Source organism: Brevundimonas sp. UBA7506 (assembly GCF_002479495.1).
GTDB lineage: Bacteria > Pseudomonadota > Alphaproteobacteria > Caulobacterales > Caulobacteraceae > Brevundimonas.
Genome location: NZ_DLNQ01000010.1, coordinates 205,458 through 261,304, shown reverse-complemented (window position 1 = coordinate 261,304; position 55,847 = coordinate 205,458). Strand labels below are relative to the sequence as shown.

At 68.2% G+C, this 55,847-nt stretch carries 54 protein-coding genes and 1 other RNA gene (1 of these 55 only partly in view); 19 read left to right on the top strand and 36 right to left on the bottom strand.

All coding sequences use genetic code 11. The features are described 5' to 3' along the window. The 5 genes from B3K53_RS10195 to B3K53_RS10175 all read left to right on the top strand — a co-directional run. Nucleotides 1-2,292: the 3' portion of a baseplate multidomain protein megatron gene (locus B3K53_RS10195; RefSeq protein ID WP_292084133.1), read on the top strand. Its footprint begins 1,434 nt before the window's first position; the window shows 2,292 of its 3,726 coding nt (coding positions 1,435-3,726); its start codon lies off the left edge, out of view; its stop codon occupies nt 2,290-2,292. Between the two features lie 79 nt (nt 2,293-2,371). Continuing rightward, the gene (locus B3K53_RS10190; protein ID WP_292084132.1) at nt 2,372-3,292 is read left to right on the top strand and encodes a DnaJ C-terminal domain-containing protein; all 921 of its coding nucleotides are present in this window, start codon (nt 2,372-2,374) and stop codon (nt 3,290-3,292) included. A 37-nt stretch (nt 3,293-3,329) separates the two neighbouring features. After that, nucleotides 3,330-4,490 (top strand): phosphoserine transaminase, encoded by a 1,161-nt coding sequence (locus B3K53_RS10185; RefSeq protein WP_292084131.1) that lies wholly within the window; start codon nt 3,330-3,332, stop codon nt 4,488-4,490. A gap of 77 nt (nt 4,491-4,567) precedes the next feature. Beyond that, nucleotides 4,568-5,863 (top strand): adenylosuccinate synthase, encoded by a 1,296-nt coding sequence (locus B3K53_RS10180; protein WP_292084129.1) that lies wholly within the window; start codon nt 4,568-4,570, stop codon nt 5,861-5,863. A gap of 88 nt (nt 5,864-5,951) precedes the next feature. After that, nucleotides 5,952-6,758 carry a response regulator gene (locus B3K53_RS10175; RefSeq protein ID WP_292084128.1) on the top strand — a complete coding sequence of 269 codons (807 nt, stop codon included), beginning with the start codon at nt 5,952-5,954 and terminating at the stop codon, nt 6,756-6,758. A gap of 147 nt (nt 6,759-6,905) precedes the next feature. Here B3K53_RS10175 and rpoH read toward each other — a convergent pair whose 3' ends face one another. Further along, nucleotides 6,906-7,790: an RNA polymerase sigma factor RpoH gene (gene rpoH / locus B3K53_RS10170; RefSeq protein WP_292084127.1), complete on the bottom strand. Its 885-nt coding sequence runs from the start codon at nt 7,788-7,790 to the stop codon at nt 6,906-6,908. A gap of 294 nt (nt 7,791-8,084) precedes the next feature. Between rpoH and B3K53_RS10165 the strand changes: the two genes are divergently transcribed. Continuing rightward, nucleotides 8,085-9,665 (top strand): DUF5605 domain-containing protein, encoded by a 1,581-nt coding sequence (locus B3K53_RS10165; protein ID WP_292084126.1) that lies wholly within the window; start codon nt 8,085-8,087, stop codon nt 9,663-9,665. Here B3K53_RS10165 and B3K53_RS10160 read toward each other — a convergent pair. Further along, complete coding sequence (locus B3K53_RS10160) at nt 9,662-10,663, bottom strand: RluA family pseudouridine synthase (RefSeq protein WP_292084125.1); 1,002 nt, start codon at nt 10,661-10,663, stop codon at nt 9,662-9,664. The genes B3K53_RS10165 and B3K53_RS10160 overlap by 4 nt on opposite strands. Before the next feature lie 75 nt (nt 10,664-10,738). Between B3K53_RS10160 and B3K53_RS10155 the strand changes: the two genes are divergently transcribed. Beyond that, the gene (locus B3K53_RS10155) at nt 10,739-11,377 is read left to right on the top strand and encodes a DUF2799 domain-containing protein (RefSeq protein WP_292084123.1); all 639 of its coding nucleotides are present in this window, start codon (nt 10,739-10,741) and stop codon (nt 11,375-11,377) included. A gap of 201 nt (nt 11,378-11,578) precedes the next feature. On the opposite strand, the gene fba is transcribed toward B3K53_RS10155, so the two are convergent. Together fba and B3K53_RS10145 are read right to left on the bottom strand one after the other, a co-directional pair. Further along, nucleotides 11,579-12,643, bottom strand: coding sequence for a class II fructose-bisphosphate aldolase (gene fba / locus B3K53_RS10150; protein ID WP_292084122.1), 1,065 nt, complete (start codon nt 12,641-12,643; stop codon nt 11,579-11,581). 253 nt (nt 12,644-12,896) lie between these two features. Next, a complete protein-coding gene (locus B3K53_RS10145; RefSeq protein ID WP_292084121.1) occupies nt 12,897-14,090 on the bottom strand; it encodes a phosphoglycerate kinase in 1,194 nt (397 codons plus the stop codon). 29 nt (nt 14,091-14,119) lie between these two features. On the opposite strand from B3K53_RS10145, the gene B3K53_RS10140 reads away from it, so the two are divergent. Then, nucleotides 14,120-14,512 (top strand): endonuclease domain-containing protein, encoded by a 393-nt coding sequence (locus tag B3K53_RS10140; protein ID WP_313412948.1) that lies wholly within the window; start codon nt 14,120-14,122, stop codon nt 14,510-14,512. A 46-nt stretch (nt 14,513-14,558) separates the two neighbouring features. Here B3K53_RS10140 and gap read toward each other — a convergent pair whose 3' ends face one another. The 8 genes from gap to tkt form a co-directional block, all read right to left on the bottom strand. Continuing rightward, the gene (gene gap / locus B3K53_RS10135) at nt 14,559-15,566 is read right to left on the bottom strand and encodes a type I glyceraldehyde-3-phosphate dehydrogenase (RefSeq protein WP_207822693.1); all 1,008 of its coding nucleotides are present in this window, start codon (nt 15,564-15,566) and stop codon (nt 14,559-14,561) included. 115 nt (nt 15,567-15,681) lie between these two features. After that, nucleotides 15,682-16,971 (bottom strand): S41 family peptidase, encoded by a 1,290-nt coding sequence (locus tag B3K53_RS10130; protein WP_292084118.1) that lies wholly within the window; start codon nt 16,969-16,971, stop codon nt 15,682-15,684. Nucleotides 16,972-17,028: 57 nt separating this feature from the next. Continuing rightward, complete coding sequence (locus tag B3K53_RS10125) at nt 17,029-17,274, bottom strand: YbdD/YjiX family protein (RefSeq protein ID WP_313412947.1); 246 nt, start codon at nt 17,272-17,274, stop codon at nt 17,029-17,031. Next, nucleotides 17,267-19,354: a carbon starvation CstA family protein gene (locus tag B3K53_RS10120; protein ID WP_292084117.1), complete on the bottom strand. Its 2,088-nt coding sequence runs from the start codon at nt 19,352-19,354 to the stop codon at nt 17,267-17,269. The genes B3K53_RS10125 and B3K53_RS10120 overlap by 8 nt, the downstream gene beginning before the upstream one ends. Before the next feature lie 134 nt (nt 19,355-19,488). Then, nucleotides 19,489-20,682 (bottom strand): formate-dependent phosphoribosylglycinamide formyltransferase, encoded by a 1,194-nt coding sequence (purT, locus tag B3K53_RS10115; RefSeq protein WP_292084116.1) that lies wholly within the window; start codon nt 20,680-20,682, stop codon nt 19,489-19,491. A gap of 4 nt (nt 20,683-20,686) precedes the next feature. Further along, a complete protein-coding gene (locus tag B3K53_RS10110; protein WP_292084115.1) occupies nt 20,687-21,079 on the bottom strand; it encodes a VOC family protein in 393 nt (130 codons plus the stop codon). Beyond that, entirely contained in the window at nt 21,076-21,933 is an 858-nt protein-coding gene (locus tag B3K53_RS10105) for an alpha/beta hydrolase (RefSeq protein ID WP_292084114.1), read from the bottom strand. Before B3K53_RS10105 ends, B3K53_RS10110 begins: the two co-directional genes overlap by 4 nt. Nucleotides 21,934-21,938: 5 nt before the next feature. Continuing rightward, entirely contained in the window at nt 21,939-23,888 is a 1,950-nt protein-coding gene (gene tkt, locus B3K53_RS10100) for a transketolase (protein WP_292084268.1), read from the bottom strand. A 144-nt stretch (nt 23,889-24,032) separates the two neighbouring features. Between tkt and B3K53_RS10095 the strand changes: the two genes are divergently transcribed. The 5 genes from B3K53_RS10095 (at nt 24,033) to B3K53_RS10075 (ending at nt 26,432) form a co-directional block, all read left to right on the top strand. Further along, complete coding sequence (locus tag B3K53_RS10095; protein ID WP_292084113.1) at nt 24,033-24,290, top strand: hypothetical protein; 258 nt, start codon at nt 24,033-24,035, stop codon at nt 24,288-24,290. Next, entirely contained in the window at nt 24,290-24,628 is a 339-nt protein-coding gene (locus tag B3K53_RS10090) for a cell division protein ZapA (protein ID WP_292084112.1), read from the top strand. The genes B3K53_RS10095 and B3K53_RS10090 overlap by 1 nt, the downstream gene beginning before the upstream one ends. 197 nt (nt 24,629-24,825) lie before the next feature. Then, a non-coding RNA gene (ssrS, locus tag B3K53_RS10085) (6S RNA) lies at nt 24,826-24,986 on the top strand. A gap of 79 nt (nt 24,987-25,065) precedes the next feature. Then, nucleotides 25,066-25,611, top strand: a complete 546-nt coding sequence (locus B3K53_RS10080) for a 5-formyltetrahydrofolate cyclo-ligase (RefSeq protein ID WP_292084111.1) — start codon at nt 25,066-25,068, stop codon at nt 25,609-25,611. Then, nucleotides 25,608-26,432, top strand: coding sequence for a TIGR00282 family metallophosphoesterase (locus tag B3K53_RS10075; protein ID WP_292084109.1), 825 nt, complete (start codon nt 25,608-25,610; stop codon nt 26,430-26,432). Before B3K53_RS10080 ends, B3K53_RS10075 begins: the two co-directional genes overlap by 4 nt. A 72-nt stretch (nt 26,433-26,504) precedes the next feature. On the opposite strand, the gene B3K53_RS10070 is transcribed toward B3K53_RS10075, so the two are convergent. The 3 genes from B3K53_RS10070 to B3K53_RS10060 are packed head-to-tail and all read right to left on the bottom strand — an operon-like array spanning nt 26,505 to nt 29,918. After that, on the bottom strand, nt 26,505-26,864 hold the full coding sequence (locus tag B3K53_RS10070) for an indole-3-glycerol-phosphate synthase (protein ID WP_292084105.1): 360 nt from the start codon (nt 26,862-26,864) through the stop codon (nt 26,505-26,507). After that, nucleotides 26,864-29,074, bottom strand: coding sequence for a phosphoribosylformylglycinamidine synthase subunit PurL (gene purL, locus B3K53_RS10065; protein ID WP_292084104.1), 2,211 nt, complete (start codon nt 29,072-29,074; stop codon nt 26,864-26,866). The genes B3K53_RS10070 and purL overlap by 1 nt, the downstream gene beginning before the upstream one ends. A 46-nt stretch (nt 29,075-29,120) precedes the next feature. Further along, nucleotides 29,121-29,918 carry a hypothetical protein gene (locus tag B3K53_RS10060; RefSeq protein ID WP_292084103.1) on the bottom strand — a complete coding sequence of 266 codons (798 nt, stop codon included), beginning with the start codon at nt 29,916-29,918 and terminating at the stop codon, nt 29,121-29,123. Nucleotides 29,919-30,034: 116 nt separating this feature from the next. On the opposite strand from B3K53_RS10060, the gene B3K53_RS10055 reads away from it, so the two are divergent. After that, nucleotides 30,035-30,319: a hypothetical protein gene (locus B3K53_RS10055; protein WP_292084102.1), complete on the top strand. Its 285-nt coding sequence runs from the start codon at nt 30,035-30,037 to the stop codon at nt 30,317-30,319. 5 nt (nt 30,320-30,324) lie between these two features. Here the strand turns inward: B3K53_RS10055 and purQ are convergent, their stop codons facing one another. The 4 genes from purQ to B3K53_RS10035 form a co-directional block, all read right to left on the bottom strand. Continuing rightward, nucleotides 30,325-30,987, bottom strand: a complete 663-nt coding sequence (gene purQ, locus B3K53_RS10050; protein ID WP_292084100.1) for a phosphoribosylformylglycinamidine synthase subunit PurQ — start codon at nt 30,985-30,987, stop codon at nt 30,325-30,327. A gap of 46 nt (nt 30,988-31,033) precedes the next feature. Continuing rightward, nucleotides 31,034-32,266: an MFS transporter gene (locus tag B3K53_RS10045; RefSeq protein ID WP_292084096.1), complete on the bottom strand. Its 1,233-nt coding sequence runs from the start codon at nt 32,264-32,266 to the stop codon at nt 31,034-31,036. A 110-nt stretch (nt 32,267-32,376) separates the two neighbouring features. Beyond that, nucleotides 32,377-32,802, bottom strand: a complete 426-nt coding sequence (locus B3K53_RS10040) for a hypothetical protein (protein WP_292084095.1) — start codon at nt 32,800-32,802, stop codon at nt 32,377-32,379. Then, complete coding sequence (locus B3K53_RS10035) at nt 32,799-33,284, bottom strand: YbhB/YbcL family Raf kinase inhibitor-like protein (protein ID WP_292084094.1); 486 nt, start codon at nt 33,282-33,284, stop codon at nt 32,799-32,801. Before B3K53_RS10035 ends, B3K53_RS10040 begins: the two co-directional genes overlap by 4 nt. A 116-nt stretch (nt 33,285-33,400) precedes the next feature. Between B3K53_RS10035 and B3K53_RS10030 the strand changes: the two genes are divergently transcribed. After that, the gene (locus B3K53_RS10030) at nt 33,401-34,570 is read left to right on the top strand and encodes an SAM-dependent methyltransferase (RefSeq protein WP_292084092.1); all 1,170 of its coding nucleotides are present in this window, start codon (nt 33,401-33,403) and stop codon (nt 34,568-34,570) included. Between the two features lie 53 nt (nt 34,571-34,623). Here B3K53_RS10030 and purS read toward each other — a convergent pair whose 3' ends face one another. Together purS and purC are read right to left on the bottom strand one after the other, a co-directional pair. Then, nucleotides 34,624-34,863 carry a phosphoribosylformylglycinamidine synthase subunit PurS gene (gene purS / locus B3K53_RS10025; protein WP_105563084.1) on the bottom strand — a complete coding sequence of 80 codons (240 nt, stop codon included), beginning with the start codon at nt 34,861-34,863 and terminating at the stop codon, nt 34,624-34,626. Then, complete coding sequence (gene purC, locus B3K53_RS10020; protein ID WP_138140995.1) at nt 34,863-35,621, bottom strand: phosphoribosylaminoimidazolesuccinocarboxamide synthase; 759 nt, start codon at nt 35,619-35,621, stop codon at nt 34,863-34,865. Before purC ends, purS begins: the two co-directional genes overlap by 1 nt. A 262-nt stretch (nt 35,622-35,883) precedes the next feature. On the opposite strand from purC, the gene B3K53_RS10015 reads away from it, so the two are divergent. Next, nucleotides 35,884-36,207 (top strand): DUF1476 domain-containing protein, encoded by a 324-nt coding sequence (locus tag B3K53_RS10015; RefSeq protein WP_292084091.1) that lies wholly within the window; start codon nt 35,884-35,886, stop codon nt 36,205-36,207. Between the two features lie 73 nt (nt 36,208-36,280). Here B3K53_RS10015 and B3K53_RS10010 read toward each other — a convergent pair whose 3' ends face one another. The 10 genes from B3K53_RS10010 to B3K53_RS09965 all read right to left on the bottom strand — a co-directional run bounded on the left by B3K53_RS10010 (nt 36,281) and on the right by B3K53_RS09965 (nt 48,227). Further along, nucleotides 36,281-36,913, bottom strand: a complete 633-nt coding sequence (locus B3K53_RS10010) for a fasciclin domain-containing protein (protein WP_292084090.1) — start codon at nt 36,911-36,913, stop codon at nt 36,281-36,283. 124 nt (nt 36,914-37,037) lie between these two features. Then, entirely contained in the window at nt 37,038-37,877 is an 840-nt protein-coding gene (purU, locus tag B3K53_RS10005) for a formyltetrahydrofolate deformylase (protein WP_292084089.1), read from the bottom strand. 12 nt (nt 37,878-37,889) lie between these two features. Further along, nucleotides 37,890-38,405: a DNA-deoxyinosine glycosylase gene (locus B3K53_RS10000; protein ID WP_292084088.1), complete on the bottom strand. Its 516-nt coding sequence runs from the start codon at nt 38,403-38,405 to the stop codon at nt 37,890-37,892. Further along, nucleotides 38,392-39,126: a 2OG-Fe(II) oxygenase family protein gene (locus B3K53_RS09995; RefSeq protein ID WP_292084087.1), complete on the bottom strand. Its 735-nt coding sequence runs from the start codon at nt 39,124-39,126 to the stop codon at nt 38,392-38,394. Before B3K53_RS09995 ends, B3K53_RS10000 begins: the two co-directional genes overlap by 14 nt. Further along, the gene (gene purB / locus B3K53_RS09990) at nt 39,126-40,427 is read right to left on the bottom strand and encodes an adenylosuccinate lyase (protein WP_292084086.1); all 1,302 of its coding nucleotides are present in this window, start codon (nt 40,425-40,427) and stop codon (nt 39,126-39,128) included. The genes B3K53_RS09995 and purB overlap by 1 nt, the downstream gene beginning before the upstream one ends. 183 nt (nt 40,428-40,610) lie before the next feature. Next, complete coding sequence (gene glyS, locus B3K53_RS09985; protein WP_292084084.1) at nt 40,611-42,680, bottom strand: glycine--tRNA ligase subunit beta; 2,070 nt, start codon at nt 42,678-42,680, stop codon at nt 40,611-40,613. A 153-nt stretch (nt 42,681-42,833) separates the two neighbouring features. Further along, complete coding sequence (locus tag B3K53_RS09980; protein ID WP_404619234.1) at nt 42,834-43,721, bottom strand: glycine--tRNA ligase subunit alpha; 888 nt, start codon at nt 43,719-43,721, stop codon at nt 42,834-42,836. Between the two features lie 61 nt (nt 43,722-43,782). Further along, nucleotides 43,783-44,655: a 4-(cytidine 5'-diphospho)-2-C-methyl-D-erythritol kinase gene (locus B3K53_RS09975; RefSeq protein WP_292084083.1), complete on the bottom strand. Its 873-nt coding sequence runs from the start codon at nt 44,653-44,655 to the stop codon at nt 43,783-43,785. A 4-nt stretch (nt 44,656-44,659) separates the two neighbouring features. Beyond that, entirely contained in the window at nt 44,660-46,522 is a 1,863-nt protein-coding gene (locus tag B3K53_RS09970; RefSeq protein ID WP_292084082.1) for a tetratricopeptide repeat protein, read from the bottom strand. A 55-nt stretch (nt 46,523-46,577) separates the two neighbouring features. Continuing rightward, nucleotides 46,578-48,227, bottom strand: coding sequence for an electron transfer flavoprotein-ubiquinone oxidoreductase (locus B3K53_RS09965; protein ID WP_292084266.1), 1,650 nt, complete (start codon nt 48,225-48,227; stop codon nt 46,578-46,580). A gap of 191 nt (nt 48,228-48,418) precedes the next feature. On the opposite strand from B3K53_RS09965, the gene B3K53_RS09960 reads away from it, so the two are divergent. Both B3K53_RS09960 and B3K53_RS09955 read left to right on the top strand, forming a co-directional pair. Then, nucleotides 48,419-49,231, top strand: coding sequence for a uracil-DNA glycosylase (locus tag B3K53_RS09960; protein WP_292084081.1), 813 nt, complete (start codon nt 48,419-48,421; stop codon nt 49,229-49,231). Between the two features lie 94 nt (nt 49,232-49,325). Then, nucleotides 49,326-51,032, top strand: a complete 1,707-nt coding sequence (locus tag B3K53_RS09955) for a lytic transglycosylase domain-containing protein (protein ID WP_292084080.1) — start codon at nt 49,326-49,328, stop codon at nt 51,030-51,032. A gap of 255 nt (nt 51,033-51,287) precedes the next feature. Here B3K53_RS09955 and B3K53_RS09950 read toward each other — a convergent pair whose 3' ends face one another. The 5 genes from B3K53_RS09950 to B3K53_RS09930 form a co-directional block, all read right to left on the bottom strand. Beyond that, a complete protein-coding gene (locus B3K53_RS09950) occupies nt 51,288-51,944 on the bottom strand; it encodes a glutathione S-transferase family protein (protein WP_292084079.1) in 657 nt (218 codons plus the stop codon). A gap of 43 nt (nt 51,945-51,987) precedes the next feature. Next, nucleotides 51,988-52,308, bottom strand: a complete 321-nt coding sequence (locus tag B3K53_RS09945) for a DMT family transporter (RefSeq protein WP_292084078.1) — start codon at nt 52,306-52,308, stop codon at nt 51,988-51,990. 147 nt (nt 52,309-52,455) lie between these two features. Then, nucleotides 52,456-53,373, bottom strand: coding sequence for an alpha/beta hydrolase (locus tag B3K53_RS09940; protein ID WP_292084077.1), 918 nt, complete (start codon nt 53,371-53,373; stop codon nt 52,456-52,458). A 28-nt stretch (nt 53,374-53,401) separates the two neighbouring features. Continuing rightward, the gene (locus B3K53_RS09935) at nt 53,402-54,076 is read right to left on the bottom strand and encodes an SdpI family protein (protein WP_292084076.1); all 675 of its coding nucleotides are present in this window, start codon (nt 54,074-54,076) and stop codon (nt 53,402-53,404) included. Then, nucleotides 54,076-54,363 (bottom strand): metalloregulator ArsR/SmtB family transcription factor, encoded by a 288-nt coding sequence (locus B3K53_RS09930; protein ID WP_292084075.1) that lies wholly within the window; start codon nt 54,361-54,363, stop codon nt 54,076-54,078. The genes B3K53_RS09935 and B3K53_RS09930 overlap by 1 nt, the downstream gene beginning before the upstream one ends. A gap of 119 nt (nt 54,364-54,482) precedes the next feature. Here B3K53_RS09930 and B3K53_RS09925 point away from each other — a divergent pair, with 119 nt between their 5' ends. After that, nucleotides 54,483-55,241 carry a 3-oxoacyl-ACP reductase gene (locus B3K53_RS09925; RefSeq protein WP_292084074.1) on the top strand — a complete coding sequence of 253 codons (759 nt, stop codon included), beginning with the start codon at nt 54,483-54,485 and terminating at the stop codon, nt 55,239-55,241. The last annotated feature ends 606 nt before the right edge of the window (nt 55,242-55,847 follow it).

Genomic DNA, 55,847 nt, shown 5'->3' with positions numbered 1-55,847 from the left:
GATTACGTCGGGATCGACTGGTATCCGCCGCTGGGCGACTGGCGGGCGGGCGACTGGCGCGACGGGGGCGGCGGTCTGGACGCCGAGGCCGGGTTCCGGGGACCGTCCTCGGCCGCCTATCTGGCCGAGCAGGTGGCGGGCGGCGAGGGCTACGACTGGTATTACGCCTCGGACGCCGACCGGGCTGCGCAGGCGCGGACGCCCATCCTTGATACGGCCCACGGCGAGGACTGGGTGTTCCGGCCCAAGGACCTGAAGGGGTGGTGGTCGAACCTGCACCATGAGCGCGTGGACGGGGTTCGCAGCGCGACGCCGACGGAATGGATTCCGAAGATGAAGCCGATCCGGCTGACGGAGTTCGGCTGTGCGGCGGTGGACCGGGGCGGCAATGCGCCCAACCTGTTCCAGGACCCCAAGAGCACGGAGAACGCCCTGCCGCCGTTTTCGACGGGGGCGCGGGACGACCGGATGCAGCGACGCGCGCTGGAGGCGGTGCTGAAGCACTATGCCGACCCGCAGAACAATCCGGTCTCGTCGGTCTATGGCGGGGCGATGCTGGACGGGGCCGACGCCTGGTGCTGGGACGCGCGGCCCTATCCTGCATTTCCGGCGCTGAAGGAGGTCTGGGCAGACGCCGGGGCCTGGCGCGCCGGACACTGGCTGAACGGGCGGATGAGCGGCGAGGCGGTCGATCTGATCGCGGCGGTGCTGCGGCGCGGGGGGCTGGAGGAGGATGAGTTCGCCGTCGGGACCCTGGAAGGCGAGGCGGCGGGCTATGTGATCGACCGGCCGATGCGGACGCGCGATGCGCTGGAGCCGTTGCTGGCCGCCTTCGGCGCGACGGCGGCGGAGCGCGACGGGCGGGTGGCGGTGTCGGGGGATGAGGCGGCGGTGCTGACCCTGACGCCGACGACTCTGGCCCTGCCGGAAGAGAGTGGAGGCCTGGCGGCGGAGCGGTCGCTGGAGCCGAGGCCGAGCGCGGCGCGAGTGCGCTTCATCGACGAGACAGCGGATTATCAGACCGGATCGGTCACGGCGCGGGCCGAACAGAGCGGCGACGGCGGCGGGGTGGACGCCGACCTGCCGGTGGTGTACGACGCCGCACTGGCGACGAGCGCGGCGCGGCGGGCCTTGGCGACGGGGGAGGGCGAGCGGTTGACCGTGCGTCTTGGGCCGTTGCAGGCGCTGAAGCTCGAGCCGGGCGACGTCGTCGAGGTTGAAGGCCGAGCGGGCGAATGGCGCGCTGCACGGCTGGACTGGGACGAACAGCCGACGGCGACGCTGGAGCCGGTCGTGCGAATCGCGTCCGCCGAGGCCACGCCCGACTGGCGGCCGGGCGAGCCGCCGATCGTGGTCGGGGCGCCCTTCCTGCGGCTGCTGGACCTGCCGCCCATTCCGGGGTTTGGGCCGGGCGCGGAGGACGACGGCCGGCCTGTGGCCGTGATCGCCGCCGAGCCGTGGCGGCCGATGACGCTGCACGGCGGGCAGGACGCCGCGACGCTGACGCCGCGCGCGAGCGTGACGCAGCCGGCGACGGTCGGGATGTTGATGACGCCGCTGACGCGGGGCGTGCTCGGGCGTTGGGACGAGACCCATGCGATCACGGTGCGGATCGAGGGGACGGCGCCGCAGAGCCTGCCTGCCGCAGCCGTGCTGGGGGGAAGCAACGCCGTGGCGGTCGAGACGGCGGCGGGCTGGGAGGTGGTGCAGTATCGGCGCGCGGATCTGGTCGGCGGAGAGATCTGGCGGCTCAGCGGTCTGCTGCGCGGGCAGCAGGGGAGCGAAGCGGCGACGGCGGCCGGGGCGTCAGTCGGCGCTTTGATGGTGATACTGGATCGGAACCTGCCGCGCGTGGACATGAGCGCCGACGAACGTGGTCTGCCGCGTCTGTGGCGTGCGGGGCCGACGGGGGCGCCGCCGGGCGGGGCGGGGTTCGCCGAGGCCGCCTTCACATGGGAGGCGCGGTCGGCGCGGCCCTGGCGGCCGGCGCATCTGCGCGCGACGGTCGAGGGCGGCGGGCGACGGCTGTCGTGGACGCCGCGCGTGCGGATCGGGGGCGATCGCTGGGACCTGGAGCCCCTTGAGGTCGATCCACGTCGATTCCGGGTGCGGGTGCTGGACGACGGCGTGGAGAAGCGCGTCTGGGAGGTCGAGGGACTGGAGACGGTCTATGCGGCGGGGGCGATGGCGGCGGACTTCCCCGGCGGGCCGGGCGCGGGCGCGCGGATCGCCGTGGCCCAGTGGGGCGAGGGCTATGGCTGGGGCAGCGAAGCGGTCGTGAGGCTGCTCTAAACCATATCTGCCCCTTCCAGCGGGGGTGCGCATGGCTTAACTGACGCTCTGGCTTTTCTGATCTCGGAGCAAACTCGACGTGGCTGGCGATCCCTACAAGGAACTGGGCGTTTCCAAGGGCGCGAGCGCGGACGAGATCAAGAAGGCGTTCCGCAAGCTGGCCAAGGAACTGCACCCGGACAAGAATCCGGGCGACAAGGTCGCCGAGGAGCGGTTCAAGCGCATCACCGCCGCCTTCGACCTGCTGGGCGACGCCGAGAAGCGGGCCAAGTATGATCGCGGCGAGATCGACGCGGACGGACGCGAGCAGTTTCGCGGCTTTGGCGGCGGCCATCCGGGCGGCGGGGGCCGTCAGGGCGGGTTTGGCGGCTTTGGCGGTTCGGGCGGACGCGGCGGGTTCGAGGATATCGACCTGGAGGAGCTGTTCGGCGCCTTCGGCGGGGGCGGACGGGCCAAGAGCGGCTTCGGTGGCGGGTTCGGCGGCAAGGGCCAGGACGTGCGCGCGACGCTGGAGGTCAGTCTGGAGGACGCCATCGCCGGAACGACGCGCCGCATCCAGTTCTCGGACGGGCGGATGCTGGACGTGGCCATTCCCAAGGGGGCGTCCGAGGGCCAGGTGATCCGGCTGAAGGGGCAGGGCGCGCCGGGACGCGGCGGTCAGGCGGGCGACGCCCTGATCGAGCTGAAGATCGCGCCGCATCCGGTGTTCAAGCGCGACGGGGCGGACCTGACCATGGACCTGCCGGTGTCGGTTCCCGACGCGGTGCTGGGCGGCAAGATTCAGGTGCCGACGCCCGAGGGCGCAGTGATGATGACCATTCCCAAGGGCTCGAACAGCGGCAAGGTGCTGCGGCTGAAGGGGCGGGGCGCCTATGCCGGCGGCAAGCGCGGCGACCTGCTGGCCAAGCTGGCGGTGACCCTGCCGGAGACACCCGATGACGAGCTGATCCGGTTCGCGACCGAATGGCGCGACAAGCGCCCCTACAAGCCCGGACGCTGAGCCGACCTACTATCCTTCTCCCCGAGGAACGACGCCTATGACTGCCAAGCCTGACGCCAAGCCGGCTCGCCCGTGGTTTTCCGCCGGTCCGACGGCCAAGCGTCCGGGGTGGTCGCTGGCGGGGCTGCCGACCAACCTGCTGGGGCGCGGCATTCGCGCGCCGGAGGTGGTGGAGCGGTTCGCCTATGGCTTGCGGCTGACGCGCGAGGTGCTGGCGCCGCCCGAGGACTATGTGCTGCTCTACACGCCGGGGTCGGACACGGGCGCGGTCGAGGCGGCGCTGTGGGGGATGCTGGGCGAGCGGCCGGTGCAGGTCGTGGCCTATGAGAACTTCGGCCAGGTCTGGGCGACCGACGTGCGCGACCACCTGAAGCTGGAGCCCGAGGTGCTGACGGCGCCCTGGGGCGAACTGCCGGACCTGACGCAGGTCGATCCGAACAAGGACGTGGTGTTTCCGTGGAACGGCACGACCTCGGGCGTGCGGGTCGATAACGCCGACTGGATTTCCGACGACCGCGAGGGGCTGACCATCTGCGACGCGACCTCGGCGGCCTTTGCGATGGACCTGCCGTGGGACAAGCTGGACGTGACCACCTTCAGCTTCCAGAAGGCGCTGGGCGGCGAGGCGGGCATCGGCGTCATGGTGGTGTCGCCGCGCGCCGTGGCGCGGCTGGACAGCTACCGGCCCGCGCGGTCGATCCCGAAGGTGCTGCGCCTGACCGACAAGAAGGGTTTCGACCGGACGCTGGCCGAGGGGGTGGTGATCAACACCTTCTCGATCCTGACCATCGAGGACTGGATCGACGCCCTGGAGTGGGCCAAGGGCGCGGGCGGCTTGCCGGAGTTGATCCGGCGCACGGACCGGAACTATGCGGCGCTGGCCGAATGGGTGGAGCGGACCGATTGGATCGCCTTCCTGCCCGACCGGCCGGAAATCCGCTCGACCACCTCGGTCTGCCTGAAGTTCACCGACCCGCGCATCGCGGCGATGGACGAGGCGGGTCAGAAGGCGTTCGTCAAACGGTTCAAGGCTCTGCTGGAGACCGAAGGCGCGGTCTATGACATGGAGCCGCATCGCTATGCGCCGCCGGGCCTGCGTCTGTGGTGCGGATGCACGGTCGAGACGGCGGACGTGGTCGCGGCCACGCCCTGGCTGGAATGGGCGTTCCAGACGGCGGCGGGCGAGCTGGCCGGATAATTCTGAGTCTTTGGGGGACTCCTGACGATTCAGGGGTTATAGGCTCCCACCGCATTCTGGATTGCGGAGAAACGGTCTTGGCTAACGTCGCAGTGGTCGGCGCCCAATGGGGCGACGAGGGCAAGGGCAAGATTGTGGACTGGCTGTCCAATCGCGCCGACATGGTCGTGCGGTTCCAGGGCGGCCATAACGCGGGCCATACGCTGGTCGTCGACGGCAAGGTTTACAAGCTGGCGCTGCTGCCGTCGGGCGTGGTGCAGGGCAAGCCTTCGATCATCGGCAACGGCGTGGTCGTGGACCCCTGGCACCTGGTCGGCGAGATCGAGAAGATCCAGGCCCAGGGCGTGGCCATCACCCCCGACATCCTGACCATCGCCGACAATGCTTGCCTGATCCTGCCGATCCATCCGGCGCTGGACGTGGCGCGCGAGGCCGCCGCCAGCGCGCCGGGCGCCAAGATCGGCACGACCGGCCGCGGAATCGGCCCGGCCTATGAGGACAAGGTCGGCCGTCGCGCCATTCGCGTCTGCGACCTGGCCAACGAAGACGATCTGAAGATCAAGATCGACCGTCTGCGCTCGCACCACGATCCGCTGCGCGCGGGTCTGGGGCTGGAGCCGATCGACCCGGAAGCCCTGATGGCGCAACTGCTGGAGATCGCCCCGAAGATCCTGCCCTACGTCAAGCCCGCCTGGCGCGTGCTGGATCAGGCCCAGAAGGACGGCAAGCGCGTGCTGTTCGAGGGGGCGCAGGGCGCCTTCCTGGACGTGGATCACGGCACCTATCCCTATGTGACGTCGTCCAACACCGTGGCCGGACAGGCGGCGGCGGGATCGGGCATCGGGCCGCGCGGCGTCGGCTATGTGCTGGGCATCGTCAAGGCCTATACGACCCGCGTGGGCGAGGGCCCCTTCGCCTGTGAGCTGAACGACGAGGTTGGCGAGCATCTGGCGGTCGTGGGCCGCGAGGTCGGCGTCAACACGGGGCGGGCGCGGCGTTGCGGCTGGTTCGACGCGGTGCTGGTGCGCCAGTCGGTGGCCATCAACGGCATCGACGGCATCGCCCTGACCAAGCTGGACGTGCTGGACGGTCTGAAGACGCTGAAGATCTGCGTCGGCTATCGCATCAACGGCGAGGTGCTGGACTACCTGCCGTCCAGCCTGAAGGATCAGGCCTCGGCCGAGCCGGTGTTCGAGGAGCTGGAAGGCTGGACCGAGAGCACGGGCGGGGTGCGGACCTTCAAGGACCTGAACGCCCACGCGCTGAAATACGTGCGCCGGATCGAGGAGCTGATCGGCGCGCCGGTGGCCCTGCTGTCGACCAGCCCCGAGCGGGACGACACCATCCTGATGCGCGATCCGTTCCAGGGCTGAGGCCGAGGTCAGGGGGCCGCATCCCGAAAAGGGAAACGGCCCCTTAACCCCCTGAGTTTACTTTCTTGGCTCTAGATGGAGCCGAGCCGTGTTCGCTTTAGACGCCAAGACGATGCAGAGGATCGCCCCGGTCGTGCGCCGGGTGCTCATCGTCGATCCCAATCCCGCCGCCGCGCGGCTGCTGTCCGACCTGCTGAAAGGTTTCGGGTCGCGCGACGTCGCGGTCGAGAGCGATGAGGCGCGGGTGATCGATCTGGCGCGCGAGATGGAGCCGGGCCTGATCCTGACGGAACGGGCGGGGCCGCGTCTGGACGGCGAGGCCCTGGCGCGACGCATCCGGCGCTCCAGCCTGTCGTGCCGGCGCGTGCCGATCATCATGGTTACGGCCGAGGCGACCGCCAGCAGCATCAAGGGTGCGCGCGACGCCGGGGTGCACGAGTTCCTGAGGAAGCCCTTTACCAGCGGCGACCTCTTCCGCCGGGTCGAGAACCTGGCCACCAAGCCGCGCGACTGGGTCGAGGCGGTGGGCTACATCGGGCCGGACCGTCGTCGGTTCAACTCGGACGACTACGCCGGACCGGGCAAGCGCAAGGCGGACAAGCCGGCGTCGGCGGCGGAAGCCGTGGTGGCGGTCAAGGACCAGGCGATGCGGATCCTGAACTCGGCCATGGCGCAGTTCGACAGCGACCCCATGCAGGCCGTGCGCGCGATCAAGCAGCAGGCCGAAACGTTGAAGGCTCTGGCCATCAAGACCGGCGACGCCTCGTTGGCCATCGCTGCGGCGGGGCTCGAGACGACGCTGGCGGGCGGTGCGCTGACCAAGGCGACGCTGGGCGGGCCGGTCGGCGCGGTGCTGGCCCTGGCCTCGCCCGAGAGCCTGTCCCGGGCGGGCTGAGACGTTTCGTTTTGAAGCGCCGTCATCCTCGGGCTTGACCCGAGGATAGGGCTGTCGGCTCCGCGCGATGGTTTGAGGTAGCGCTGACACCCCTCATCCGGCCCTGACGGGCCACCTTCTCCCTCAAGGGGAGAAGGGGTTTTGATGTCAAGCGTCGACCAGGTTCCGCTCCTCGGCGGCGGCGCGCATGGCTTTTTGCAGCTTCTCGAAGGCGCGAACCTCGATCTGACGCACGCGTTCGCGCGACACGCCGTACTGGCTGGCGAGTTCTTCCAGGGTGACCGGATCGTCCTTGAGGCGGCGTTCGGTCAGGATGTGTTTCTCGCGGTCGGTCAGTTCCTCCATGGCCTCCTGGAGGAGGCTCATGCGGATCGACTTTTCTTCGCTCTCGGCCAGCTGGGTTTCCTGGCTGACGGCGTCGTCGTCGGCCAGCCAGTCCTGCCACTCGCTTTCGCCGTCGGCGCGCAGCGGCGCGTTCAGCGAGGCGTCGCCGCCGAGGCGACGGTTCATGTTGGTGACCTCTTCCTCGGTCACGCCCAGCTTGGTGGCGATGGCGGCGAGGTGCTCGGGATGCAGGTCGCCTTCTTCAAAGGCCGAGATCTGGCTCTTGGCCTTGCGCAGGTTGAAGAAGAGCTTCTTCTGCGCGGCGGTGGTGCCCATCTTCACGAGCGACCAGCTGCGCAGGATGTATTCCTGAATGGACGCGCGGATCCACCACATGGCGTAGGTGGCCAGGCGGAAGCCCTTGTCGGGATCGAATTTCTTGACGGCCTGCATCAGGCCGACGTTGCCCTCTGAGATCACTTCGCCGATCGGCAGGCCGTAGCCGCGATAACCCATGGCGATCTTGGCCACGAGACGAAGGTGAGAGGTGACGAGGCGGTGGGCCGCTTCGGGGTCCTGATGCTCGCTCCAGCGTTTGGCGAGCATGAACTCCTCGTCCTTGGTGAGCATCGGAAACTTACGGATTTCCGTGAGATAGCGCGACAGTCCCTGTTCAGGCGACATTACCGCGAGCGTCGAGTTAGCCATGAGACGTGGTCCCTCCGACCAAAAGCAAGAGCAGGCGTCGCGGCCATGACCACATGCGTGCGCCATCGCCTCACCCCTCAACCGATCCAGATGGGTATGGGTTGCCGCCTTGTGTAGGGGCGGATCGTCACACGAAGGCGTGACTGTGGCTCCCAAGCCACCGTTTCGGTGAGCTCTATATAGAACACTTGCTGTTGCTGATCAAGCGTTAGGGCGCGGCAGGCTGACGCGCTTGCCAGCGTGGGGCCGCCTTTCGTATGACACCGGTGGACAATTGCTTCTGGGGAGGGGTGAATGACGCAGGACATAACGCGCAGGGGCGCGATCATCAGCGCGGCGGCTCTGGGACTGGCGGGCGCGGCGAAGGCCGAGGCGTCGTCAGCCCGGGTGGAACGCTGGGGCCTGTTCGAGGTCGCCCTGCAAGCGACGGCGACGGGCAATCCCTTCGGCGTCGAGGTGGTCGGGGTCTTCACCGACGGGCGGACGACGGTGCGCGCGCCCGGCTTTTATGACGGCGAGGGCGTGTGGCGCATCCGCTTCTCGCCGCCCGAGACCGGCGTGTGGCGCTGGACCAGTGAAAGCGCGCTGGCGGCTCTGAATGGAAAGCAGGGGCGGTTCGAGGCCGTGGCCCCCGGCGCCGGCAACCACGGCCCGGTCGGGGTGGTCGACACCTATCACTTCGCCCATGCGGACGGCACGCCCTACCGCCAGATCGGCACCACGGCCTATGGCTGGACTCATCAGCCGCAGGCGAAACGAGCGCAGACGCTGGCGACGCTGGAGACCGCGCCCTTCAACAAGATGCGGATGCTGGTCTTTCCCAACGCCTCGGTGAAGACCAACGAGGCCCTGTTCCCGTTCGAGAAGACCGGGCCGGGTGATCGGGACTGGGATCTGACGCGGTTCAACCCGGCCTACTTCCAGCGGCTGGAGGCCTGCGTCGCCGCACTGGGCGCGCTGGGCGTTCAGGCGGACGTCATCCTCTTCCATCCCTATGACGGCCGGTACGGCTTCGATGAGATGCCAGCCGAGGCGGATGATCGGTATCTCCGCTATGTCGTGGCGCGGTTGGCGGCCTATCGGAATGTCTGGTGGTCGATGGCCAATGAGTTCGACATCCTGAAGACCAAGACGGATGCGGACTGGGACCGTCTGTTCCAGGTGGTGCAGGCCAGCGATCCCTATGGCCGGCTGCGGTCGATCCACAACTGGCGCCGCCTGTACGACAACGGCAAGCCCTGGGTGACCCATTCCAGCATCCAGAACGGGTCGGCCGTGCTGGACGACGCGCGGGCCGAGACCTATCGCAGCGTCTGGCGGAAGGCGGTGATCTTCGACGAGGTCTGTTACGAGGGCTCGCTGAGCGAGCGCTGGGGCAACCTGACCGGACCGCAGATGGTGCGGGCCTTCTGGCACGGCCTGATCGCCGGCACCTATGTCGGCCATTCGGAGTGCTTCCCCGTCGATGGCGGCGAGTTCTGGCTAGGCGAGGGCGGCGAACTGCGCGGCGAGAGCGCGCCGCTGCTGGCCTTCCTGAAGACGATCATGGAGGCGGGGCCGCGTCCTGGGATCGAGCCGATCGACAAGTGGTGGGAGCAGCACCTCGGCGGCGTGCCGGGGCAATACTACCTGCGATACTTCGGCGACGACGCCCCGACCGAATGGGCGGTGGACGTGCCGCGCGACGAGATCACCGGCGGGGAGCGCTTCCGGGCCGACGTCATCGACACCTGGAACATGACGGTCGAGGCCGTGCCCGGCGTGTTCACCCTGGCGCAGAAGGACACGAAGTACTTCTTCCACGATCCGGCGCGGCCGACGCTGGCCCTGCCGGGGCGCAAGTGGATGGCGGTGCGGCTGACGCGGGTGGCCTAGAGCTCGGCGAGAAGGGCTTCCAGCCGGCGCATGTCCTCGGGCGGGGCGGTTTCGAAGCGCAGGGCCCGGCCGGTCACCGGGTGGACGAAGCCGAGGACGGCGGCGTGCAGGGCCTGACGCGTCAGGCCGACCTCGGTGACGGCGGCGCGGACGGGGGCGGCGGGGCTGCCCGAACCATAGACGGGGTCGCCGAGCAGGGGCGCGCCTTTCGACGCCATATGGACGCGGATCTGGTGGGTGCGGCCGGTGTGCAGGGTGCAGGCCACGCGGGCGGCCATGGGCGCGCCAGACGCCTTGGCGGGTTGGCCGAAGGTCTGCTGCACCACATAGTCAGTGACGGCCTCGCGTCCGCCGCCCTTGAGCACGGCCATCTTCTTGCGGTCATGGGGGGAGCGGCCGATCAGGGTCTGGATGCGGCCCTTTTCCGGCGAGGGGGCGCCGCGCGTGAGGGCGATATAGGTGCGCTCAATGTCGTGGGCGGCGAACAGGGCGGACAGGCCCTGGTGGGCGCGGTCGGTCTTGGCGGCGACCATGACGCCGGAGGTGTCCTTGTCCAGGCGGTGGACGATGCCGGGACGGGCCACGCCGCCGATGCCGGACAGGCCAGCGCCGCAATGGGCCAGCAGGGCGTTGACCAGGGTGCCGGTCTCGCAGCCGGGCGCCGGGTGGGCGGCCATGCCGGGCGCCTTGTCGATGACGATCAGGTCGGCGTCCTCGAAAAGGACGGTCAGGGGGATGGCCTCGGGCAGGGGCGTGGCCGGGGCGACGGGCGGCAGGATGACGGCGTAGAGGCCCGCTTGCGCCTTGGCCGAGCCGCTGGTGATCGGCTGGCCGTCGCGGGTGACGGCGCCCTCGGCCAGCAGGGCTTGCAGCCGGGCGCGCGACAGGGTGGGGAAGGCGGAGGCCAGGGCCTTGTCCAGACGGACGCCGGGCGCGTCGATCCGCGCCTCGAGCATTTCCGCGTCGTCGTCTTCCGTCAGCAAAGGTTCATCGGCCATAGGGCGAGATAGCATGGCTTGCGGGGCGGGTCGTCATGTCGTCCTTTGCCGCGGTTCAGCTTTGGGGAGAGGGACATGAGGTTTGTGATCGTCGCCGCCGTCGCCGCAACGGGCGTCGCGCTTCTGGCCGGCTGCACCACCATGACCAAGGAACAGTGCCTCGCGGGGGCATGGGGCGAGAAGGGCTATCAGGACGGGTTGGCGGGCTATCGGCCCAGCCGGCTGGACGATCATGCCCAGGCCTGCGCCAAGTATGGGGCGGCGCCCAACCCCAGCGCCTATCTGTCGGCGCGCGAGGACGGGCTGCGGACCTATTGCACCTGGGAGAGCGGCTTCCGTCAGGGACGTCAGGGGAACAGCTACGGCGGCGTCTGCTCACCGGTCGAGGAGCGCGACTTCCTGCCCGCCTATGAGGACGGGCGGCGGATCTATGTGGTGGAGCAGGCGGTGTCCTCGGCGGAAAGCGCGCTGAACTCGGCCATCAGCCGCATCGAGAGCCGCGAGGACAAGCTGGAGGCCAAGCAGCGCGAACTGCGCCAGGACGGCCTGACGGACGAGGAGCGTGACCGCATCCGCGACCGTATCCGCGAGGTGCGCGGCGAACTTCAGGAGGCGCGCCGCGATGCGCGCCGTGCGGAGGAAGAGCTGCGCTATGCCGAGATCGAGGCGCGGCTGGTGATCGGGGTGATCGGCGGGCGTTACGGCGTCTGGTGACGAACTGAGAGCAGGCTGATCCTCCCCCATGCAGCGTAGCGGAATGGGGGAGGGGGACCATGCGCAGCATGGTGGAGGGGGCGAGATCTGGCCTCGCCGTCTTCCATTGAAACGCTGCGGTTGTGGCCGCCCCCTCCACCACTACGTGGTCCCCCTCCCCCGCAAGCGGGGGAGGATCAAGAGCGGGCGGCAATCAGCCGATCAGCCGATGCGCGGGTCCAGTTCGCCGGCGGCGTAGCGCTTGGCCATCTGGGCGGTGGACAGGGGCTTGATCTTGGACGCCTGGCCTTCGCAGCCGAACTGCTGGTAGCGCTCGATGCACAGCTTCTTCATGGCTTCCTTGGCGGGCTTCAGATAGGCGCGCGGGTCGAACTCGCTGGGCTTCTCGGCCAGGACCTTGCGGATGGCGCCGGTGATGGCCATGCGGTTGTCGGTGTCGATGTTGATCTTGCGCACGCCGTGCTTGATGCCGCGCTGGATTTCCTCGACCGGCACGCCCCAGGTCTGGGGCATCTGGCCGCCGTAGGCGTTGATGATGTCCTGCAGGTCCTGCGGCACCGAGGACGAGCCGTGCATCACCAGGTGGGTGTTGGGCAGGCGGCGGTGGATTTCCTCGATCACGTTCATGGCCAGGACGTCGCCGTCCGGCTGGCGCGTGAACTTATAGGCGCCGTGCGAGGTGCCCATGGCGATCGCCAGGGCGTCGACCTTGGTGGCCTTGACGAAGTCGACGGCTTGATCCGGGTCGGTCAGCAGTTGCGAGTGGTCCAGCTTGCCCTCGAAGCCGTGGCCGTCTTCGGCCTCGCCCATGCCGGTCTCCAGCGAGCCGAGCACGCCCAGTTCACCCTCGACCGAGACGCCGCACGAGTGGGCCATCTCGGTGACGCGACGGGTGACGTCGACGTTGTATTCGTAGGAGGCGGGGGTCTTGGCGTCTTCTTCCAGCGAGCCGTCCATCATCACCGAGGTGAAGCCGTACTGGATGGCGGTGGCGCAGGTGGCCGGGCCGTTGCCGTGGTCCTGGTGCATGCAGACCGGGATGTGCGGATAGAGCTCGGCCAGGCCGTCGATCAGCTTGGCCAGGATGATGTCGTTGGCGTAGGAGCGGGCGCCGCGCGAGGCCTGGATGATGACCGGGGCGTTGACCTCATGGGCCGCCTCCATGATCGCCAGACCCTGCTCCATGTTGTTGATGTTGTAGGCCGGCAGGCCGTAGTCGTGCTCCGCCGCGTGGTCGAGCAGTTGTCGCAGCGTGATGCGCGCCATGGGTATTCTCCTGAGCCGGTATTGTTTTGCCGAGGCTTTAGCCCGAAGGGGCGGGGAAGTCACGCCGGGCGGCATGTGAACATCCTTCTCCCCTTGAGGGAGAAGGTGGCAGGCGAAGCCTGACGGATGAGGGGGGTGAGCGCCGCCCAGCCGATCACGGCCGAAACGCTGAGCCACGACACTTCAAGCGTCGCGCCGACACCCCTCATCCGGCCCTGACGGGCCACCTTCTCCCTCAAGGGGAGAAGGGCGTTTATGCGCGCAGGGCTTCGACGCCCGGAAGCACCTTGCCCTCCATCCATTCCAGGAAGGCGCCGCCGGCGGTGGAGACGAAGGTCATGTCGTCGGCCGTGCCGGCGTGGTTCAGGGCCGCGACGGTGTCGCCGCCGCCGGCCACGGCGACCAGCTTGCCGGCGTGGGCCAGTTCGGCGGCGTGTTTGGCGGCGGCCACGGTCGCCTTGTCGAAGGGCGGGACCTCGAACACGCCCAGCGGGCCGTTCCAGATCAGGGTCTTGGACAGGTCCATGGCGCGGGCCAGACGGGCGACGGTTTCAGGACCGGCGTCCAGGATCAGGTCGTCGGCGGCGATGCGGTCGAGGGCGCGGACGCCGGATTCGATGCCGGGCTTCACGCCCTTGGCGACCACGACGTCGACCGGCAGCAGCAGTTCGCAGCCCTTCTGGCGGGCTTCCTCGATGATTTCGAGCGCGGTCTCGGCCAGGTCCTTCTCGCACAGCGACCCGCCGACATCGACGCCCTGGGCGTGCAGGAAGGTGTTGGCCATGCCGCCGCCGATGGCCAGGTAGTCCAGCTTGGCGACCAGGTTTTTCAGCAGGTCCAGCTTGGTCGAGACCTTGGCGCCGCCGACGATGCCGATGACGGGCTTCTGCGGATTGCCGAGCGCCGCGTCCAGCGCCGACAGCTCGCGCGCCATGGCGCAACCGGCATAGGCGGGCAGCAGGCGGGCCAACCCTTCCGTCGAGGCGTGGGCGCGGTGCGCCGCCGAGAAGGCGTCGTTGACGTAGAGGTCGCCCAGTTCCGCCAGTTGGGCGGTGAAGGCCGGGTCGTTCTTTTCCTCGCCCTTGTGGAAGCGGACGTTCTCCAGCAGCAGCACGCCGCCGGCGTCGAGATCCGCCACGGCGGCCTTGGCCTCGTCGCCCACGCAGTCGTCGGCGAAGCGGACGGGGCCATGCAGCAGCAGCTCCAGCGGCTCGACCACGGGGCGCAGGCTCATGGAGGCGACGCGCTCGCCCTTGGGCCGGTCGAAGTGGGCCAGCAGCACCACCTTGGCGCCGGCTTCGCGCAGGCGGTGGATGGTCGGCAGGGCGGCCTTCAGACGGGTGTCGTCGGTGACCTTGCCGCCCTCCATCGGCACGTTGAAGTCCACGCGGACCAGAGCGGTCTGGCCCGACAGGTCAGCGGCGTCGTCGAGGGTGCGGAAGGTCATGGGATATCTCTGTTCTTCCTTCTCCCCTCGTGGGAGAAGGTGGTTCGCGGAGCGAGCCGGATGAGGGGGCGGTGAACCAGACGCGGCGATTGAGGGCGGGAATGACGCCGACCGAGGCGGCGATGTGGCGTATCCTGCGCGGTCGCGGCTTTGAAGACCACAAGTTCCGACGCCAGACGCGCATCGGACCCTGGATTGCTGACTTCTGTTGCTACGAACTCAAGCTGGTGCTCGAGATGGATGGGGGCGTGCATCGGCTGCGCCAAGCAGAAGACGCCGCGAGAGACGCCGACCTGAAACAACGCGGCTTCACCGTCCTGCGCTTCGCGAATGAAGCCGTGCTGACAAATCCGAACCGGGTTCTGGATGCGGTCAGACGTCATGTGGCGCAAAGGCCCCCTCATCCGTCAGGCTCCGCCTGACACCTTCTCCCACGAGGGGAGAAGGGTCAGTAAGCGGTGTTCCTGCTTAAAGGAACTTGGCCATCACCAGGGCGGTGTCGGCCATGCGGGTCGCGAAGCCCCACTCGTTGTCGTACCAGCTGAGGACGCGGGCCAGCTTGCCGTCGATGACCTGGGTCTGCGGCAGGGCGGCGGTCGACGAGGCGGCGATGTGGTTCAGGTCCGACGAGACCAGCGGGTCGGTCGTGGTGAACAGGACGCCGTTCATCGGGCCGTCGGCGGCGGCTTGCAGGGCGGCGTTGATTTCCTCGACGGTCACGTCGCGGGCGGCGACGACCTTCAGGTCCACGACCGAGACGTTCGGGGTCGGGACGCGGATCGACGAGCCGTCCAGCTTGCCCTTCAGTTCCGGCAGGACCAGGCCCAGGGCCTTGGCGGCGCCGGTCGAGGTCGGGATCATGCTGAGGGCGGCGGCGCGGCCGCGGTACAGGTCCTTGTGCATCGTATCCAGCGTCGGCTGGTCGCCGGTGTAGGCGTGGATGGTGGTCATGTAGCCGCGCTCGATGCCGAACAGGTCGTTCAGCACCTTGGCCACCGGGGCCAGGGCGTTGGTGGTGCACGAGCCGTTGGACACGACGATGTCGTCGGCGGTCAGGGTCTCATGGTTGACCTTGAAGACGATGGTCTTGTCGGCGTTGTCGGCGGGGGCCGAGACCAGAACGCGCTTGGCGCCGGCCTTCAGGTGGGCCGAAGCCTTGTCCTTGGAGGTGAAGATGCCGGTGCACTCGAAGGCGATGTCCACCTTCAGCTCGGCGTGGGGCAGGTTGGCCGGGTCGCGCTCGGCGGTGACCTTGATCTTGCCGGTGCCGACGTCGATCCAGTCCTCGCCCGAGGTCACGGTGCCGGGGAAGCGGCCGTGCACCGAGTCATAGCGCAGCAGGTGAGCATTGGTCTCGACCGGACCCAGGTCGTTGATCGCCACGACCTCGATGTCCTTGCGGCCATGCTCGACGATCGAGCGAAGCACGAGGCGGCCGATGCGGCCGAAGCCGTTGATGGCGACGCGAACGGTCATGGGGAGGTCTCCTGAGCAAGGACGGTTTTTAGTTGGATGCCTTCTCGGACTATCGGCGTCACGATTCAACCCCGCGCCCGTAACAAGGTGTGATCGGGTGTAACCGAACCCAAACCTAGGCGGAGCGGCGCAGCAGGCGAGTGACGCCGGTCTGGCTGTCGAGAACCTCCAGCGCGGTGACGCGGCCAGTCTCGTCGCGCACGAAGCGGATGCGGCGATAGGGCTCGTCCACGTCGAAGAAGAGGTCGGGCGAAAGGGCGCGCAGCCGCCAGGCCGGGCGGCGCTCGTTCTTCCAGGTCAGGCCGTCCGCGCTGGCCTGAACCACGGAGCCGCCATAGGCGCCGAGGTAGGCGGCGGGGTCGAACGCGGCGGGCTTGGCGTCCAGGGCTTCTCGCACCCATACAGCCTCTGTCGCGGCGGCGGGCGCGGCGCCGGACTGACCGGCCAGCGCGGTCTTCCAGGCCGCATCCAGCGCCTCCTCGGCAGGCACGGCCACGTCGGGGCGGACGCCGATCTTCTCCCAGTTGCCGCCGGTCAGGGGATTGGTCGGCGAGCCGGTCGAGATGAAGACGCGATAGCCCGAGGGCGTGAAGACGGGACCGCCGGGATTGGCCGCGCCGCCCGAGGTTTCGCCGACGATGACGGCGCGCCTTGCAGCCTGCATCGTATAGGCGAAGGCTTCGGCCGCCGAGCCGGTGCGACCGCTGATCAGGACATAGACCGGCACGTCCACGCGCGGCGCGGCGTAGGGCTGGGCGGGGGCCTCGCGGCTTTCGCCTTCGCGGGAATGGAAGCGGTTATAGACGTCGGCGTCCGGTCCGACGAAGGCGCTGACCAGATAGCCGACCATGGCGGGCGAACCGCCGCCGTTGTTGCGTAGGTCGAAGATGACGGCGTCTGTGCTGGAAACCAGTTGCAGCGCGGCATCGACCTGTTTGCGGGCGGGATCATCGGCCCCCTCGAAGTCGCCGAAGAAGCGCATCTCGATCAGGCCGACATTGCCCGGCAGGACCTGAACCGAGCGGAAGTCCTGGCCCTGACGGGCGGCGACCACGGGGAAGGGCACGGGGACGAGACCCGACGAAGCCGTCGTCGATCGGGCGGGAGCAGGGCCCGACGGCGCCGGTTTGCCGACGCTGAAATGCTGGTCCCAGGGTTCCAGCCGCGCGGTCAGGGCTGTTTCCAGATCGCAGGGATCGGTCAGGCTGTCGTACCGGCCCTGGGCGGCTTCAGCTTCCAGCGCGGCGGCGATGACCTCGGCCTTGGCGGGATCGAAATAGGCGTCGCGGATGGCGGCGGCGATCTCGCTGACGACGATACGGGGCGCGGCGGGCGCCTCGGTCTGTCGCGCCAGGGCGGGCGAGGCGGCGAGGAGCAGGGCGACGAGGAGCGCGGGCGTTTTCATGCCCCTCAGCTTATGCCGCCGCCCCGTCTTGGCGAGTGAACTCGCCGTAAGGTCGTCTCAGCAGCAGCGGAAGGCGCCGCCCGCCCCGAACCTGCGCGCTTCGTGCAGGCGGAAGAAGGCGGTGCGGTCCAGCGGCGGCTGCTCGGGGTGGGTGGCCTCGGCGTGGGCGACATAGACCTCATAGTCGGGCTGGCCGACCATGAGGCTGGCGGTGCGGCGAGCGTCCTTGCCCCACCGCACCAGGGCAGCGCGGCAGACGCAGATCAGGTCCGCGCCGCCAGCCGGTTCAGAGGGGTTAGGCACGGGCCGCGTCCATGGCTTCGTCCTCCAGCGTCAGTTCGTGGGCGGCGGGTTGCTCGACCACGGTGGGCTGGCTGTTCTGACGGGCCTTGAGGCAGGCGCGCACGCCATAGACCACCATGGTCAGGACCACGAACAGGAAGCCCGCCGTCAGGGCCGAGTTGACGTAGTCGTTGATGATGATGCGGTGCATGTCGCCCGCCGTCTTGGCCGGAGCCAGGATATCGCCGGCGGTCAGGGCGTCCTGATACTTACGCGCATGGGCCAGGAAGCCGATCTTGACGTCGGGATGCAGCAGCTTCTGGAAGCCCGCCGTCAGGGTGCAGATCAGCAGCCAGACGGCCGGGACCGCCGTGGCCCAGGCGAAACGCTCGCGCTTCATCTTGAACAGGACGACCGTGCCCAGGATCAGGGCGACGGCGGCCAGCATCTGGTTGGCGATGCCGAACAGCGGCCACAGGCTGTTGATGCCGCCCAGCGGATCGACCACGCCGGTGTAGAGGAAGTAGCCCCACAGGCTGACTGTCAGGGCCGTGGCCACGACGTTGGCGGTCCAGGACTTGGTCTCGCGCATCTTCGGCACGGCCACGCCCAGCAGGTCCTGGATCATGAAGCGGCAGACGCGGGTGCCGGCGTCGACCGTGGTCAGGATGAACAGGGCCTCGAACAGGATGGCGAAGTGATACCAGAAGGCCATCATGGCCTTGCCGCCGATGATGCCCGACAGGATGTGGGCCATGCCGACGGCCAGGGTCGGGGCGCCGCCCGCGCGCGACAGGATGGAGTGCTCGCCCACGTCGCGGGCCAGTTGCTCCAGCTCGCCGGGGGTGATGTGGAAGCCCCACTGGGCCACGGCGGCGGCGGCCGAGGCGGCATTGTCGCCGATCACGCTGACCGGGCTGTTCATGGCGAAATAGACGGCGGGGTCCAGCACGGTGGCGGCGATCAGGGCCATGATGGCCACGAAGCTCTCGCACAGCATGGCGCCATAGCCGATCAGCGGGATCTGGTTCTCGTTCTCCAGCAGCTTGGGCGTGGTGCCCGACGAGATCAGGGCGTGGAAGCCTGAGACGGCGCCGCAGGCGATGGTGATGAAGAGGAAGGGGAAGAGGGCGCCGGAGAAGACCGGGCCGGTGCCGTCGATGAAGGGGGTGATGGCGGGCATCTGCACGTGCGGGCGCACGATCAGGATGCCGACTGCCAGGGCCAGGATGGCGCCGATCTTGAGGAAGGTGGACAGGTAGTCGCGCGGGGCCAGCAGCAGCCAGACCGGAATGACCGAGGCGACGAAGCCATAGGCCATCATGGCCAGGGCCAGGGTGGTGCCCGACAGGGTGAAGGCCGGGCCCCAGAAGGGATCCGCCGCGATATGGCCGCCGCCGATGATGGCCAGGATCAGCAGGACCACGCCGATGACCGAGACCTCGCCCACGCGGCCGGGCCGCAGGTAGCGGGTGTAGAGGCCCATGAAGACGGCGATGGGGATGGTGGCGGCCACCGTGAAGGTGCCCCAGGGGCTCTCGGCCAGGGCCTTGACCACGACCAGGGCCAGAACGGCCAGGATGATGACCATGATCATCAGCACGCCGACCTGGGCGATGATGCCGGGAATGGGGCCCATTTCGGTGCGGACCATGTCGCCCAGCGAGCGACCGTCGCGACGGGTGGACATGAACAGGACCATCATGTCCTGCACCGCGCCGGCCAGAACCGCGCCGACCAGGATCCATAGCACGCCGGGCAGATAGCCCATCTGCGCCGCCAGCACCGGCCCGACCAGCGGCCCCGCGCCCGCGATGGCCGCGAAGTGGTGGCCGAACAGGACGTTGCGGGGCGTGGGCACATAGTCCAGCCCGTCGTTGTGCCGCACCGCCGGCGTGGGCCGTTTTGCATTCAGCCCCATGACCTTTCCGGCCAGGTAGCGGGCGTAGAAGCGGTAGGCGATGGCGTAGACGCAGAGCGCCGCCACCACGATCCAGACGGCGCTGATGCTCTCGCCCTGGTGCAGGGCGATGACGGCGAGGGCGATGGCCCCCAGTATGGCTATGGCGCCAAAAATTAGCGCGGTCTTGAGCTTGCCCATGACGAACGGTCCTCCGGGTCGGCTTGGGTGCGACCTTTCGGCATTTCTGGACCCTTTATGGGTCCGGCGCCAACCGACTAAAGTCGAAGGTCGGCGCCTTTATTTTACAGTCAGGGCAAGCTTTGCTGCGTTTTTCAGGGTTTGACGACGCGGACCTTGCTCGCCGCCTCGGTCGCCCGATCGCGCGCCTGATCCGTGTCGGCCCCGCGGGCCAGGGCGACGCCCATGCGGCGGCGCTCGAACGCTTCGGGCTTGCCGAACAGGCGCAGGTCGGCGGTCGGCACCGAGAGGGCCTCGGCCACGCCCTCATAGACCACGCCCTCGGCCTCGACGCCGCCGTAGATGACGGCGCTGGCGCCCGGCTCACGCAGGCTGACGTCCACCGGCAGGCCGAGGATGGCGCGGGCGTGCAGGGCGAACTCGCTCATGGTCTGGGTCGCCAACGTCACCAGTCCGGTGTCATGCGGGCGCGGCGAGACCTCCGAGAACCAGACCTTGTCGCCGGTGACGAACAGCTCGACGCCGAAGACGCCGAGGCCGCCCAGGGCATCGGTCACCTTGCCGGCGATGTCCTGCGCCGCCCGCAAGGCGGCCTCGCTCATGATCTGCGGCTGCCAGCTTTCGACGTAGTCGCCTTTCTGCTGGCGATGGCCGATGGGGGCGCAGAAGTCGGTGCGGACGGCGCCGTCGCGCAGAGACCGCAGGGTCAGCAGGGTGATCTCATAGTCGAAGGCGATGCGCCCCTCGACGATGACCCGACCGCCCGCGACCCGGCCCGAGGCCTCGGCATAGGTCCAGGCGTCGGCCACCTGATCGGCGCGCTCGACATAGGACTGGCCCTTGCCCGAGGACGACATGACCGGCTTGACGAAGCAGGGGAAGCCGACGGCCTCGGCGCCGGCCGCCAGTTCCTCGGCGGAGCCTGCGAAGGCGTAGGGGCTGGTCGGCAGACCCAGTTCCTCGGCGGCCAGACGGCGGATGCCCTCGCGGTTCATGGTCAGCTGGGTGGCGCGGGCCGTCGGGATGACGCGGGCCAGACCCGCCGCCTCGATGGCCGCCAGGGTGTCGGTGGCGATGGCCTCGATCTCCGGCACGATGATGTGCGGGGCCTCGGCCATGATGAGGCCGTTCAGCACCTGAGGATCGGTCATGGGGATGACGTGGCTGCGGTGGGCCACCTGCATGGCCGGGGCGTTGGCATAGCGGTCCACCGCGATCACCTCGGCGCCCAGACGCTGCAGCTCGATGGCCACCTCCTTGCCCAGCTCGCCCGAGCCGAGCAGCATGACGCGGGTGGCGTGGTCGGTAAGCGGCGTGCCGATCTTCATGGGCTCAGGCTCCGGTAGCGGGTTCGATCAGGTCCCAGGCGTTGCCGTAGAGGTCTTCGAAGACCACCACCTTGCCATAGGCTTCGTGACGGGGCGTTTCGCGGAAGACGACGCCGGCCTTCAGCCAGGCGGCGTGATCGCGCATCAGGTCGTCGGTGTAGAGAAACAGCCAGACGCGGCCTCCCGCCTGATCGCCGATCCGGGCGACCTGCTGAGGCGTCGCGGCGCGAGCCAGCAGCAGGGAGGTCTGGCCGCCTTTCGGCGTGACCCGCACCCAGCGTTTGCCGCCGCCCATGTCGGTGTCTTCGCTGAGTTCAAAGCCCAGCTTGCCGACGAAGAAGGCGATGGCCTCGTCATAGTCGCGGACCAGCAGGGAGACGGCGCCGAGATGGCTCATTGTGCAGGCGCCGCATAGAGGCGGCGGAAGGCGTCCAAGGCGGCCCCGTGATAGATGCTGGCGTGGCTCTCGCTCGGGCGCGGGGTGAAGTCCCAAGTGACGCCAGGCAGGGCGTGATCGCGCAGGTTGGCGATCAGAACGTCCATCGGCGCCTGCATCTCCTCGCCCTCGTCGCCGAGGGTCAGGATCAGGGTGCGCGGGTCGTTGGAGTGGTCGCGCAGATGCGCCCCCGACTGCCGCGCCAGCTGACCGCCGTCCCACCACAGGCTGGGGCTGACGGCGACATAGGCGTCGAACATCTGCGGCTCTTTCAGGAAGGTCTCGACCACGAAGAGCCCGGCCAGGGACTCGCCCATCAGGGCCGTCTCGCCGTTGGTGCGCAGGCGGCCCTCGATGAAGGGCATGACCTCGTCGGACACAAAGCGCCGGAAGCGCTCGGACTGGCCTTGCGTCGGATAGCGGGCGATCAGTTCGGCGTTGTCGGTCGGCAGGGCCAGCTCGTTGCGGCGGTCGACCGAGGCGATGCCCACGACGATGACGTCGCGCGTCGCGCCGACGATGGTGCCCAGCTGGGCGATGCCCGAGATGTGGTGGAAGTCCTGATCCTGACCGCCGTCCAGCAGATAGAGGACCGCATAGGTCTGGCTGCTCTTGTCATAGCCGGGCGGCAGCCAGACGTTGATTTCGCGCGTCTGGCCCATGACGCGCGAGGGCAGGGCGTAGGAGCGGCCGATGACGATGGGCGTTTCGACCGCCACGGGGACGGTCGCTTGAGCCCCGGCCGTCTCGGCGAGAGCGGGGGCGCCGCCCGCCATCGACAAGCCGAAGCTCAGGATGAGGGCGAGGCGGCGCATCAGGCTTAGAGCCGGGCCTTGGCGGCTTCGACCACGGCCTCGGCGGTGATGCCGAACTCGCGGTAGAGGACTTCGGCCGGGGCGGAGGCGCCGAAGCCGGTCATGCCGACAAAGCCGCCGTCTTCGCCGATGAAGCGTTCCCAGCCCTGCTTGATGGCGGCTTCCACGGCGACGCGGACGGTGCCGCGGCCGATGACGGCGTCCTGATAGGCCTTGGGCTGCTGCTCGAACAGTTCGAAGCAGGGGACCGAGACGACGCGGGTCGGCACGCCTTCGGCCTCCAGCGTCTCGGCGGCCTTCAGCGCCAGGGCGACTTCGGTGCCGGTGCCGAACAGGGTGACCTTGGCTGCGCCGTTGGCGGCTTTCAGCTCATAGGCGCCCTTGCGCGACAGGTTCTCGCCGGCGTCGGTCAGGCGGACCGCCGGGGTCTTCTGACGCGACAGGCACATGCCCGACGGTGTCTTCTTGTGCTGCAGGGCGACCTGCCAGCATTCCAGCGCCTCCACGGTGTCGGCGGGACGGAAGACCATCAGGTTGGGGATGGCGCGAAGCGCAGCCAGATGTTCGACCGGTTGGTGGGTCGGGCCGTCTTCGCCCAGGCCGATCGAGTCATGGGTCAGGACGTGGACCACGCGCACGCCCATCAGGGCGCCCAGGCGGATGGCCGGACGGCTGTAGTCCGCGAACGCCATGAAGGTGCCGGCGTAGGGGATGACGCCGCCATGCAGGGCCAGGCCGTTCATCGCCGCGGCCATGCCGAACTCGCGGATGCCGTAGTTCAGGTAGCGACCGGCGTAGTCGGGGGCGTCGAGGATCTGGGTGTCCTTGACGAAGGTGTTGTTCGAGCCGGTCAGGTCGGCCGAGCCGCCGATCAGTTCGGGGATGGCGTTGAACACCGTCTCCAGCGCCTCGCCCGACGACTGGCGCGTGGCCATGGCAGGCTGGGTCGAGACCAGTTCCTTCAGCTTGGCTTCAAGCGTCTCGAAGGCGCCGGTGGGCAGGTCGCCGGCCATGGCGCGGGTGAAGTCGTCGCGCTGGGCGTGGTTCAGCAGGCGGGCTTCCCAGCCCTTGCGGGTCTTGGCGCCCTGCTTGCCGACCTTGGCCCAGGCCTTCTGGACGCCTTCCGGCAGTTCGAACGGTGCGAAGGGCCAGTGCAGGGCCTGACGCGTGGCGGCGATCTCGGTGGCGCCCAGGGCGGCGCCGTGGGTCTTGTGGCTGCCTTCCATGGTGGCGGCGCCCTTGCCGATCTTGGTCTTGCAGGCGATCAGCGTCGGCTTGTCCTGCTTGGTCGCCCAGGCCAGGGCCTTCTGGATCTGCTTGTAGTCATGGCCGTCGATGGCCTTGACCGCCCAGCCCGAGGCCTTGAAGCGGGCCAACTGGTCGGTGGCGTCCGACAGGGACACCTTGCCGTCGATGGTGATCTCGTTGTCGTCCCACAGGACGCAGAGTTTGTTCAGCTTCAGGCGACCGGCCAGGGCGATGGCCTCCTGCGACACGCCTTCCATCAGGCAGCCGTCGCCGGCGATGACCCAGGTGCGGTGATCCACCAGATCCTTGCCGAAGCGGGCGGCCAGATGGCGCTCGGCCAGGGCGAAGCCGACCGAGGTGGCCAGACCCTGACCCAGCGGGCCGGTGGTCGTCTCGATCCCGGCCATGTGGCCGTACTCGGGGTGGCCGGCGGTCTTGAAGCCCCACTGGCGGAAGTTTTCCAGCTGTTCCCGGGTCGCGTCCTTATAGCCCGTCAGGTGCAGCAGGCTGTAGATCAGCATCGAGCCGTGGCCCGCCGACAGGATGAAGCGGTCGCGGTCGGCCCAGTCGGGACGGCTGGCGTCGAACTTCAGGAATTTCGAGTAGAGGACGGTGGCGACGTCGGCCATGCCCATCGGCATGCCGGGGTGGCCGCTCTTGGCCTTTTCAACGCCGTCCATGGACAGGACGCGGATGGCGTCCGCCATCTGCTTGGGCGAAGGCTTGGCGAATGCGGCTTGGGCGTCGGTCACGGCGAGACCTTTCCTCAGGAACAGGATAAAGCGGGGGCGCGCCGCCTTTACCCCGACGCGCGCACAGGTTCTATACGGAATCTGGACGAAAGGACCCCAATGGACGCCGTTACGGCCGCAAAGACACGCATCGACAAGGCCCTGGCCCTGCTGGAACGCAGGGTGCTGGAGCTGAAGGCGCGTCCGGCCACCGCCCCCGCCATCACCGACGACGACCTGTTCGCACCGCGCCCGTCGAACGCCGCCGACCTTGTGCGGATCGCCGAACTGGAAGCCGCCGGCCGCGACGCCGCCGAGGCCCTGGGCCGCGCCGCCGAGGCCGTGCGCGAGGTTCTGGCCGAGCAGGAGGCGCGCTGATGGCGACCGTCACGGTAGAGGTCAACGGCCGCTCCTATGCGGTAGGCTGCGCCGACGGCCAGGAAGAGCGCGTCGGCATCCTGGCCCGCCAGTTCGACACCCATGTGCGTCAGATCGCCGGCGACGTCGGCCATGTCGGCGACTTGCGGCTGTTCCTGATGGCCTCGCTGATGCTGGCCGACGAACTGCACGAGGCGCGTCAGCGTCTGGAGAACGGGCAGGGCCCGGTAGTTGAGGACGGCCCGAAGAAGGCCCCGCCGCCGCCGCCCGGCGACGGCGTGGCCGAGGCCCTGAACGCGGTCGCGGCCCGCATCGAGAAGATCTGCCAGACGATCTGAGGCAATTCTCCCTCCCCTTCATGGGGAGGGTGGCTGACGCGAAGCGACAGACGGGTGGGGGCGGCAAGGCCAATCAGCCGTTCCGCCCAGCATCGCCACCTCCTCCCCACCCGGTCGCTGCGCGACCACCCTCCCCATAAAGGGGAGGGAGAGGCATTGTTGAATCCCACCGGACCGCCTATCTTGCTCGACGGCGGGTCCTGCTGCGGCTCACGTCGAAGACAACATATCCTTCTGACCTTAATTCACTCATAGGGATCTGTCCCTGTCCGGGCTCGAGGGCCTGGGCATACGGAGCCCACCTGGCTACCCAGGTCGAGAGGATTTAAACCGTCTTCACGGTTCACGCGGCGCCGCCACCCCATCTCATTTTGTGCGCTATGCTCGCGACGCGGTCGCTCGCGGCTTGAGCGCGTTTTGTGCGCTATGGACGGGACATGACCTCCAAACACGAACTCCGCGCCTCCATGCGCGCCCTGCGCAAGCGGCTGGCTGAGGTCGATAGCGAGGCCGCAGAGCGCGCCGCCGGTCATGCCGAGGCTTTGCCGTCGGGCGACACGGTGGCCCTTTACCGCGCCATGGGGTCGGAGCTGGACACGGACGCGTTGGCTGTCGCCCTGCATCAGGCGGGGCGTCGTCTGTGTCTGCCGGTGGTCATCGAGCGCGACGCGGCCATGATCTTCCGCGCCTGGGCGCCGGGCGAGCCGTTGGAGCTGGACGCCGCCGGATGCCCTGCGCCCCTGCCGCTGGCCGAGACGGTCACGCCGGACCTGATCCTGACGCCGCTGCTGGCGTTTGACGCCCACGGCGGGCGGCTGGGGCAGGGCGGCGGCTATTACGACCGGACCTTCGCGGTCCTGTCGGACGCGCTGCGCGTCGGTTTCGCCTATGCGGGACAAGAGGTCGAGCGACTGGCGCTGGAAGCCCATGACATGCGCCTGCATGGCGTTTTGACCGAGACCGGCTATAGAGCCGCCGTATGAGATTGGCATTTTTCGGTGACGTGGTCGGCAAGTCCGGGCGCGATGGTTTGACGGATCATCTTCCGGGGCTGAGGCGCGACCTCAAGCTCGACTTCGTGGTGGTCAACGCCGAGAACGCCGCCGGCGGCTTCGGCATCACCGAGAATACGGCGCGCGAGATCTTCGCCGCCGGGGCCGACGTCCTGACCTTGGGCAATCACAGCTGGGACCAGCGCGAGGCCCTGACCTATATCGTGCGCGAGCCGCGCCTGATCCGTCCGGCCAACTATCCGCGCCTGATGGATGCGCCGGGTCGCGGCGCCGATGTCTTCGTCACCGCCGACGGTCGCCGGGTTCTGGTCATCAACGTCCTCGGCCGGGTCCACATGGACCCGATGGACGATCCCTTCAGCGCCGTGGAGCGCGAGCTGGAGGCCGCGCCCCTGGGCGTCGTCGCCGACGCCGTCATCGTCGACGTGCACGCCGAGGCGACCAGTGAGAAGATGGGCATGGGCCATTTCTGCGACGGCCGCGCCAGCCTGGTGGTCGGCACCCACACCCACGTCCCGACCGCTGACGCCCAGATCCTGCCCCACGGCACGGCCTATCAGACTGACGCTGGGGGCTGTTGCGACTATGACTCGGTCATCGGCAACGACAAGGAAGAGCCGCTGCGCCGCTTCACCACGCGACTGTCCGGCGGGCGCTACATCCCCGCCAGCGGCCCGGCCACCATCTGCGGCGTCTTCGTCGAGACGGACGACCGCACCGGACTGGCCAAGCGGGTCGAGCCCATCCGCGTCGGCGGGCGGTTGAGCCAAGCCATTCCGCAGGTCGATTAAGCGCAGCCTAAGCTTTAATCACCGCTCATCCCCGCCTCCGCGGGGATGAGCGGGTGAAGGACCCGTTTTCGATTAGTTTGAACGCGCTTCCAACGCCCGCAATCGGCTTTCCTCGGCCTTGAGGTCGCCGGTCAGTTGGGCCTTAAGCGCCGGGTCAGTGGTCGTGGCCAGCAGGGCGCGGGTGTCCTCGACGGCCTGACGCCGTGAAGCGATCAGGCGCGAGAGCTCATCGCCCTCGACGGGCGCAACGGGAATGGAAGCGGCGCGTCTGGCTGCGGCGGCTTGTTCTTCCTCGGTGGTCTTCAGCGCGGCGGCCTGACGGGCAGCCGCGGCGTCGCGCAGGGCGTGCTGGACCGGGTCGCCGCCCTCGATGTCGCAGGCGGCCAGCAGGGCCGCGCCGGCGACGACGAAAGCGACGGCGCGCAGGCGCATCAGCCCTCGATCCAGTTCGGCATCCAGCCTTCGTGGATTTCGCGCAGGTGGGCGACGGGGATGCGGTAGAGCTCGCCCTTCGGACCCGAGGAGGCGAAGTCCGCGCCCTTGGCGACGCCGACGACCGAGGCGTGCAGACCGGCTTCCTTGGCTTGCGCCAGCAGGGCTTCGGCGTCCGAGACGGCGACCAGATAACGGGCCTGGTCCTCGCCGAACAGGAAGCCGTGGGCATGGGCGGCGCTGGAGGCGTTCAGCTCGATGCCGACGTCAGACGCCAGGGCCAGGTCGGCGGCGGCGCCGACCAGACCGCCGTCCGACAGGTCGTGAACGACCGTCAGCTCGCCGGTTTCGATCAGGCCGCGCACGAAGTCGCCGGTCTTGCGTTCCAGCTTCAGGTCCACCGGCGGCGGGGCGCCGTCCTCGCGGCCCAGAACCTCGCGCAGATAGATGGAGGAACCCAGTTCGCCGTGCGTCTGGCCGATCAGGACCAGGACGTCGCCCTCGACCACGCCGCCGAAGCCGGTGACCACGTCATAGTTGGTCAGCAGGCCGACCGCGCCGACCGTCGGGGTCGGCGGAATGGCGACGCCGTTGGTCTCGTTATACAGGCTGACGTTGCCCGAGACGACGGGGAAGTCCAGCTCGCGGCAGGCCTCGGCCATGCCGTCGGTGGCGCGGACGATCTGGCCCATGATCTCGGGGCGCTGCGGGTTGCCGAAGTTGAGGTTGTCGGTAATGGCGATGGGACGCGAGCCCACGGCGGTCAGATTGCGCCAGGCCTCGGCCACGGCCTGCTTGCCGCCTTCATAGGGGTCGGCCTGGACATAGCGCGGGGTGCAGTCGCTGGTCACGGCCAGACCCTTGTCCGTGCCGTGGACGCGGACCACGCCGGCGTCGGCGCCGGTCGAGGAGTCCTGCAGGGTGTCGGCCATGACGTGGCGGTCGTACTGTTCCCAGATCCAGCGCTTGGACGCCATGTCGGGGCAGGCGACGACCTTGATGACCGCGTCGTTCCAGCTTTCCGGGGCCGGGACTTCGGCCGGGTCGAGACGGGGCTGCAGTTCCGGCTGGACCCAGGGACGGTCATAGAGGGGGGCGTCGTCGAACAGCGGGGCCAGCGGCACGTCGCAGACCACTTCGCCGTGATGCTTCAGCACCAGATGGCCGGTGTCGGTGGTCTTGCCGATGATGGCGAAGTCCAGGCCCCACTTCTGGAAGATGCGATAGCCGACCTCCTCGAAGCCGGGCTTGAGGACCGCCAGCATCCGCTCCTGGCTTTCCGACAGCATCATCTCATAGGCGGTCATGCCCTCTTCGCGCTGGGGCACCTTGTCGAGGTCCAGCTCGACGCCGACGCCGCCCTTGCCGGCCATTTCAACGGACGAAGAGGTCAGACCCGCCGCGCCCATGTCCTGAATGGCGGCGACCGCGCCCGAGGCCATCAGCTCCAGCGTAGCCTCGATCAGCAGCTTCTCGGCGAAGGGGTCGCCGACCTGGACGGTGGGGCGCTTGGCCTCCGACTCGTCGTCGAACTCGGTCGAGGACATGGTCGCGCCGTGGATGCCGTCGCGGCCCGTCTTGGAGCCGAAGTAAACCACGTCATGGCCGGCTTCCGGCGCGGCCGAGTAGTAGATCTCATCGGCGCGGGCGATGCCGACGCACATGGCGTTGACCAGGATGTTGCCGTTGTATCCCTTGTGAAAGTTGGTCTCGCCGGCGACCGTCGGCACGCCGACGCAGTTGCCGTAGCCGCCGATGCCCGCGACCACGCCCTTGACCAGACGCTTGGACTTCTCGTGCGAGGGATCGCCGAAACGCAGGGCGTTCAGCAGGGCCACCGGGCGGGCGCCCATGGTGAAGACGTCGCGCATGATGCCGCCCACGCCCGTCGCCGCGCCCTGATAGGGCTCGATGTAGGAGGGGTGGTTGTGGCTCTCCATCTTGAAGATGCAGGCGTCGCCGTCGTCGATGTCGATGACCCCGGCGTTCTCGCCCGGGCCGCAGATGACGCGCGGTCCCGTGACCGGGAACTTCATCAGCTGCTTCTTGGAGGATTTGTAGGAGCAGTGCTCGGACCACATGACCGAGAAGACCCCCAGCTCGACCTGGTTGGGCTCGCGGCCCAGCCGGTCCAGCAGGACCTCATACTCGTTCGGAGCCAGACCGTATTCAGCGGCCAATTCTGCGGTGGTCTTTTGCGGAGCGCTCATGGGCGGGGCTTCTAGCCGGGTCTGAGCCTCCTGTCAGCCCGTCCCTTCAGTGAGGCCTCTCAACACCGCGTTTCAGGCCGAAGACCAGGATGACCGCCGCGATCACCAGCAGGAAGGCGGCGCCCAGGGCGGTGAAGCCCAAGATCGGGTTGCGCTCCTGCTCCGCCACGAAGGCCCCGACCAGACCCCAGACGATGGGAAGAGAGTAGGCCATGGTGCGCAGGTAGAGGGTGACCTCAATCGCCACCAGAACCGTCACCACGATCGCCGCCATGGCCCAAGCGGTGGGCGAGGCGAAGGCGGGCAGGGCGTCGAATGCTGTCGCCGTGGTGATCAGGTTCAGCGGAACGGCGATGGTCAGCCATCCCGCCAGCGCCGCCAGCGGCCAGATCAGGAACCAGCGGTCTCGGTCCATGAAGCCCGTGGTGCGAATGGTCTTGGCTGTCGCCAGCAGGGGGACCAGCAGCGCCAGCAGGGAGGCGAAGATGATGACCACGCTGGCCGCCTTAAGGTTCAAGGCCGCGACCACGATCCACAGACCTATGCCGAACATCGCCACCGCCGAGGGCCAGCCCATGCGGTTGATCAGCAGGCTCTCGCCCGTCTGCGGCAAGGCTTGACGTCCGGCGTAGGTCAGCAGGCCCAGATAGAGCAGGCCCCAGATGGAAAAGGCGTAGCCCGCCACCTGCAGGGTCTGGTTCCCGTCCGCCGCGAACTCGGCCTGCGACAGGCCGAAGCGCCCCAGATTCTGAACCACGGGAACCACCACGGCGAAGACGGCGGCGGCCAGCACCGCCAGACGGCGGGTCCGTTGTCGTGGTGTGGGGCGTTCGATGGCGGACATGCGGGCGTCTCCGGCTCAGCTTCGCCGTATGTACGCGTCAGCGGCGCGATTGGTTCACCGGAACCGTGAAGGCGGAACGTCGCTTAGCTCAGGAAAGGCTCAACAAGGAGACCGCCATGGCCGACCCTGACGACCTGCCGGAGGACCCGGCCCTCGACACCGACGAGGTGGAGACCAATCGCGCCCTGGAGCAGGGACTGGGCGTCGGCGCCCGCGAACTGGCCGCTATCGGCGAGTCGGGCGCGGCGGGCACGCTGGAGCGCCGGCTGGACGAAGACGGCGAACCGATCGAGCCCGAGATCGAGGTCGACGAACTGGGCCGCAGCGCCAGCGTGCTGGACCGCAAGAAGCCGCTTCAGGATGACGACAAGGAGCAGCTGGACAAGGAGTCCGACGCCTAGACCGTTCAGGCGGCCGCGTAGATGCTCTGGAACAGGACGGCGCCGTCGGCTGAGCCCAGCTCGGCTTCAAAGGCGCGGTCGGGGTGGGGCATCATGCCCAGCACATTGCCGCGTTCGTTCTGGATGCCGGCGATGTCGGCGACCGAGCCGTTGGGGTTGTCGACATAGCGGAACACCACCTGGCCCTCGCCCTCGAGACGCGCCAGGGTCTCGGCGTCGGCGAAGTAGTTCCCGTCGCCGTTGCCCTGGGTCATGACGACTTCGCGCTGGCCCTGATAGCCCGAGGTGAAGCGGGTCTGGCCGTTGGCGACCGTCAGGCTGATCGGCTTGCAGACATATTTCAGACCGGCGTTTCGCAGTAGGGCGCCCGGCAGCATCCCGGCTTCGCACAGGACCTGGAAGCCGTTGCAGATGCCGACCACGGTGACGCCGTCGTCGGCGGCCTTCTTGACAGCCTGCATGATCGGGGCCTGGGCCGCCATCGCGCCGCAGCGCAGATAGTCGCCGTAGGAGAAGCCGCCCGGCAGGACGATCAGATCGAGGCCTTTCGGCAGCTCGGTCTCGGCGTGCCAGACCATTTGGACCTGTTCGCCAGTGGAACGTTCGACGGCGACCTTGCAGTCGCGGTCGCAGTTGGAACCCGGGAAGACGATGACGGCTGCGCTCATGGCCGGGCCTCCTAGCACCCTTCGCGACGAATGTCAGGCGTCGCTTTTAGGCGACCTTGCGTCCGGTCAGCCAGGCGACGACCCAGACCGCGAAACCGCCCAGCGACAGGGCCACGCCGACCCAGCCGGTCGAGGTCCAGCCCCAGCCCGCGGCCACGGCCATGCCGCCCAGCAGGGGGCCGATGGCGTTGGCGGTGTTGAAGGCCGAGTGGTTCAGGGCGGCAGCCAGGGTCTGGGCGTCGCCGGCCACGTCCATCAGGCGGGTCTGCAGAATGGAGCCCAGCCCGCCGCCGCCGCCGATCAGGAAGACCACGATCAGCATGGCCCCCAGGTGGGGGGCTGCGAAGGGATAGAGGGCCAGCGCCGCCGCGCTCCACAGCAGCAGTCCGCCCGCCGCCTTCATGCCGTAACGGTCGGCGGCCCAGGCCCCCAGCAGGTTGCCGCTCATCATGCCCAGACCGAACATGGCGAAGACCCAGGGCAGGACCTCGGGCCCCACGCCGGTCACGGCGGTCAGGGTCGAGGCCAGATAGGCGTAGACCGCGAACATGCCGCCAAAGCCGATGGCCCCGACACCCAGGGTCAGCCAGACCTGCCCGCGCTTCAGGGCCCCCAGCTCGCGCAGGGGGCTGGCGTCGGCGTGGGCCGGATCGCGCGGGGCGAACAGGGCGACCAGCACCATGGTGACGACGGCCAGGACACTGACGATGGCGAAGGTCCAGCGCCAGCCGAAACTGTGGCTGACGGCGGTGGCGACCGGCACGCCCATGACGGTGGCCACGGTCAGCCCCAGCAGGATGGTGGACACCGCGCGGGTGCGCAGCCTCAGCGGCACCAGCGAGGCCGCGACCAGGGCCGCCACGCCGAAATAGGCGCCGTGGGGAATGCCGCTGAGGAAGCGGAAGGCCAGCATCCACTCGTAGTTGGGGGCGAGGGCGCTCAACGCATTGCCGACCGCGAACAGGGCCATGAAGCCGATCAGCAGCAGCCAGCGCGGCAGACGCGCGCCCAGCACGGCCAGGATGGGCGCCCCGACCACGACGCCGGCGGCGTAGGCGCTGATGACGTGCCCAGCGGTGGGCTCATCGACGCCCAGACCCGCCGCGAAGTCAGGCAGGACGCTCATGGCCGCGAACTCGGTCACCCCGATGGCGAAGCCGCCCATGGCCAGGGCGAGCAAGACCAGCGCTACCTTGCCGGGCTCGGCCACCGTCTCCATCGCGGGCGACGGCGCGCAAACGTGCTCGTCGATACAGGAGGCGGTGTCGGTGGGGGGCATGAACTATCGCAATGCAACAAACTTTACGCTGCGTCGCAAAATAGGGTTCGCCGCCAGAGGCGCAACCTTGGCGGGGCGATCAGGTCATCACGCTTTGTTTGCGGCGTGGTTCAGGCGGCGGCCAGCTCGGCGCGGACCTTGGGGTGCGACACCGACAGGCCCAGGGTCTGGGCGGCGTACAGCTCCAGCAGCAACCGGTCGTGACCCTCGGGCACAGTCAGCCAGCGCGCCTTGATTGGTTTGCGGCGACCGGGTCGAGGCGGGGGCTCGCTGACGCTGATCCGGGCGGCGCCGTGGCTGGGCTTGTGCACCTGGGCGGCCAGCGCCAGGCGCAGCGACGGCACCAGCATCTGTTCCTCCAGATGGGGCGGGCTGCCCACATGGATCGGCTCGTCCTCCTGATAGAAGACATAGACCGCCCCCGACGCCGGCAGCCGCGCTCGCGTCAGGGCCTTGAGCGGTTGGGCCATCAGGCGGCGGTACAGTTCGGGAACCGCCGCCAGCCTCTGGTCATGGTCGAGCGCCGCTGCCGTCACTCGCCGGTGTTCTCGTAGGTGGCGGTGATTGAGGCCTTGGCCAGGGTATGGAAGTGCAGGTTGAAGCCGAAGACGGCGCCCGAGTTGTCGGCGCTCACCGGCAGATGGTCCACGTCCACGGCGAAGACGGTGAAGATATAGCGGTGCGGGCCGTGGCCTGGGGGCGGGGCGGCGCCGCCGAAACCGGCCTCGCCATAGTCGGTGCGCCCCTGAACCGCGTCCCTGGGCAGGTTGGCGCCGCCGACGGCGCCTGCGCCCGCCGCCAGTTCGGTCACATCGGCGGGGATGTTGGCCACGGTCCAGTGCCAGAAGCCCGAGCCGGTCGGCGCGTCGGGATCATAACAGGTGACGGCGAAGCTTTTCGTACCTTCCGGCGCGCCGGACCAGGACAACTGGGGCGAGGTGTCGCCCAGGGCCTTCACCTGGGCGTCGGGCAGGACGCCGCCGTCGCGGATATCGGCGGAGGTAAGGGTGAAGGTCAACGGCGGCGCTCCCTTGTATCTGGTTCGTCAACGGAACGGTCGGGCTTCCACACCGTTGCGCTGCGACAGTCTGTTCCTAGCCAAGCTTGATCCAGGTTCAAAGCGCGGAGCGCCGGATGCTGCAAGCCCTTCTTGATCAGACCTTCCTGACGCGGTCCGTACGGGTGCGTCTGCCGGACGGGCGCGAGCTGACGGCGGGGCCGGGAACGCCTGAACTGACGGCCGAGATCGCGGATACGAAAACCGCTCTGGCCATCGCCGCCAATCCGGAATTGGCCTTGGGCGAGGCCTTCATGGACGGAACCTTCCGGGTCGAGGGCGGCGACATCTACGACTTCCTGCAACTGACGACCTCGCAACTGGCGATCCGCCGGCGCACGGGGAAGCTGACCCTGCTGCAACGCATCCGGCGCGGCGCGGAACAGGCCAATGACCGGCTGCACGCGCGCAGCAATGTCCACCACCACTATGACCTGACGGTCGACTTCTATCGGCTGTTTCTGGACGAGGACCTGCAATATTCCTGCGCCTTCTTCGAGACGCCGCAGGCCTCGCTGGAACAGGCTCAGGTCGCCAAGAAGCGGCGGCTGATCGACAAGCTGCTGCTGACGCCGGGGCAGAGCGCGCTGGACATCGGTTGCGGCTGGGGCGGCCTGGGCCTGTCGATGGCCGAACGCGGCGCGCGGGTCACCGGCGTCACCTTGTCGACCGAACAGCACCGCACGGCCAACGAGCGGGCGGCGGCGCGCGGCCTGGCCGACCGGGCCGAGTTCCGGCTGCAGGACTATCGCGACCTGCAACAGACCTTTGACCGCATCATCTCGGTCGGCATGTTCGAGCATGTCGGGGCGCCGAACTATCAGGAATATTTCGACGGCGTGGCGCGCCTGCTCGCGGACGACGGGGTGGCGGTGATCCATTCCATCGGCCGCAAGACCCCGCCCAGCCGCACCCAGCCCTTCATCCGCAAATACATCTTCCCCGGCGGCTATATCCCGGCCCTGTCCGAGGTCCTGCCGGCCATCGAGCGCGCGGGCCTGTGGGTCACGGACATGGAGGTGCTGCGCCTGCACTACGCCGAGACGCTGAAGGCGTGGCGGACGCGGTTTCTGGCGCGGCGCGACGAGGCGCTGACGATGTACGACGAGCGGTTCTGCCGGATGTGGGAGTTCTATCTGGCCGCCAGCGAGGTCGCCTTCCGCGAACTGGGCCACATGGTCTTCCAACTGCAGTTGGCGAAGCATCAGACCGCCGTGCCGCTGAGCCGGGACTATCTGTGCGAATGATATGAAAAAGGCCGCTCCTTCGAGCGGCCTTGATCGTCAAACCTTATTCGCCCTCAGGCGACTTCGATCCGGTAGCTTTCGATGACCGTGTTGGCCAGCAGGGTGTCGCACATGCGTTTCACCTCGGCTTCCTTGTCGGAAACGCTGTCGTCGAGATCGAACTCGATCATCTTGCCGACGCGGGCGTTGGCGACGCCGGCCCAGCCCAGACCCTGCAGTGCGCCTTCAACGGCCTTGCCCTGAACGTCCAGGACGCCGGGCTTCAGGAAGACGTGAACTTTCACCTTGGCCATTAGTGCAGTCCTCCTTGGATCACGGTCGGCATGTCCTTCATGATGCCGAGGCGGCGGGCCACCTCGGTGTAGCTTTCGATCACGTCGCCCATGTCGCGACGGAAGCGGTCCTTGTCCAGTTTCTCGCCGGTGGTCGAGTCCCACAGACGGCAGCTGTCCGGGCTGATCTCGTCGGCCAGGATGACGCGGGCGAAGTCGTTTTCCCACACGCGGCCGAACTCGATCTTGAAGTCGACCAGGGTGATGCCGACCGCGCCGAACATGCCGCACAGGTAGTCGTTGACGCGGACCGTCATCGCCAGGATGTCGTCGAGTTCCTGGGTCGTGGCCCAGTTGAAGGCGGTGATGTGCTCTTCGGTCACCATCGGGTCGTTCAGCTCATCCTTCTTGTAGTAGAATTCGATGATCGAACGGGGCAGGGGCGTGCCCTCTTCCTGACCCAGGCGCGTGGCCAGCGAACCGGCGACGACGTTGCGGCAGACGACTTCCAGCGGAATGATCTCGACTTCGCGGATCAGCTGCTCGCGCAGGTTCAGGCGCTTGATGAAGTGGTTGGTCACGCCGATCGAGTTCAGGCGCGACATGATGAATTCGCTGATGCGGTTGTTGATGACGCCCTTGCCTTCCAGGGTCGCCTTCTTCTGCGCGTTGAAGGCGGTCGCGTCGTCCTTGAAATACTGGATCAGCGTGCCCGGCTCTGGACCCTCGTACAGGATCTTGGCCTTGCCCTCATAGAGCTTCTTGCGCTTGGTGTTCATCACTCGGGTCCCGGACGGGGAGGAAACGGACGGCCTCAAAACGAAAAGCGCGCGGCCCTGCGATTGTGGGCGGCGCGATCCTGAATCGACGGCGGCTATATAAGACCGCACGCCCTTTAGCCGAACGGGGCCTGTGACACAAATATCCTCCTGTAACCCAGCGTCAGTACCGCGACCGCGAGTCCGGTTGCGTTCGCGCGCGAGGGGGCTATAGACGGCGTTGCGGACCCTAATTCCGTCCGCCACTGGAGTGACTACGCGCATGACGACCTTCGACGATCGGGAAAAGGGCTACGAGTCCAAATACGCCCTCGATCAGGAACAAGAGTTCAAGGCCATCGCGCGTCGTAACAAGATGCTGGGCCTGTGGGCGGCCGAGAAGATGGAGCTGTCGGCCGACAGCGCCGAGCAATACGCCGCCGCCGTGGTTCGCGCCGACTTCGAGCAGCCGGGCGAGGAAGACGTCTTCCGCAAGATCGCCGGCGACTTCAAGGCTTCGGGCCTGACGGTGTCCGAGGGCGAATTGCGCTCCAAGATGGACGAACTGGCCTCGATCGCCCGCGAACAGATTCGCGCCGGCGAGTAAGCTCAGCTCCCCCCGACCGAAATCAGAAGGGCCGCTGCCGGCGACGGCAGCGGCCCTTCTTCATTCAAGGTCGTTACTTCGGCATCAGCACCGTGTCGATGACGTGGACCACGCCGTTCGACTGGCCGACGTCGGCCTGGGTGATGGTCGAGGTTCCGCCCTTGGCGTCGGTGATGGTCCACTTGCCGCCGCCGGCGTCCTTGACGGTCAGCTTCTCGCCCTGGACCGTGGTCAGGGTGGCGGTTCCGCCGCCCTTCTGGGCCTCGGCGGCGATGTCGGCGGCGGTCAGTCGACCGGGCACGACGTGATAGGTCAGGATCTTGGTCAGGGCGGCCTTTTGGGCCGGTTGCATCAGGCCTTCACGCGTGGCCGCCGGGATCTTTTCAAAAGCGGCGTTGTCCGGGGCGAAAACGGTGAAGGGCCCGGCCCCTTGCAGGGTCGTGGCCAGTCCGGCGGCCTGCACCGCGGCGACCAGGGTGGTCAGGTTCGGCGCCTTGGAGGCGTTGGCGACGATGTTGTCGGCGGGGTTCATGGCCACGCCGCCGACCATGGGCTCGGTCGCCATGGGGGTCATGGCGGCGGGCTCGGCGGGCATGGCGTCGGCCGGGGCCTTCTCGACCTTGGTGTCGTTGTTGCCGCAGGCGGCCAGCGCCAGCAGAGCGGCGACGGATACGGTGGCGAGGGTGGCGGTTCGGGTGATTTTCATGGCGTCTCTCCATCGACGTCCGCTCGGTTTGGGGCGCGGCGTCGGGGAGAACTACGGTCGAGGGCCGCAAAAGGATGCGGCCTTCTTCAAATTATCCGGCGCGACCTGTGATCGCCACGCGCCCTCAGTCGGCGAAAACGATCGTCTTTCCGTCGTGCATCAGGACACGGTCGTGCAGGTGATGGGAGACGGCGCGGGCCAGAACGCGGCGCTCAATGTCGCGGCCCTTGCGGATCAGATCGGCGGGGGCGTCGCGGTGGCTGATGCGCTCCACGTCCTGCTCGATGATGGGGCCTTCGTCGAGGTCGGCGGTGACATAGTGGGCCGTGGCGCCGATCACCTTCACGCCGCGCGCATGGGCCTGATGATAGGGCTTGGCCCCCTTGAACCCCGGCAGAAAGGAATGGTGGATGTTGATGCAGCGCCCCGCCAGCCGCCCGGCCAGGTCGTCTGACAGGACCTGCATGTAGCGCGCCAGCACCACCAGTTCGGTCCCGGTTTCTTCGATCAGGGCCAGCAGGCGCGCCTCCTGCGCCGCCTTGTCGCCGCTCATCGGCAGGTGGTGGAAGGGCAGGTCGCCCAGATCGACGTGGCCGATCATGTCGCGCGGATGGTTGGAGACCACGGCCGTCACCTGCATCGGCAGTTCGTCGATGCGCCAGCGATACAGCAGGTCGGCCAGGCAGTGATCGAACCGCGAGGTCAGGATCATCACCTTGCGCGGCTCGGGCCCGCGCAGGGTCCAGTCCATCTCGAACCGCTGGGCCAACGGCGCGAAGCCGTCTCGAAGAGCGGCCTCGGCGTCTCCTTCGGCCGGCTCGAACACCACCCGCATGAAGAAGTAGCCGCTCAGGGCGTCGCCGAACTGCTGGGCGTCCGAGATGTTGGCGTCCCGCTCCAGCAGGAAGGCGGAGACGGCCGCCACGATGCCGTGGCGGTCGGGGCAGGACAGGGTCAGGATCATCGGGCGGTCGACTTAATCGGGAAGGAAGTCGCCCAGTATGGCCCAGCTTTCCGCCTTTGCCGACAAGGATATTGCGTGCGCCGGACTGGACGACGGCAGATCGATCAGGGTGACGCCGTGCAGATCGCCCAGGATGCGCCGGCCCAGCTTCGCCGCCAGCCCGCCGTTGAAGGCGACGGCCTTCAGCTTCGGCAAGGCTGCGACGAGCGCCGGAAGGTCGGCATGGAGGGGCAGCCGAATGGCGGCGTCGAGGCTGCCGATCCTCTCCGCCTCGGCGACCGTGTCCCAAAGACCGACGCCGCGCGCCAGAAGCGTGATCAGCCGCTCCTCGTAGGCTTGCTGATGCAGGTCAGGCTGATCGAGCAGGCCTCCCATCAGTCGCCAGAAGGCGTTCCTGGGATGGGCGTAATATTGGCCCGCCGCCAGCGAGGCTTCACCGGGCAGGCTGCCCAGGATCAAGATCCGGGTGTCGGCGTTCGCGACGGGATCGAAGGCCCGCTTTCGTTCGCGATCGTCAGCCGCCTGCATTTCTCAGCCAGCCGACGACGGACAGGCGCGGGGCCTGGGCATAGACCGCGACCGGGGCGACCGAGTGATACCGCGGCACCGAGAACAGGGTCAGGGTGTTCCAGCGCGGCGCATATCCGCGGGTCACGTCCCCGGCGTCGTCGTGGAACAGCAACTGCCCGCCCCAGTCCGGCCGCCAGCGCCGTGTCAGGCCCAGGGTGTAGGCGATCAAACGGTCGCTCTTTTCCGAGCCGATGTCGTTGTGCAGGCCGATGAAGTCGCCGGGGCGATACTGCGTCAGCTGGCCGTCCGCCTTGACGATGTCGGTTCGCCCGCTGATCGCGGCCCCCAGACGCACGAACTCGTCATTCAGGAACTCGGTCAGGCGGTGGATCGGGTGGCCGGGATCCCGGCCCGCGAGATAGGCCGAGATGAGGGGGTAGGCGAGGTAGAGGAAGCCATAGCCTTCGCCGGCGCGCGCCGTCATGGCGTGCAGCCGGCGGCGGACGTCCGCTTCGTCGCCCGACCGAATCTGCTTCAGGTCCACAACCGCCGGGCGGCCGTCCTCACCCTGAAAGGCGAGGTCCCAGTCGATGCGCGTCTCCGCCAGATTGGTCAGGTACTCAGCGACATCCGGTTCGAAGATGTCGCTGATCTGGACCAGCCCGTCCCGCCGAAAGGTCTCCGCCGCCTGGCGAAGGTCTATCGCGGGGTTGATGCGAAGGCGCGGCTCGCTGCTCATCAGCCCTCGCCGAACACCCGCTTGAAGACCACATCGACGTTCTTGGTGTGGTAGCCGAGGTCGAACAGGCCCTCGAGCTGGTCGTGGGGCAGGGTGACGCGGGTGTCGGCCTTGAGGAAGTCGATGAAGCGGCCTTCGCCGCGCCAGACCTTCATGGCGTTCTCCTGAACCGCCGCATAGGCGTCCTCGCGCGAGACGCCTTCCTGGGTCAGGGCCAGCATGACCCGTTGCGAGAAGACCAGGCCGCCCAGGCGGTCGAGGTTCTTCTGCATGTTCTCGGGATAGATGTTCAGACGCTCGATCACGCCCGCCAGACGGTGCAGGGCGAAGTCCAGGTGGATGGTGGCGTCCGGGCCGATGCCGCGCTCGACCGAGGAGTGGCTGATGTCCCGCTCGTGCCACAGGGCGACGTTCTCCATCGCCGGGGTGACGGCCGAGCGGACCAGACGGGCCAGACCGGTCAGGTTCTCGGTCAGGATCGGGTTGCGCTTGTGCGGCATGGCCGACGAGCCCTTCTGACCCTTGTCGAAGAACTCCTCGGCTTCGAGGACTTCCGTGCGCTGCAGGTGGCGGATCTCGACGGCCAGACGCTCGACCGAGGAGGCGACGACGCCCAGGGCGGCGAAGTAGGCGGCGTGACGGTCGCGCGGGATGACCTGGGTCGAGACGGGCTCGACGGCCAGGCCCATCTGGTCGGCGACGTATTGTTCAACGGCCGGATCGACATTGGCGAAGGTGCCGACGGCGCCCGAGATGGCGCAGGTGGCGATCTCCTCGCGCGCCGTGATCAGGCGGCGTTTCGCCCGCTGGAACTCGGCGTGATAGCCGGCCAGCTTCAGGCCGAAGGTCACCGGCTCGGCGTGGATGCCGTGCGAACGGCCCACGGTCGGGGTGTATTTGTGTTCCTTGGCGCGGACTTCCAGCGCGGCCAGAACCCGGTCGACGCCGCTCAGCAGCAGGTCGGTCGAGCGGGCCAGTTGCACCGCAAAGCAGGTGTCCAGCACGTCCGAGGAGGTCATGCCCTGGTGCAGGAAGCGGGCTTCCTCGCCGACGATTTCCGACACATGGGTCAGGAAGGCGATGACGTCGTGCTTGGTGGTGCGCTCGATCTCGTCGATGCGGTCGGCGTCGAAGGTCGCGTCCTTGCCCTTGGCCCAGATGGCCTCGGCCGATTCCTTCGGGATCACGCCCAGTTCCGCCATCTTGGTGGCGGCGTGGGCCTCGATCTCGAACCAGATCTTGTACTTGGTCTCTTGCGACCAGATGGCGACGGCTTCGGGGCGGGTATAGCGCGTGATCATGGACGCGTCGTGTCGGTCCAGAGGGGCGGGGAGTCAAGGTTTGCGACGCGCGTCATCGCTTAAAGATCGCGCTTACCCCGCCGGGACGGTCCCGAAGCGGGCGGATGAAGGGGCTGCAGGCATCAAAAAGGGCTGCAGGACGTCGTGTCCCGCAGCCCTTCGTGAACAGTGGAACCGGGCGCCTTAGCCCGCGATCTGGCCGAAGTCGGCGACCCGGCCCATGACGTCGCGCACCTGGCCCAGCAGCTTCAGGCGGTTGTCCCGCTCCTCGGCCACGTCGGAGTTGACCATGACGGCGGTGAAGAAGGCGTCGACCGGGCCGCGCAGGGCGGCGAGCGCCGTCATGGCGGCGGCGAAGTCTTCGGTCTCCAGGGCGGCGTCCACGGCGGTCGCGGCGGCGGCGGCGGCGAAGGCCAGGGCGGCTTCTTCCGCCGGCTGGTCAGCCAGGCCGGTGGCGACCGCGCCCTGCGGCAGCTGGCCTTTCTTCTCCTCGGCCTTGAGGATGTTGGACGCCCGCTTGTAGCCGGCCAGCAGGTTGGCTCCGTCGTCCGTGGCGAGGAAGGCGGCCAGCGCCTCCACCCGACGCACGATCCGCACCAGATCGTCGTCGCCCAGAGCGAAGACGGCCGCCACGAGGTCGTGGCGTTGGCCCTGATCGCGCAGCAGGACGGTCAGGCGGTCGGCGAAGAAGGCGCTGAGTTCAGTTTCGACCGCGAGCTTATCGACAGCACGCTGAACATTGCCCTTCTCCAAGGCCGCCATGGCCGCCGAGAAGGCGTCGCCGCGAAGGCCGATGCGGGCGTCATTTTCCAGCACCAACCGGATCACGCCCAGCGCCGCGCGGCGCAGGGCGTAGGGGTCGCGGGAGCCGGTGGGCTTTTCGTCGATGGCGAAGAAGCCGACCAGGGTGTCCAGTTTCTCGGCGATGGCGACGGCGACCGTGACCGGGGCGGTCGGGACGCTGTCGCCCGGCCCTTGCGGCTTGTAGTGGTCGCGCACGGCGTCAGCGACGGCGTCGGGGTAGCCGGCCAGACGGGCGTAGTAGCCGCCCATGATCCCCTGCAGTTCCGGGAACTCGCTGACCATGCCGCTGGCCAGATCAGCCTTGGACAGGCGCGCGGCCTGTTCGGCCTGATCCGCGTCGGCGCCGACCAGGGGGGCGATCTCGCGCGCCAGAGCGGCGATGCGGTCAACGCGTTCCGACAGCGTGCCCAGCTTGGCGTGGAAGGTCACGCCCTTCAGCTTGTCGTTCCAGGCGTCGAAGCCGACCTTCTGGTCCTCGTCCCAGAAGAAGCGGGCGTCGTTCAGGCGGGCCGACAGGACGCGGCTGTTGCCGGCGGCCAGAGCCTTGCCGCCGTCCGTCGCCTCGACGTTGGCGACGACGAGGAAGTTGGGGGCGAGACCGTCTTTCGACGGGTCGCGCACGGCGAAGTACTTCTGGTGCACCTTCATCGACAGGCGGACCACTTCGGGCGGCAGGGACAGGAACTGCGGGTCCATGTCGCCCAGGATCGGCGTCGGCCATTCGGCCAGACCGGCCACCTCGTCCAGCAGGCCGTCGTCATCGACCAGGGCCAGACCGCGCGCGGCGCAGGCGGCCTTGGCGGCTTCAAGGATGCGCAGCTTGCGGTCGGCCACGTCCAGCAGGACGAAGTCCTTTTCCAGTTTGGCGCGGTAGTCGGCGAAGTCCTTGACCGCGAACGGCTTGCCCGAGCCAAGGAAGCGATGGCCCTCGGTCACGTCGCCCGATGGGATGCCGTCGATCTCGAACGGGACCACCGCCCCATCGAACAGGGCGATGATGCGCTTGATCGGGCGCACCCAGCGCAGGCTTCCCGCGCCCCAGCGCATCGACTTGGGCCAGGGGAAGCTACGGACGATATGATCCACCGCCTCGGCGAAGACCTCGGTCGTCTGACGGCCCTTGCTGCTGATTTCGGCGAACCAGACGCCGTCGCGCTCGACCAGTTGGTCCTGGGTCAGGCCGGTCTTGCGCAGGAAGCCTTCCAGCGCCTGAGCGGGGGCCGAGGTCTTGGGTCCCTTGACCTCTTCGTTGCGGTCGGGCGTGGCGGCGGGCAGGCCGTCGATCACCAGGGTCAGGCGGCGCGGACCGGCGAAAACGTTCAGCGCCTCCCAGGTCAGACCGGCGGCCTTCAGACGCTCGGAGACCATGCGTTCCAGGTCGCGCGCGGCGCCCTGCTGCATGCGGGCGGGGATTTCTTCCGAGAAGATTTCGAGGAGAAGCTGGGGCATTCGATTAAATTCCGTCATCCTCGGACAAGTCGCGGAGCGACGCCGATCCGGGGACCCAGACGGCGGAGTTCAAAGCGGAAAGGGCCGTGCGGAGCGCCGGCGCCTGGGTTCCGGGTTCGGCTGCGCCGCCCCGGAATGACGGCAGGGAGAGGCTCACGACGTCGCCTTCTCATGCTCGACTTGAGCGAGAGCGCAGGCTTTGCACAGGTCGCGGATGCGGCCGATGTAGCTCTGGCGTTCGGCGACGGCGATGGCGCCGCGGGCGTCCATCAGGTTGAACAGGTGCGAAGCCTTCAGCACCTGATCATAGGCGGGCAGGACCAGCGGCTGGCCCTGCGGTCCCTTCAGCGTCAGGAAGTGGGCGGCCTCGCGCTCCATGTCCTCGAAGCGGCGCTTCAGAGCGGCGACGTCATAGCCGTGGAAGTTGGCTTCGGACTGCTGGCGCTCGTTCTCGAGGAAGACCTCGCCGTAGGTCAGGCCTTCCTTGTTGAACTTCAGATCATAGACGTTGTCGACGCCCTGAACATACATGGCCAGACGCTCCAACCCGTAGGTCAGCTCGCCCGAGACCACGTCGACCTCGATGCCGCCGACGCCCTGGAAATAGGTGAACTGGGTTACCTCCATGCCGTCGCACCAGACCTCCCAGCCCAGGCCCCAGGCGCCGACGGTGGGGTTTTCCCAGTCGTCCTCGACGAAGCGGATGTCGTGCAGCTTGGGGTCGATGCCGATGGCGGCCAGCGAGCCGAGATACAGTTCCTGAAGGTTGTCCGGGTTCGGCTTCAGGATGACCTGATACTGATAATAGTGCTGCAGCCGGTTGGGGTTCTCGCCATAGCGGCCGTCGCCGGGGCGGCGCGAGGGCTGGACATAGGCGGCCTTCCACGGCTTGGGGCCGAGCGCGCGCAGGACGGTCGCAGGGTGGAGCGTGCCGGCGCCGACCTCGATGTCATAGGGCTGCAGAATGGCGCAGCCCTGGTCGCCCCAGTATTTGTGCAGGGTCAGGATCAGGTCCTGGAAGGATAGGGGTTCGGTCGTCACGACGGCTCGTTTTCGCAGCGCAAAATTTGAGCGCGGACCCTAGGGCGCGCGAGCCGGAAACTCAACCGGACGCGGGATTTCCCAACAGGCAGGATCGCACCCACCAGCCGGGGCGTTGCAGCGCAGCCGCCGCCGCCTTCGCCGCCGCCGCCTCATCGAACAGGCCGAAAACCGTCGCGCCCGAGCCGGACATCCGCGTCAAGCGGCAGCGGGGCGCGGCGCGCATGGCGCTCAAAGCCTCGGCTATGCCGGGGGTCACGCGCAGGGCAGGGGCTTCCAGATCGTTGCGCTGGCCCTTCAGCCAGTCGGTCACGGCGGCGGGCGACCAGTCGCTCGGAGCGTCCGGGCAGTCGGCGCCGCCAGCGGGCGCATCGTCATAGGCGCGGTAGACCGCCCCGGTCGGGGACGGCAGGCCGGGGTTCAGCAGGACCGCGTGCAGCAGCGGCAGGCGCGGCTCATCGTTCAGATCATCGCCTCGGCCCGTCGCCCAGGCCGGACGGGCGCGCAGGCACATGGGGCCGTCCGCCCCGACCACGCCCGCGACGGCCTCCAGCGCCGCTTCGTCCAGATTCAGGTTCAGAAGCCGCGCCGCCAGCCGGATGGCGGTCCCCGCGTCGGCCGAGCCGCCGCCCAGACCCGCTGCAATGGGCAACTTCTTTTCCAGGCTTACAGCCACCGTCGGCGCGCCGATCCCGGCGGCCTCGCCCAGCGCGCGCAAGCCACGCAGAATCAGGTTGTCGCCTTCGCCCGCCAACGCCGCGCCGAACGGGCCGGTCACGCTCAGGGACAGGGCCTCGGCCCGCGCGACCGTCACCACGTCGCCAACATCGGCGAAGGCCACCAGACTGGCCAGGGGGTGATAGCCGTCAGCCGCCACCGGCCCGACGTGCAGGAACAGATTGATCTTGGCCGGAGCCAGGCCGCTGAGGATCACGCCGTCAGCTCTCGGCGCCCAGGCCCGCGCCCTTGTCGCCGGTGGGATCCTGACCCAGCTTGTCGCGCAGCTTGGCCTCGACCTCGGCCTTGCGCTCGGCGTCGACCTCCAGGGTCAGCACCCGGTTCCACTGAAAGCCTGCCTCGCGCTGGCGGCCCACGGCCCAGTAGGCGTCGCCCAGGTGGTCGTTGATCTCGGCATTGGCGGGCTCCTTGGCCACGGCCTGTTCCAGGGTCTCGACCGCGACCTCGAACTGCCCCCGGCGATATTGGGCCCAGCCGAGCGAGTCCTGGATGTTGCCGTCCGACGGATCGGCGGCGAAGGCGCGGGCGATCATTTCGGCCCCTTGCTCCACCCGGGTTCCGCCATCGACCCACAGGTAGCCGAGGTAGTTCAGCACGGTCGGGTTGTTGGGCTGCTTCTGCAAGGCGGCCCACAGCTCGGCCTCAGCCTCCGGCTTGCGGTTCAGCGCCTCATAGGCGGCGCCCCGCAGGAAGTTGACCTCGAAACCCTGCTGCGCCGTGTTCAGAAGAGGGCCGTTCAGCACTGTCAGGGCTTCTTCAAACCGCTTCATCTGGACCAGTTGGCCCGCCAGCAGGTAGGCGACCGCGGCATCCGCCGGGCGGGCGGCGACGGCGCGATTCAACTCCGCCAGCGCCGCCTCGGACTGACCGTCCTTTTCAAAGCTGAGCGCGCTCTGCACCCGCGCGGCGGCGAAAATTTCAGGATCACGCTCACTGACCTGGGCAAGGGCGACGCGCGCTGCGGGCTCCAGTTCGGCCTGTTGCAGGGTCTGACCGATCATGAAGCGCGTCGGGTCGTCGGGCGACAGGTTCAGGGCCAGGCGCAGATAGACGGCGCCGAACTCCAGGGCGCGCTGGGCGATGGCCTGATCCGCCGCCGTCTTCAGCGCCAGGGCGGCGCCCTGACGATAGGTCAGCAGGGCCGGCGCTCGGCCCCTGGCCGTCACGCGGGCATGGGCCTGACGCGTGGCCCGGTCGCTGGCCCCGCCGGCGATGGCGGCGTCGTACTGAGCCAGGGCCCCGTCGCGCTTGCCGCGCCGCTCCAGGAACTCGCCATAGGGCAGACGGAACAGGGACGAAGCGACGGCGTGGCTGGTCAGGTCGCGCCATTCGGCGTCGGCCTCATCGTAGCGACGACGGATCTCCAGCAGCCGGGCCCGGTTGCCGCGCGCCACCAGGATGCTGACCGGATCCCAGCTCGTCGGCGGCGCGGCCAGGGCCCGGTCCCAGTCGCCTGCGGCGGCGGCGATCCAGGCCTGGACATAGAATCCGGCGCGATCATGCGGCGAACCGATAGGCGCGGCCTTGAAGAGGGCGTCGGCGCGGCGAACATCGCCTGCCACGAAGGCCTGAACGCCCGAGACCAGTCGTCCGGCCTCGACGATGACGGGGGAAACCCCTTCGCCGTTGGGTGAGATCCGCCCCGCCACATCGAGGTCGCCGGCGAGCAGGGCGGCGGTGAAGGCCTGTTCGCGCACGCGCGGCTGTTCGGGGGTCAGGGCCTCGACCCGGGCCAGGTAGTCAGCGCCGGCCGCGCTCTCGCCGCTGACCAGGGCGTTGCGACCGGCCAGATAGAGGCCATAGGCGCTGTGCTGTTCCGCATCTGTGGGAACCGGCGCCCAGACCGCCGGAATCGGGACGATCTCGGGCGCGGCGGGCGCCTGGTCGGCGGGCGCCGGGGCGTCGGGCGTCTCGGCGGGCTCGGCGTCAGGCTGCGGCTGGGCGGGCGCGTCCTGAGCGGGCGGCGTCTGCGGGGCGTCCTGAGCCAGAGACGGCGCGGCCAGACCCAGCGCGATCAGCGAGGCGGCGGCGAACAGGGCGGAGCGGCGGAAGGCAAAGCGCATGGGCGGACCCTTCACGCTTTCCCTTCCGCCCGCAAGAGGCTGAAACCTTGGGACCTTACATGTTCGGGTAGTTGGGGCCGCCGCCGCCTTCGGGCGTGGTCCAGACGATGTTCTGCGACGGGTCCTTGATGTCACAGGTTTTGCAGTGAACGCAGTTCTGGGCGTTGATCTGGAAGCGCGGGTTCTGGCCCTGCTCGTCGGTCAGCACCTCATAGACGCCCGCCGGGCAGTAGAGCCGCGCCGGTTCGCCGTACTTGGGCAGGTTGACGGTGATCGGCACGGACGGGTCCAGCAGCTTGAGGTGGGCCGGCTGGTCCTCGGCGTGGTTGGTGTTCGAGATGAAGACGCTGGACAGCTTGTCGAACGACAGCTTGCCGTCCGGCTTGGGATAGGTGATCGGCTTGAAGTCCTTGGCCAGACCGGTCGAGGCCGCGTCCGTCTTGGTGTGCCTCATCGTGCCGAAGAAGGAGAAGCCGCCCGTCAGGTGGTTGACCCACATGTCGAACATGCTGACCGCCCCGCCCATCATGGTGCCCAGCTTGGACAGCATGGGCTTGGCGTTACGGACGACCTCCAGCTCCTTGTAGACCCACGACGCCTTGTAGGCCTCTTCATAGGCCTCCAGCACATCGCCCTCGCGGCCCGCGATCACGGCCTCATAGGCGGCGTCGGCGGCCATCATGCCGGTCTTCATGGCGTTGTGGCTGCCCTTGATGCGCGGCACGTTCACGAAGCCCGCCGAGCAGCCGATCAGGGCGCCGCCGGGGAAGGCCAGCTTGGGCACCGACTGGAAGCCGCCCTCGGTGATGGCGCGAGCGCCGTAGGAGATGCGCGTGCCGCCCTCCAGATGCTCGGCGATGGCCGGGTGGTGCTTGAACTGCTGGAACTCGTCGAAGGGCGACAGATAGGGGTTCTGATAGTTCAGGTGCACCACGAAGCCGACCGACACGTAGCGGTCGCCGAAGTGATAGAGGAAGGACCCGCCGCCCGTCTTGTCGTCCAGCGGCCAGCCGGTCGTGTGCTGGACCAGACCCGGCTGGTGCTTCTCGGCCGGGATCTGCCACAGCTCCTTCAGACCGATGCCGAACTTCTGCGGGTCCGAGTTCGCCGTCAGGTCGTGGCGGGCCATGATGGTCTTGGCCAGCGAGCCGCGCACGCCCTCGGCGATGAAGACATATTTGCCGTGCAGTTCCAGACCGGGCTGGAAGTCGCCGGTCGGCTTGCCCTCGCGGTCAATGCCGAAGACGCCGGCGACGACGCCCTTCACCCGGCCCGACGGCTCATCCCAGACGACGTGACTGGCGGCCATGCCGGGATAGACCTCGACGCCCAGGGCCTCGGCCTGTTCGCCCAGCCAGCGCGCCACATTGCCCAGCGAAGCGATGTAGCAGCCGTGATTGTGCATGAAGGGCGGCATGGCGAACATCGGTAGCGAGGCCTGGCCCTGCGGACCGAGCACCAGGAACTTGTCCTTGGTCACCGGGGTCTCCAGCGGCGCGCCGCGCTCCTTCCAGTCGGGGAAGAGCTCGTTCAGGGCCTTGGGATCGATCACGGCGCCCGACAGGATATGGCCGCCGATCTCGGCGGATTTCTCCAGAACGGCGACGGAAATCTCTTTCCCGTCCTTTTCGGCGCGCTGCTTCAGGCGGATGGCGGCGGACAGGCCGGCGGGGCCGCCGCCGACGATGACGACATCATATTCCATGACCTCGCGCTCGACGCCTTCAAGCGCCTCGGCAGGCGGCAGCTTGTCGATGACGGCTTCCTGCCAGGCGTCAGTCGCGCCGCCTTCGATCGCTTGCTCAGCCATCTTCCCCTGAATCCTCGTTATCGTCGTGGTTATCTGCCTTATCATGAGGTGACGCAGCGGCGGTCAAGGCCTATCCCTGTCGAGGAATGACGCTCCAGCCCCTTGAGACCGCCGCAACCGAAGCCCTGCTCGCCTTCTGGCGCGATGCGGGGGTGGACGCCTGCTACCTGATCGAGCCGGTCGACCGCACGGTCTTCGTCGCCCCGCCCGCGCCGCAGGTGATGCAGAAGGCCGCCGCCACGGTCACGGCGCTGCATGGGGGAATGTCAGGAGCCGACGCCTTGGCCGAGGCCCGCCGTGTCGCCGCCGCCGCCATGACGATGGAGGCGCTGGCCGACGCGGTCGCCGACTTCCAGGGTTGCCCCCTGCGGGCCATGGGCGCCAAGCAGGCCGTGTTCGCACGCGGCAATCCCAAGGGCTCGATCCTGCTGATCGGCGAGGCGCCCGGCGAAACCGAGGACCTGCGCGGCGAACCCTTCGTCGGACAGGCCGGACAACTGCTGGACCGGATGCTGGCGGCGGCGGGTCTGGCCGATCAGGTCCTCATGACCAACACCGTCTTCTGGAAGCCGCCCGGCAACCGCCCGCCCTCGCCGCAGGAGCAGGCCGCCTGCGCCCCCTTCGTAGAGCGCGCCTTCGCCCTGATGCAGCCCAAGGCGGTGCTGCTGGTCGGGGCGGCGGCGGCGAAATCAGTGCTGAACACCGAGGAAGGCCTGATGAAACTTCGCGGCCAGTGGCGCGAGTGGCGGCTGGACGACGGGGCGGCTGCGGCCCCCGCCATGACCACCCTGCACCCCGCCTTCTTGCTGCGTCAGCCCCAGGCCAAGCGGGTCGCCTGGGCTGACGTCCTGTCGCTGGCGGCGCGTCTGGATACGGCCCAGGTTGAGCCGAACGCCTGACTAGGGCATGGTTGGCGGCTGACGACCAGTCCACAGAGCGCTGACAATCCCGACGTCGAGAAGGGAGCCGCGCCGACGAAGGGGGCCGCCGCGTATGTACCTTTTCCGCCGCGCGGTCCTCGCGCCCCTGTTCGCTGCTGCACTCTGCGCTACGGTTGCGCCCGCCGCCCTGGCGGCAACCGGGACGGCTGAAAGCGGCGCCGATGACGGCGGAACGGTCTATGTCGCGAACGACTCTGACAGAACTCCCACGGCCCTGAGCAGTTCCGATCGACTCAGCTACACCACCGCCTTCGATGCCCTGAGACGCGGCGATCTGGAGCTGGCCCGCGCCTCGGCCCGTCAGGCCCAGGACCGCATCCTGCTGGGGCAGGTCGAGTTCGAGCGCCTGTTCCACCCCACCCACGTCGCTACCTATGACGAACTGGCGGCCTGGCTGGAGACCTATTCCGACCTGCCGATGGCCCAGCGGGTCTATACCCTGGCCATGCGCCGCATCCCCGACGGCGCCCCCGAACCGAAGCGTCCCGGCAATCTGCTGGAGCGCACCTGGGCCAGCGTCACCGGTTCCGGCGACGGCGGCGTCACCGATCCGGCCAAGGCCGCGCGCGTGGCCCTGAACAACGACGATCTGGCGGGGGCCTATCGCACCGGCGCCGAGATCGGCGACTGGTGGAGCGCAGGGCTCGCCGCCTGGCGGATGAACGAGTTTTCCGACGCCTTCCGCGCCTTCGAGCGCGTGGCCCAGGACCCGACCGAGGATCCCTGGGTCCGCGCCGGCGCCGCCTTCTGGACCGCCCGCGCCGCCGGTCGTTCAGGCCGTCAGGATCGGGTGGTGGAGAACCTGCGCCTGGCCGCGCGCTGGCCCGCCACCTTCTACGGCCAGGTCGCCCTGCGCCAGTTGGGCGAAGAACCCGTTATCGAGAACCTGGGGCCGCGCGCCTATGAGGCGACGTTACAGCGCGCCAGCTTCACGCCCGAACCAACCGGGGTCGATGCGCGCGAACTGAACGCCTTCATCCGCTCGGACGAAACCGCCCGGCGCACCGTGGCTCTTTATGAAGTCGGTCGGCGCAATGACGCCGAGGAAGCCGCCCGCACCGGCATGCGCTCGGCGAGCGACGATGGCGCACGGCGCCTGTGGGCAGGCCTCTATCGCACCGTGGCCCCGAACCGGGCCGCCCAGGCTGACGCGGCCCGCATCGACGCCACCCGCTATCCGATGCCCGACCTCCAGCCCGAGGGCGGCTTCACCATAGAGAAGGCGCTGGTCTATGCGATCGCGCGCAAGGAAACCGACTTCAACGCCAACGCCCGCTCGGGCGCCGGCGCCTATGGCATGATGCAGGTCATGCCCGCGACCGCCGCCTATATGACCGGGGATCAGGGCTATGTCCGCAGCCCCGAACGGCTGTATGTCCCGGCGACTAATCTGAAGCTGGGTCAGGACTATGTGAACCGCCTGTTCCAGATCGAGTCCTTCCAGGGCGATATTCTGAAAGCCGTCGCTTCCTACAACGCCGGTCCTGGGCCGATGCTGGCGGCGATCCGCAAGCTGGGGCCAGACGCTGATCCCCTGCTGCTGATCGAGACCATCGACGTGCCACAGGCCCGCGAATACGTGGAGAAGGTCGTGGCGGCCTACTGGATCTATCAGCGGATGCTGGGCGCGCCGTTGAACACCCTGGACGCCGTGGCGTCAGGCGCCAAGGCCGTGCCGATCCGTCTGGACTATGTGGCTCCGCCGCCGGTCGCGCCCATGCAGGTGGCCGAGGCCGCCCCGGTCGCCGGAACGCGCTAGAGAGCCAAATCGGTTCTGGCCGACGCGGTCAATCAGAGCCCAGATCTTTTGCGCCAGTTTAATGCTCCGTCAGACCACGCTGGACAGCAGCATGGCCCAGACGAAGGCGAAGGCCAGAGCCGCCAGGAAGTAACCTCGGGCGACCTTGGCCCAATTGGTGTTGCGACTGATCGTCCGCATCGCCTGTCCCCCACGGCCCGACGCCGTGAGAGCAGAATGTAACATGACTCGTTAATCGCCGGTTTGCGGCTAGGCTTAAGCCGCGTTAGCCAGGGCGTCCTCGCCCCAGGCGACGAAATCCGGCTGAGCCAGCAGGGCGTCGACATAGGCGCGCGCCACGCCGTCCAGGTCGCCGTGCGCGGCGAGGTCGATCTGGAAATGACGGAAGCGCGCCGCCACCGGGGTGAAGAAGGCGTCGGCGATCGACCATTCGCCATAGAGATAGGGACCGCCTGCGCCGAAGCGGGCGCGCGCCTCGCGGAAGATCTGCACCAGACGGCGGATATCGGCGGCCACCGCCTCGCTCGTCGGAGCCGGGCTGCGGTCAGGGCCGACCATGGAGTGATCCGGGGCCATGCCGCATTCGGTGCGCAGCGCCATGAACCCCGAATGCATTTCACAGACCACCGACCGCGCCTGCCAGCGCGCATGGGCGTCGGCGGGCCACAGCCCGGCCTCGGGATAGCGCTCGGCGCACCAGACCGAGATGGCGAGGCTGTCCCATACGGTCTCGCCGTCGACCTTGAGCACCGGCACCCGCCCGGCGGGCGAATGAAGCGCGATCTGTTCGGCGGTGTCGGGCTGGTTCAAGCGGATGACCGTCTCGGTGAAGTCCGCGCCGCAGCGCTTGAGCACCAGCCAGGGCCGCAACGACCAGGTGGAATAGAGCTTGTCGCCGATCACCAGTTCCATGGCCGTCGCTCCCTCGAGGCTATCGTCTATCAATGGCTGCCCATCAATGGCTGGACGAGAGCTTCAGCACAACCAGGCCCGAGACGATCAGCACCACCCCGCCGATCCGCATCGGCGTCAGGGCCTCGCCCAGCACCATGACGCCGACGATGAAGGCCCCGACCGCGCCGATGCCGGTCCAGATGGCGTAGGCCGTGCCCAGCGGCAGTGTCTTCATCGCCATCGACAACAGGCCGAAGCTGACGATCATGAAGGCGATGGTGCCGATGGTGGGCCAGGGTCTGCTGAACCCGTCCGACGCCTTCATGAGGAAGGCCCAGACGACCTCGAGGACGCCGGCGAGAAGAAGGAAAATCCAGGCCATGACGCTACTCCCTTGCATGGCGAGCCGGGTCGTCCCGGCAGTCATGCCCAAAGAAGGGAGAGGTCGTCCTCTGAGGCTCCTATCTGGGACAAGGCGGGCCGAAGTCAAGGGCGAGCCCGCCTGGCGCGCCAGGAGAAGGGGGGCGGCCTACTTCAGGATGAAGTCCGCCACCGTCTCGACCACGCCGGGGGCCAGCGGCAGGGCCGGGTCCATGTAGGTGGCGATATTGGCGGTGCGCTCGGCTGGCGCGACCTTCAGCACATGGTTCACGCCGTCCCAGATCGTCAGCACGGCGCGCGGCTGGGCGGCCTTGATCGCCTCGGCGTCGGCGACGCTGACCTGAAGGTCGGTCGCCCCCTGACCGACGAAGATCGGGCCGTCGTATGCGGCGGCCAGCCTGGCAGGATCCAGCGCCAGCCATGAGATCATGTAGGGCTGGACCGAGGGGCGGAATACGGCGGCCAGTTCGGCGGGCGGGTCGGCGACCGTGCGTCCGGCTTCCAGCTCGGACAGGGCGTCATAGGCCTGGGTCTTCAGCGGCTCGGGCAGGGCGGCCAGCTGTTCACGCAGCACGGTGGCGGCCGGCCTACCGGCGCCGGATAGCAGCACCAGGCCGCAGATCTTGTCGTTATGGTCGGCGACGGCGGCCAGGGCGACCAGCGCGCCCTCGCTATGGCCGATCAGCCAGGCGCAGGGCTGGCCCGTCTTCGCCGCCGCTTCGGCCGCCCAGGCGCGGGCGTCGTCGACGTATGTGTTGAAACGCAGGTCCGCTTCCGAGGTCGCGGCCGCCGCGCTGCCGGCGATGCCGCGCTTGTCGATGCGCAGGGTGGCGACGCTCCGCTCGGCCAGGCCCTCGGCCAGCAGACGATAGGTCGAGGCGCGGATGCCGAATTGACCGCTGTTTCCGTCCCGGTCGGTGGGGCCGGAGCCGGGCAGGATGACGGCGGCGGCGCGCGTCTGGGCTTCTGGCGTCAACAGGGTTCCGTGCAGGGCGGCGGGGGTCGAGGCCAGTTCGACCGGAGTCGCAACCGGCGAGAGCAGCAGGGCGGCGGCGAGGGTCAGCATGCTTGTCTCCGTCTTGTGGGGTGAGAAGTCAGAAAGGCTGGCGCTCAGGGTCGGCGCGCCAGACGCGCCAGCTTTCGAACACGGACCAGAGGGCGGCGATCAGGACGCCGACGATCAGGGCGATCATTCCGGCGGGTTGGATGACGAAGGGACTGGCGATCAGGCCGATCGCGCCCAGCCAGAACATCAGCCGACCGGCCAGCCGGTTGGAACGGTCCCAGGCCAGTCGTGACTTGTAGGCCCAGGGCGTCTTGACCCCGATGAAGGGATTGGGGCTGACCCGGTCAAGGATCGCGCCTGTGGCTAGCAGGATGAAGGCGGTAAAGGCCATGGCGACGCCCGGAGGGCTCACCCCGGTCGCGGCGGCGGGGCCGAGGCTGGCCCAGGCGACGAAGACAGCGACCGCCCCCATGATGAGGATCGACAGCCATTGCCCGCGTTGGAGCCCCTTGCGGCGGACCGGGTCGGCGACGGAGGCGGCCTGACGACCAGTCATCCAGGCGACCAGCAAATTCAGCAAGGCCAGTCCCGCCAGAACAGCCGCGAGCTCGTAGCGGCTGCCGTAACGATTGGCCTGCCCGGCGGCGTCGAAATGCACCGGGATCGGGGTTTCGGGGCCATAGACCGCGATCCATGCCGACCCGGTCAGGATCAGGAGCGAGACGATGGCGGCGACTGTGTCGGCCAGGGTGAGGTTTTTCATCACGGTTCTTGCTCCTCCTCGTCCGTTTTGCCCGTTCCGCTCAGATCCATCAGGAAGGCCAGGGCCTCCTCGACGGCCGAGATCTCCAGCCGATAGCGGATCGACTGGCCTTCGCGCTCGGTGCTGACCAGTTCGGCCTCCTTGAGCGCGTTCAGATGCCCGGTGACCGTCGGCCAGCTCATGTCGAAGGCGGCGGCGATCTCGCCCGAGGACAACGGTCCCACCCGCAGCATGGCGATGATGCGACGGCGCACAGGATGGGACAGGGCTTTGAACAGACTGTTCATAGGGAAAAGACTAATTAGGAATATTGCTAAATGCAACCCGCGTTCGCTGAGGTGCGGCTGGCCTTCGGCGGGCGCCCGGCCTATGGCTGAGGTCGTTTCTCTTGCTGCGAGTCGTTCTCATGGAAATCCGCGATCAGATCGTTCTCATCACCGGCGGGGCGCGCGGCGTGGGCGCGGCGGCGGCGCGGGCCTTTGTGGGCCAGGGCGCACGGGTGGTGATCAACTGGCGCGCCAGCGGCGAACAGGCGCAGGCTCTGGCGACCGAACTGGGCGAGCGGGCTGTCGCCATCCAGGCCGATGTGACCGACCGCGCGGCGGTCAAGGCCATGGTCGCTCAGGCCGAGGCCCATTTCGGCGGGCCGATCAGCACCGTGATCAACAACGCCCTGGACTACAGCTTCAACGGCGACGCGCGGGCGCAGATGGCGGACATTGCGTGGGAAGACATGGCCAGCCAGTTCTCCACCGTGATCCGTGGCGCGCTGAACGTCATCCAGGCCACGGCGCCGGGCATGAGCGCGCAGAAGTTCGGCCGGGTGGTCAACATCGGCACCAACCTGTTCCAGAATCCGGTCGTGCCCTACCACGACTACACCGCCGCCAAGGCGGCTCTGCTCAGCCTGACGCGGACGGCGGCGGGGGACCTCGGCCCGTCGGGAATCACGGTCAACATGGTCTCGGGCGGTCTGTTGCGGACCACGGACGCCAGCGCGGCGACGCCGGACGCGGTGTTCGACCTGATCGCGGGCATGACGCCGCTGCGCTCGGTGACCACGCCGCAGGAGTTCGCCGATGCGGTCCTCTTCTTCGCATCGCCGTGGAGCCGGGCCGTGACGGGTCAGAACCTGGTGGTCGACGGCGGTCTGGTCCGCGACTAGGCGACTTGGCCGCACGTCGGTCGCGTTTTGGGCCGGTTCGCCCTATAGGAGCGGCCAACGCCCGAACGCCTGCGCTCTCTGAGGTCATGACGCCACATCCGCCGCACAGACTGTCCGTCGCCCCGATGATGGACCGGACAGAAAGCCTATTTTTTTCAAACGGTTAAAGGTATGGCGTGTGCGAAATTTGCACACGGAGTTCTACTTTTATTTTCTTTTCGTTCTCGCTAGCAGGCACGAGTTTCCACGTCAGAACCGTCGGCAGTTAGAAGGTCGCGCACTCCATCCGCGAGAAGTTGCAATGGCTTTCGCCTGCCCTCGCTACTTGTCACGCTCGCCCTGCCACGAAAAAGGTCACTACAGTGCGTAGCGTCTTGGTCGCTGCCGAACCCGGGCATCTTCAGCCTGTTGAGATAGGAGTTCGAATCCATAGGGGCGCACCGCCGCCGTTCCTACGAAAGGTCGCGATGGTGTTCGCCTCAAGCGCCGGTCTCATGCCCCTAAGCGGACCTTCCGCAAGTCTGGGAGAGGTGGAAAGCGGACGTCTCGCATGCAAATCTGGAGCCATGTGGACAACTCAACGTACACCAGAAGAAGTGGCTCGGT

Coding starts and splice junctions, on each gene's coding strand:
- B3K53_RS10185 (WP_292084131.1), top strand. CDS start 3,330: ATGACTGCCAAGCCTGACGCCAAGCCGGCTCGCCCGTGGTTTTCCGCC.
- rpoH (WP_292084127.1), bottom strand. CDS start 7,790: ATGGCTAACTCGACGCTCGCGGTAATGTCGCCTGAACAGGGACTGTCG.
- B3K53_RS10165 (WP_292084126.1), top strand. CDS start 8,085: ATGACGCAGGACATAACGCGCAGGGGCGCGATCATCAGCGCGGCGGCT.
- B3K53_RS10160 (WP_292084125.1), bottom strand. CDS start 10,663: ATGGCCGATGAACCTTTGCTGACGGAAGACGACGACGCGGAAATGCTC.
- B3K53_RS10155 (WP_292084123.1), top strand. CDS start 10,739: ATGAGGTTTGTGATCGTCGCCGCCGTCGCCGCAACGGGCGTCGCGCTT.
- fba (WP_292084122.1), bottom strand. CDS start 12,643: ATGGCGCGCATCACGCTGCGACAACTGCTCGACCACGCGGCGGAGCAC.
- B3K53_RS10145 (WP_292084121.1), bottom strand. CDS start 14,090: ATGACCTTCCGCACCCTCGACGACGCCGCTGACCTGTCGGGCCAGACC.
- gap (WP_207822693.1), bottom strand. CDS start 15,566: ATGACCGTTCGCGTCGCCATCAACGGCTTCGGCCGCATCGGCCGCCTC.
- B3K53_RS10130 (WP_292084118.1), bottom strand. CDS start 16,971: ATGAAAACGCCCGCGCTCCTCGTCGCCCTGCTCCTCGCCGCCTCGCCC.
- B3K53_RS10120 (WP_292084117.1), bottom strand. CDS start 19,354: ATGGGCAAGCTCAAGACCGCGCTAATTTTTGGCGCCATAGCCATACTG.
- purT (WP_292084116.1), bottom strand. CDS start 20,682: ATGAAGATCGGCACGCCGCTTACCGACCACGCCACCCGCGTCATGCTG.
- B3K53_RS10110 (WP_292084115.1), bottom strand. CDS start 21,079: ATGAGCCATCTCGGCGCCGTCTCCCTGCTGGTCCGCGACTATGACGAG.
- B3K53_RS10105 (WP_292084114.1), bottom strand. CDS start 21,933: ATGCGCCGCCTCGCCCTCATCCTGAGCTTCGGCTTGTCGATGGCGGGC.
- tkt (WP_292084268.1), bottom strand. CDS start 23,888: ATGGCGGACGCCATCCGCGTCCTGTCCATGGACGGCGTTGAAAAGGCC.
- B3K53_RS10095 (WP_292084113.1), top strand. CDS start 24,033: ATGGACGCCGTTACGGCCGCAAAGACACGCATCGACAAGGCCCTGGCC.
- B3K53_RS10090 (WP_292084112.1), top strand. CDS start 24,290: ATGGCGACCGTCACGGTAGAGGTCAACGGCCGCTCCTATGCGGTAGGC.
- B3K53_RS10080 (WP_292084111.1), top strand. CDS start 25,066: ATGACCTCCAAACACGAACTCCGCGCCTCCATGCGCGCCCTGCGCAAG.
- B3K53_RS10075 (WP_292084109.1), top strand. CDS start 25,608: ATGAGATTGGCATTTTTCGGTGACGTGGTCGGCAAGTCCGGGCGCGAT.
- B3K53_RS10070 (WP_292084105.1), bottom strand. CDS start 26,864: ATGCGCCTGCGCGCCGTCGCTTTCGTCGTCGCCGGCGCGGCCCTGCTG.
- purL (WP_292084104.1), bottom strand. CDS start 29,074: ATGAGCGCTCCGCAAAAGACCACCGCAGAATTGGCCGCTGAATACGGT.
- B3K53_RS10060 (WP_292084103.1), bottom strand. CDS start 29,918: ATGTCCGCCATCGAACGCCCCACACCACGACAACGGACCCGCCGTCTG.
- B3K53_RS10055 (WP_292084102.1), top strand. CDS start 30,035: ATGGCCGACCCTGACGACCTGCCGGAGGACCCGGCCCTCGACACCGAC.
- purQ (WP_292084100.1), bottom strand. CDS start 30,987: ATGAGCGCAGCCGTCATCGTCTTCCCGGGTTCCAACTGCGACCGCGAC.
- B3K53_RS10045 (WP_292084096.1), bottom strand. CDS start 32,266: ATGCCCCCCACCGACACCGCCTCCTGTATCGACGAGCACGTTTGCGCG.
- B3K53_RS10030 (WP_292084092.1), top strand. CDS start 33,401: ATGCTGCAAGCCCTTCTTGATCAGACCTTCCTGACGCGGTCCGTACGG.
- purS (WP_105563084.1), bottom strand. CDS start 34,863: ATGGCCAAGGTGAAAGTTCACGTCTTCCTGAAGCCCGGCGTCCTGGAC.
- purC (WP_138140995.1), bottom strand. CDS start 35,621: ATGAACACCAAGCGCAAGAAGCTCTATGAGGGCAAGGCCAAGATCCTG.
- B3K53_RS10015 (WP_292084091.1), top strand. CDS start 35,884: ATGACGACCTTCGACGATCGGGAAAAGGGCTACGAGTCCAAATACGCC.
- B3K53_RS10010 (WP_292084090.1), bottom strand. CDS start 36,913: ATGAAAATCACCCGAACCGCCACCCTCGCCACCGTATCCGTCGCCGCT.
- purU (WP_292084089.1), bottom strand. CDS start 37,877: ATGATCCTGACCCTGTCCTGCCCCGACCGCCACGGCATCGTGGCGGCC.
- B3K53_RS10000 (WP_292084088.1), bottom strand. CDS start 38,405: ATGCAGGCGGCTGACGATCGCGAACGAAAGCGGGCCTTCGATCCCGTC.
- B3K53_RS09995 (WP_292084087.1), bottom strand. CDS start 39,126: ATGAGCAGCGAGCCGCGCCTTCGCATCAACCCCGCGATAGACCTTCGC.
- purB (WP_292084086.1), bottom strand. CDS start 40,427: ATGATCACGCGCTATACCCGCCCCGAAGCCGTCGCCATCTGGTCGCAA.
- glyS (WP_292084084.1), bottom strand. CDS start 42,680: ATGCCCCAGCTTCTCCTCGAAATCTTCTCGGAAGAAATCCCCGCCCGC.
- B3K53_RS09970 (WP_292084082.1), bottom strand. CDS start 46,522: ATGCGCTTTGCCTTCCGCCGCTCCGCCCTGTTCGCCGCCGCCTCGCTG.
- B3K53_RS09965 (WP_292084266.1), bottom strand. CDS start 48,227: ATGGAATATGATGTCGTCATCGTCGGCGGCGGCCCCGCCGGCCTGTCC.
- B3K53_RS09960 (WP_292084081.1), top strand. CDS start 48,419: ATGACGCTCCAGCCCCTTGAGACCGCCGCAACCGAAGCCCTGCTCGCC.
- B3K53_RS09955 (WP_292084080.1), top strand. CDS start 49,326: ATGTACCTTTTCCGCCGCGCGGTCCTCGCGCCCCTGTTCGCTGCTGCA.
- B3K53_RS09950 (WP_292084079.1), bottom strand. CDS start 51,944: ATGGAACTGGTGATCGGCGACAAGCTCTATTCCACCTGGTCGTTGCGG.
- B3K53_RS09945 (WP_292084078.1), bottom strand. CDS start 52,308: ATGGCCTGGATTTTCCTTCTTCTCGCCGGCGTCCTCGAGGTCGTCTGG.
- B3K53_RS09940 (WP_292084077.1), bottom strand. CDS start 53,373: ATGCTGACCCTCGCCGCCGCCCTGCTGCTCTCGCCGGTTGCGACTCCG.
- B3K53_RS09935 (WP_292084076.1), bottom strand. CDS start 54,076: ATGAAAAACCTCACCCTGGCCGACACAGTCGCCGCCATCGTCTCGCTC.
- B3K53_RS09930 (WP_292084075.1), bottom strand. CDS start 54,363: ATGAACAGTCTGTTCAAAGCCCTGTCCCATCCTGTGCGCCGTCGCATC.
- B3K53_RS09925 (WP_292084074.1), top strand. CDS start 54,483: ATGGAAATCCGCGATCAGATCGTTCTCATCACCGGCGGGGCGCGCGGC.